Genomic DNA, 55835 nt, shown 5'->3' with positions numbered 1-55835 from the left:
CACGAGCCTTTCCGGCGGTGCAGCGCCCTCTTCGAGCGCATGGCCGTCCTGGGCGACACCCTCCTGTCGGCCTGCGCCGAGGGCCTCGCCCAGAGCAGCGATTTCTTCGATCCGTACCTGAAGCCGCCGATGCACCGGCTGGGCCTCAACTACTACAAGGTCGGATACGGTGCGGAGATCGCCAATACGGTCGACTACGCGATGTCACCGCACGTCGATCACGCCCTTTTCACCGTCGTCGCACAGGACGAACCCGGCTTGGAAGTGCGCGGCGCGGACGGCGACTGGACACCGGTTCCGGTGGTTCCCGACACCTTCTTCGTGTTCCTCGGCGACTATTTGCAGAGGTGGACGAACGGCACGTACAAGGCGGTGTTCCATCGTGTCGGCCCGGTGACCACCGACAGGATGTCCATCCAGTACAAGCACCGGCCCTCCTACAGCACGGTGGTCGCGCCGCTGGACCCGTTCGTCTCCGCAGCGAATCCGCCCCGGTACGAACCGTTCGACACGGGGAGCCAGTACGCGTCCCTGCTCGCGTCCCTCATCGGGGACCGGGAGGCCGCTCCCTGAACCCCGGCCGGCCGGCGGGCCGGTCAGCTCGCGGAGGCCACTTCCGCCGCCGCCCGCCGCGCCGCCACCAGCACCGGATCCCACACCGGTGAGAACGGCGGCGCGTATCCCAGGTCCAGGGACGTCATCTGATCGACCGTCATGCCCGCGGTGAGGGCGACCGCCGCCACGTCGACGCGTTTCGCCGCGCCTTCGCGCCCCACGATCTGGACGCCCAGCAGGCGGCCCGTGCCGTGTTCGGCGAGCATTTTGACCGTCATGGGGCGGGCGCCCGGGTAGTAGCCGGCGCGGCTCGTCGACTCGATGGTGGCAGTCACGTAGCGCAGGCCCTCCTCGCGCGCCTGGGACTCCAGCAGGCCGGTGCGGGCGATCTCCAGGTCGCAGACCTTGCTGACGGCCGTGCCGACCACGCCGGGGAACGTGGCGCGGCCGCCGGTGACGTTGGTGCCGATGACCTGGCCGTGCTTGTTGGCGTGGGTGCCAAGAGCGATGTGCCGGGTGCGGCCGGAGACGAGGTCGAGGACTTCGGCGCAGTCGCCGCCGGCCCAGACGTTCTCGTGCCCGCGCACCCGCATGGACCGGTCGGTCAGCAGCCCGCCGGAATCGCCCAGCGGCAGGTCCGCCTCGCGGGCCAGGGTGGTCTCGGGGCGCACGCCGAGCCCGAGGACGACCACGTCGGCGGGGAACTCGCCGGCGTCGGTGGCGACCGCCCGGGCCGTGCCGTCCGGGCCGGTCCGCACGGCGGTGACCTCGGTGTCCGTCACCACGTCGATGCCCATGGCGGTCATGGCGTCGCGCACGAGCCCGCCCATGTCGGGGTCGAGGGTGGCCATCGGCTGCGAGGAGCGCTCGACGACGGTCACCGCGTAGCCCCGCAGGACGAGCGCCTCCGCCATCTCCACGCCGATGTACCCCGCGCCGACCACGACCGCCCGGCGGCCCGCCGCGCCGCCGTTCAGCGCGTCGACGAGCGCCCGGCCGTCCTCCAGGGTCTGCACCCCGTGCACGCCCGGCGCGTCGATGCCCTCCAGGGGCGGGCGCACCGGGCGGGCGCCGGTGGCGAGGACGAGGTGGTCGAAGCCGTGCCAGCGCTCCTCGCCGGACTCCAGGTCGCGGGCGAGGACGCGCTGTTTCTCCAGGTCGAGCCCGGTCACCTCGGTGCGCATCCGGACGTCGATGCCGCGGTCGCGGTGCTCCTCCGGCGTGCGGGCGATCAGGGCGTCCGGGCCGTCGACGACGCCGCCGGCCCAGTACGGGATGCCGCACGCGGAGTAGGACGTGAACCGGCCGCGCTCGAACGCGGTGATCTCCAGCTCGCCGGGCCCGCGGCGCCTGCGCGCCCGGGACGCGGCGGACATGCCCGCCGCGTCGCCTCCGACGACCACGAGTCGCTGCACGGCCATGCGCCGCTCCTTTCAGCCTTCGTCGTTCCTGTGCAGCTGGTGATGCCGCCACTCCAGGAACACCGTCTCGTCTTCCCCCTGCAGCTTCACATCGAAGCGGTACGTGTCCGGCCGTCCGGGCTCCGGCCGCGCCAGCAGCGTCGCCCGCCGTTCCGGCGGCAGCGCGGACAGCAGCGGGTCCCCGGGCGGCTCGGTGACGTACACCCGGGTGAAGAGGTGGTGGTCGAGCCCGCGCGCGAGGACGCACAGGGCGAGGTACGGCACGCCGCCCGGCAGCAGGGTGTGCAGGGCGTAGCGCCCGTCCCGGCAGGTGGGGACGCGGGCGAAGCCCGTGAACGCCCTGCCGTCGCGGCGCAGGCTGCCCGGGGCCCCGGCGAGCGAGCCGTCCGGGGCCGCCTGCCAGAACTCCAGCAGGGCGTCGGGCACGGGCGTGCCCTCGCCGTCGTGGACGTGGCCGTGGAGGGTCACCGCCCCCGGGTGTCCCGGGGGTGCGAGGTCGCCGCCGCCGGGGAAGGGCAGCGCGGTGCCGTAGTAGGGGCCGACGGTCTGGGAGGGCGTCGGGGGCAGTGGCATCAGCGGCATCAGCGGCCCTCCTCGGTCCAGGTGGCGGACGGGCCGTCCAGGACGATGTCCCAGCGGTAGCCCAGCGACCGGCCGGGCTCGCCCACCTCCGGGTCGAAGGCGGAGACCAGCCGGGACCGCGCGGCCGCGTCCCTGACGGTGTGCCAGATGATGTCGGCCGGCAGGAGCGGGTCGCCGGGGAAGTACATCTGGGTCACCAGGCGCTGGGTGAACGCCGTGCCGAAGAGGGAGAAGTGCAGGTGCGAGGCGCGCCAGTGGTCCTCCGGGCCGCCCAGCGGGTAGGCGCCGGGCCGGACGGTGACGAAGCGGTAGCGGCCGTCGTCGTCGGTCAGGCAGCGGCCCGCGCCGGTGAAGTTGGGGTCGAGCGGGGCGGGGTGGCGGTCGAGCGGGTGGGCGTAGCGGCCCGCGGCGTTGGCCTGCCACACCTCCACGAGCTGGCCGCGCACCGGCCGCCCGCGGCGGTCGGTGACCCGCCCGCCGACGGCGATGCGCTCGCCGACCGGCTCGCCGCGGTGCTGCCGGGTGAGGTCGTGGTCGAGGGGGCCGACGTCGGCCGCTCCGAAGACGGGGCCGGTCAGCTCGACGGTGCCCGGCGGGGGCGGCAGCGGCGCGGGCACGCGGACGGCCGGCTCGTGGGGCACGCGGAGGGCGGCGGCGCGTGCGGCGGGGGAGAGGGTGTCGGCGGGGTCCGTACGGCGTATCCGTTCCTGTGCGGGTTCAGAGAGGGCCATGGGACCGATCTACCCCGCGCCGTCCGCGGTGATCCCGCCCGGCCCGCCTCCGGGTCAGATCAGCGGGGCGCCCGCATAGTTCTCGGCCAGTTCCGCAGCGGCCGCCGTGGGCCCGGTGAGCCGGCGCAGCCGGGTGAGCTGCATGGCGCGGTCGTAGGCGTCGGCGCCCGGCGGGGTGTGCAGCAGCGTCGTCATCTCGTGCGAGAAGGCCTGGGCCTGCCACACCCGGCGCAGACAGTTGTCCGAATACCGGTCGATGAGGGAGGTCGAGCCGCTGCGGTGCCAGTGGGTGAACGCCCGGGCCATCGTGACGACGTCCCCGAAGGCCAGGTTGAGGCCCTTGGCGGCGCTCGGCGGCACGATGTGCGCCGCGTCCCCGGCGAGCAGCAGCCGACCGTGACGCATGGGTTCGATGACCTGGCTGCGCAGGCCGCTCACGGACTTGGTGAGGACGGGGCCGCGCTGCAGCCGCCAGTCGCCGGCGGCCAGCCGGACGTCGAGCTCGTCCCAGATGCGGTCGTCCGGCCAGTCGCCGGGCGAGGTGCCGTTGGGCACCTGGATGTAGAGCCGGGAGAGGGCGGGGGTGCGCATGCTGTGCAGTGCGAAGCCCCGCTCGTGGCCGGCGAGCAGCAGCTCGTCGCTGGAGGGCGCGACGTCCGCGAGGATGCCGAGCCAGGAGTAGGGGTACGTGCGCGCGTGCATCCGGACCGCGCCCGGGGGCAGGGCGCGCCGGGAGGCCCCGTACGAGCCGTCGCAGCCGGCCACGTACTCGCACTCCAGCGTCCGCTCCGGGCCGCCCGCCCTTTCCGGACCGTCCCTCCCGCCCGGCTCCTCCGTGACGAAGCGGACCAGCGGCTGCTCCCCGTCGGTCTTCTCCACGGCCACCACCCGCGCGCCGAACAGCAGCGGCGGGCCCTCCGCCAGCTGAAGGGCGATCAGGTCCTTGACGACCTCGGTCTGCGGGTAGAGCGTCACGGTCCGGCCGCCGGTCAGGGAGGGCAGGTCCACCCGGTGCGCCTCGCCCTCGAAGCGCAGCTCGAAGCCGCGGTGGACCAGGCCTTCGCGGTCCAGCCGGCCGCCCGCGCCGCACTCCCGCAGGACGTCCGCCGCGCCCTGCTCCAGCATCCCGGCGCGCTGGCGCCGCTCCACGTACGCCCGGTCGCGGGCCTCCAGGACGACGCAGTCCACTCCGGCCCGGTGCAGCAGCCGGGCGAGCAGCAGGCCGGCGGGGCCGGCTCCGATGATGGCGACGGTGGTACGCATGGGCGGGCAGCCTCCCCGGAGAGCGAGCGCCGTACGGGCCCCGGCCGGCGCGCTCCTCCGGGCCGGCGGCCTCAGCGTTCGAGGACCAGCGCCTGCCCCTGCCCGACGCCGATGCACAGCGCGGCCAGCCCCGTGCCCGAGCCCGCCGCGGCGAGCTGATGGGCCACGGCCCCCGCGAGGCGCGCGCCGGAGCATCCGAGCGGGTGGCCGATGGCGATCGCGCCGCCGCGGGGGTTGACGATCCCGGGGTCGAGGTCCGGCCACTCCGCGAAGCATCCCAGGACCTGGGCCGCGTAGGCCTCGTTGAGCTCGAAATATGTCACGTCCGCCAGCGAGCGCCCGGCCTTGGCGAGGGCCCGCCGCACGGCCTCCACCGGCCCGAGCCCGTAGAGGTCCGGCTCCAGCGCGGTGACCGCCGAGGCCCGTACGCGCGCGAGCGGCTCGCGGCCCGTGCGCCGCAGGCCCTCCTCGTCGCACAGCAGCACCGCCGCCGCGCCGTCGTTGAGCGGCGAGGCGTTGCCTGCGGTGACCGTCCCGCCGTCCTTGCGGAAGGCCGGCTTCAGGCGGGCGAGTGCCTTCATGGAGGTGTTGTCGCGGATGGTCTCGTCGCGGGGCAGCTCGACGCCCGGCACCGGGACGACCTCGGCGGCGTACGCGCCCTCCGCCCACGCCCGCGCCGCCTTGCGGTGGCTGGCGAGCGCGTAGGCGTCCTGCTGCTCGCGGGTGATGCCGTACTTGTCGGCGATCAGCTCGGCGCCCTCGCCCAGCGACGTCGTCCACCGCTCGGGCATGGCCGGGTTGGTCATCCGCCAGCCCAGCGTGGTCGAGTACAGCTGCTGGTGGGCCGCGGGGAAGGCCCGCTCGGGCTTCGGCATGACGTAGGGCGCGCGCGTCATGGACTCGACGCCGCCCGCCACCACGACCGACGCGTCGCCGAGCGCGATGGCGCGGTACGCGTGGACGACGGCCTCCAGGCCCGAGGCGCACAGCCGGTTGACCGTCAGGCCCGGCACCGTCACCGGCAGGCCGGACAGCAGCACGGCCATCCGGGCCACGTTGCGGTTCTCCTCGCCGGCGCCGTTGGCGTTGCCGAAGACGACGTCGTCGACCAGGGCGGGGTCGAGGGCGGGGCTGCGGCCGACGACGGAGCGCACCACGTGCGCCGCGAGGTCGTCGGGCCGGACGGAGGCGAGGGCGCCGCCGTACTTGCCGACCGGAGTGCGCACGGCGTCGACGACGTACACGTCCCGGATCCGGTCGTTCATGGCTGCTCCTCCCGCGGCGCCCCACCACCGGGGTCCGCCCTGTGAACCGGTGTTCATGGTCGGCCGCAGCCGAGTCTTCGGGCTGCGGCCGTCCGCTGTCAATGGGTAACCGCCCGACCGTTCGGACGGGAGTCTCTTCCGCGGCCCGGCCGCCGGTCCGCGCAGGGGTGTTTGAGAGAGTGGTGCCATGAGCGCAGCGGACATTTCGGCGGACCGTTCACGGCGGCACGCGGCCGTCATCGGCGGGGGGATCTCGGGGCTCGCGGCGGCCCTGCGGCTGGCACGGGCGGGCGTCCGTGTCACGCTGCTGGAGAGCGAGGGCCGCGTCGGCGGCAAGCTGCACGCGGGCGAGATCGCGGGCATGCCCGTGGACCTCGGCGCCGAATCGGTGCTGGCCCGCCGCCCCGAAGCCGTGGAGCTCGCCCGCGCCGCCGGCCTCGGCGACCGGCTGCAGCCGCCCGCCGCCACCGCGATGCTGTGGACCCGCGGCGAGCTGCGCCCCCTGCCCACCGGGCACACCATGGGCGTCCCCGGCGACCTCGCCCCGCTGGCAGCCGCCGGCATCCTCTCCGCCGACGGGCTCGCCCGCGTCGCCCGGGACGCCGAGCTGCCGCACACAGACCCCGGCGAGGACGTCGCCATCGGCGCCTACATCGCCGGACGCATGGGCCGCGAGGTCGTCGACCGGCTCGTCGAGCCGCTCCTCGGCGGCGTCTACGCGGGCGACGCCTACCGCATCTCGATGCGGGCGGCCGTACCGCCGCTCTTCGAGGCCGCCCGCACCCATCGCTCGCTCGGCGAGGGCGTGCGGGAGCTGCAGGCGCGCGCCGCCGCCCGGCAGCAGACCGGGCCGGTCTTCATGGGCATCGAGGGCGGCATCGGCCGGCTGCCGCTCGCCGTCGCGGACGCGGTGCGCGCCGCGGGCGGCGAGATCCGCACCCACGCGCCGGTGGCCGGGATCGCGCGCACCGACGGCGGCGGCTGGCTGGTCGAGCTGGAGGACGAGACGCTGGCGGCGGACGCCGTCGTCGTCGCCACGCCCGCGCACGACGCGGCCCGCATCATCGCCCGCGCCTGCCGCGCCGCCGGGGCCGGCGCCGCCGTCGACGCCCTCGCGGACGTCGAGTACGCCTCCATGGCGCTGGTCACCATGGCCTTCCGCCGCTCCGACGTCGAGGGCCTGCTGAACGGCAGCGGCTTCCTCGTCCCGCCCGTCGACGGGCGGAAGATCAAGGCGTCCACGTTCTCCAGCAACAAGTGGCGCTGGAACGCCGACGCCGACCCGGACCTGTTCGTCCTGCGCACCTCGATCGGGCGGTACGGCGACGAGGGCGACCTGACGCGCCCGGACGCCGAGCTGGTGGACCTGTCGCTCAAGGACCTCGGTGCCGCCGTGGGCCTCGCGGCCGCCCCCGTCGAGACCCGGGTCACCCGCTGGGACGACGGCCTGCCGCAGTACCCCGTCGGCCACCTCGCGCGCGTGGCGCGCATCCGCGAGCACGTCGCCCGCCTGCCCGGCCTGGAGGTCTGCGGCGCCGTCTACGACGGCGTGGGCATCCCGGCCTGCATCTCGAGCGCCCACCGCGCGGCCGACGGGCTCATCGCGACCCTGGCCGAGGGCGCGGGGGACGACGAGGGAGAATAGGGACCATGACTGACGCGCAGAAGATCCCGAACGCCGGCAAGAAGGCCAAGGACCTCAACGAGGTCATCCGCTACACCCTCTGGTCGGTGTTCAAGCTCCGCGACGTCCTGCCGCAGGACCGCGCCGGCTGGGCCGACGAGGTCGAGGAGCTGTTCGCCCAGCTCGCCGAGAAGGACGTCACCGTGCGCGGCACGTACGACCTCTCGGGCCTGCGCGCCGACGCCGACGTCATGATCTGGTGGCACTCCGAGACCTCGGACGCCCTCCAGGACGCCTACAACCTCTTCCGCCGCACCCGCCTCGGCCGTGCGCTGGAGCCGGTGTGGTCGAACATGGCGCTGCACCGCCCCGCCGAGTTCAACAAGTCGCACATCCCGGCGTTCCTCGCCGACGAGACGCCGCGCGACTACGTCAGCGTCTACCCCTTCGTGCGCTCGTACGACTGGTACCTGCTGCCCGACGAGGACCGCCGCCGCATGCTCGCGGACCACGGCAAGATGGCCCGCGGCTACCCGGACGTGCGCGCCAACACGGTCGCTTCCTTCTCGCTGGGCGACTACGAGTGGATCCTCGCCTTCGAGGCGAACGACCTCTACCGCATCGTCGACCTGATGCGGCACCTCCGCGCGTCCGAGGCGCGGATGCACGTGCGCGAGGAGGTGCCGTTCTACACGGGGCGGCGCAAGGCCGTGGCCGAGCTGGTGGCCGGCCTGGCCTGACGGCCGGCGGGTCCGGGGCGCCGCCCCGGACCCCGGTCCTCCCGGGTCACCTCGCCTGCGGCTGCTTCAGGCCCTTGCCCGCCGTGGCCGCGGGTTCCCGGCGCGGAGCGCACTCCGCGCCCCGCGCCGGGACCGCGCCCGTCAGCAGGTACGTGTCCAGGTGGCGGTTGACGCAGCGGTTGGGGCCGCCCCCGATGCCGTGCGTGCCCGCGTCCCGCTCGGTCACCAGCGCCGAGCCGGGCAGCCTGCGGCGCAGTTCCAGCGCGCCCTTGTACGGGGTGGCCGCGTCCCGCTCCGACGCCAGCAGCAGCGTGGGCGGCAGGGCGCCGCGCGCCGCGCGGACGTCGATCGGCCGCTGCGAGTACGTCTTCCAGAACGCGCACGGCAGGTTCATCCAGGCGTTCTGCCAGGTCTCGAACGGGGCCCGCTCCGCCAGCCGCGTGTTGTCGCGGTCCCACACCCGCCAGGAGCGCGGCCAGCGCGCGTCGTTGCACTCGACGGCGGTGTAGACGGCGTTGGCGTTCTCGCTCGCGGCGGCGCCCGAGGCGTCCGGCTCGGCGAGGACGCGCAGCGGCTTGGCGTCCCCGCGCAGGTACGCCGCCAGGGCGTTCGCGGCGCGCGCCCAGTAGGTGTCGGTGTAGCCGACCTGCAGGAGCGCGGCCTGCAGCTCCCCGGGGCCGACCTTGCCGGCGGGGCGGTGCCCGAGCCGCTTGCTCGCGCGGTCGTAGGAGTTCAGCACCTGCCCCGCGGTGCGCCCGAGGTGGTAGACCTTGTCGTGCCGGGCGACCCAGCGCCGCCAGTCGCCCCAGCGCTTCTCGAAGGCCGCGGACTGGTCCAGGTTGCTGCGGTACCAGATCTTCCTGGGGTCGGGGTCGACCACGCTGTCGAAGACCATGCGGCGCACGTGCCCGGGGAAGAGCGTGGCGTAGAGCGCGCCGAAGTAGGTGCCGTAGGACGCGCCCATGTACGTCAGCCGCCGTTCGCCGAGCGCGGCGCGGAGCACGTCCAGGTCGCGGGCGTTGTTGAGGCTGGTGAAGTGCGGCAGGTCCGCGCCGGCCTTGCGGGCGCAGCCCTGGGCGTAGGCCTTGGCCTGGGCGATCTTCTTGCGCTTGTAGGCGGCCGAGGGGTGCTGCGGGGCGTCGGTGGGGGCCTTCGCGAAGCTCGCGGGGTTCACGCACGACAGCGGGGCGGAGCGGCCGACGCCGCGGGGCGCGTAGCCGACGAAGTCGTAGGCCTTCGCCAGCTTCTTCCACTGCGGGACGGCGGCGAGCAGCGGGAAGAACATGCCGGAGCCGCCCGGGCCGCCGGGGTTGTAGACGAGCGCGCCCTGCCGTTCGTGCGCCGGGCCGGTGGCGCGGCCGCGGCTGACGGTGAGGCGGATGTGCTTGCCGTGGGGATGGGCGTAGTCCAGCGGTACGGACACGGTGCCGCACTCGAAGGGGGCGGGCAGGCCCTCGGCCGCGGGGCACGCCCCGAAGCGGATGCCGGCCGCGGCGGCCTGCTGGGCGGCCTCGGCCACGCCGAGCGCTTCGGCGTGGCCGCCCGGCGTGTGCCCCGGGGCGAGGGCATCGGCCGGGGCGCTGACGAGTGTGGTGAGGACCAGGGACCCCAGGGCTCCGTACAACGCGACTGCTCTCACTGACCATCCCTTCCCGGCGTTAATGTGACAAAAGGGATAGTTGGTCCGTGGTTCGGCGAAGTAAAGCACCGGCGGCCGGTGTCGCCGGAATGCGGCCGAAGGGGGAGGGAGCGCGGGTGCGGGTGGGTGCGGGGCGCGTGCGCGGGTGAGGCGTGGGTGAGGCATGGACGAGGCCCCGCGATCGGGGGGATGTCGCGGGGCCTCTGTCCGACTCAACGGCCGGACGGCCGGGTTGGTTCCCCCGCTTCTGCGGCAGTATGAGCGGTGGGGGTGGTGTGCGTGCGGGAGCGGCCGGACGGCAAGAGGAGTGCGAACGGCAAGACTTACGATCCCGAGCGGCTGTTCCTGCCGCCCGACGACGACCTCGCCCCCAACCGCCCCGGCGAGACGCTCCGCGCCCGGCTCGACGGCTCCGCGGCGGCGCGGGCCTCCGGGCGGGCCCGCCTCGTGCTCGCCCGCCTGCTCGGCCGGCGGCCCGTGGAGGACGCCTGGCGCCGGGCGCTGGCCGCCGAGCAGTGCGTCGGCGCGGCGCTCGAAGGGCTCGCCGGAAGCGGCTGGGACGTGGTGCACTCCATCGTCCTGCCGGGGGACGCGATCATCTCGCACCTGCTGATCGGCCCCGGCGGGGTCTTCGGCATCTCCTCCAGGCCCGGGCGGCGGGCGCGCATCCGCGCCGGCGAGTCGCAGGTGTGCACGGACCGGGAGCGGCGGCCCGGCCCGTACGTCCGCGAGACGCGGCACGACGCCGCGCGCGCCTCCCTCGTCCTCTCCCGCGGCTGCGGCTTCCTCGTGCAGGTGCAGCCGGTGCTGGTGTTCGTCGGCGCGCGGAGCGTGGAGACCGCGCCGGAGCTCGACGACGTCCGGGTGCTGGGGGAGGAGGAGGTGCCGGGGCTCGGCGCGCTGGCCGGGGTGCTGCACCCGGACCGGGCGCGGCGCATCCACACGGTGGCGCGCAACCGGCGGGTGTGGCTGTGGGCGTGACGGGGCGTCGGCTCCGGCTCGCGATGTGCGATGCGGTCGCGTGACGTACCGTCAGACGGGTGAAGTCCGGGCGTATTTCCCGACCGGGCGGCCGGTTGCTGCGTAGCCTTGACCATGCGGTCGAGGACCACGGGAAGGCTGCCGTGCCGTGCCGCCGCGCCCGGCGGACGCTCGGGGATGCAGGGTTTCCTCAGGAACCCCTGCGCCGGGCGCCGGCACGCACGGCTGCCGCCCCGTAACTCGACCGCGTTCGTCTTCGCCGCGGACCGGCGCTTCCGCGCCGCCCGGCAACCGGGCCCCGCCGCGACGGCGGTGGCCTCCGCACCGTGCCGGACCGGCCTGGCGGCAGAGGGCCGGCTCGGCACCGCCGGGCAGGTTGCCGGTGGTTGCGCGCCGTTGCGGCGGAGGGAAGCGGGTGCCCCGGCCGTCGGTGCCCGGGGGAGCTCTGTCCGCGTGGCGGGGAACGGCGCGCTGCGGGGTCCACGGGGCCCGGCGCTCCCTGTCCCGCCGCAGCGGCGCGTGACCGCGATGGCGGTGTCCGGCGGTGCCCGGTGGGCGGGATGGAGGTGGCGGTGGCTCGTGAGGGGTGGCGCATGCTGCTGGTCCGGCACCGCCGGGTCGGTCGTGGCGGGCCGCGCGCCGCTGCGGCGGTGGGAAAGAGGCCGGCCCCGCCCTCGGCGGCCCGGCAGGCTTCGGCCGCCGCGATGGCGGTACGCGGGGCGGTGGGGAGGCGTGGGCGGAGGGCCGCCGGCCTCGGCAACCCCTGTCCGGCGCCGCGGCGGGTGGCCGCCCTCGTGGTGGCCGGCGGGACCGTGCTCGTCCTCGCCGGATGCGCGGCGCCCTCTCGTGCTCCCGCCGGCGGCGAGCGCGTCGACGCGAACCCCGGGCGGTGCGGGCACGGATGGCGGCACCCTCGGGCCGGTACGCAGACCTTCACCCTGCACAACACCTCCGGTGCCGCCACCGAGGTCCAGCTCACCGACTCGCGTACCGGCGCCGTCCTCGGTGAGGTCGAGGGGCTGGCGCCCGGGGCCGTGCGGGGGCTTCCGGTGCGGCTCGGGGGCGGCACGTACGCCTTCGTGTGCCTGGGGGACGACACCGACCCCGTCACCGGCCCGGCCGTCCGCGTCCCCGGCGACCCGCGCCGCACCCGCAGCGGCCCCGCCGCCGTCCCGGTGTCCGTGCACGACCTCATCCCGCCCGCCCTGGAATACCAGCGGTGGGTGGGCCGCAGCATGACCCGCCTCGTGGCCGCCACCGACGCCCTGCGCACGGCCGTCCGCTCCGGCGACCGCGCCGCCGCCCGCTCCCGCTGGCTCACCGCCCACCTGGCCTACGCGCGCCTCGGCGCCGCCTACGGGGCCTTCGGCGACGCGGGCGACGCCCTCGACCGCACCACCGCGGGCCTGCCCCGCGGTGTGCGCGACCCGGGCTTCACGGGCTTCCACCGCGTCGAGCACGGCCTCTGGCACCACGAGCGCGCCCCGGGGCTGCGCCGCGCCGCCGACCGGCTCGCCCGCGACGTGCGTGCCCTGCGCGCCGGCTGGGCGCACGCCCGGATGGACCCCGCCGACCTCGGCCGGCGCGCGCACGAGATCCTCGAGGACACCCTGCGGGCCGAGCTGACCGGCCGCACGGACCACGGCAGCGGAAGCGGCCTCGCCACCGCCCGCGCGCACCTCGACGCCACCCGTGCCGTCCTCGCCCCCCTCCGCCCCCTCCTGCGCACCCGCTACCCGGGCCTGCCGGCCCTCGACCGCCGCCTGGACCGCACGGCCCGGATCCTCGACGCCCACGCCCGGCACGGAACGTGGACGCCGCTCGGGCGCCTGGACCGCGCGCAGCGGGCGCGCGTCGACGCCGCCGTCGGCGATCTCACGGAGCGCCTCGCGTCCGTCGCCGCGCTCTGCGACGTACGGAGGACGCCATGAGGCGCCTCTCCTGGCACGTCCCCCGGCGAGGCCTCCTGCGCGGCGCACTGGCGGCAGGCGCCGCGGCCACGCTCACCGCCCCTGCCCCTGCGCCCGCACCCGCGCCCGCCTCCGCCGACGGGCCCCGGGCCGCCGCCGGCCCCCGCTTCCACGGCCCCCACCAGGCCGCGATCCTCACCCCGCCCGCCCGCGCCACGGCCTTCACCTCCTTCGACGTCACCGCCGCCGACCGCCGCGAGCTCGCCGACCTCCTGCGCACCCTCACCGACCGCGCCCGCTTCCTGACCACCGGCGGCACCCCCGCCCCCACCGGCATCACCGCGCCGCCCCCCGACTCCGGCATCCTCGGCCCGTACGTCCCGGCCGACGGCGGACTCGGCGTCACCCTCTCGGCAGGCGCCTCGCTCTTCGACGGCCGCTACGGCCTCGCTGGCCGCGCCCCGCGCCTGCTGCGCACCATGCCCGTCTTCCCCGACGACGACCTCGACCCCGCCTGGTGCCACGGCGACCTCGGCCTCCAGCTGTGCGCCGACAGCCCCGACACCGTCCTGCACGCCCTGCGCGACCTCACCCGCCACACCCGCGGCGGCATGCAGATCCGCTGGCGGATCGACGGCCACACCGCGCCGCCCCGCCCCTCCGGCACGCCCCGCAACCTCTTCGGCTTCAAGGACGGCACTTCCGGCCCCGACCCCCGCGACGCGCGCCTCATGGACCGCCTCGTGTGGACCGCCGCGGACTCCGGCGAACCGCCCTGGGCCACGGGCGGCAGCTACCAGGTCGTCCGGCTGATCCGCATGCTCACCGAGTTCTGGGACCGCATCCCGCTCTCCGAACAGGAGCGCGTCATCGGCCGCAGCCGCGACACCGGCGCGCCCCTCGACGGCGCCCGCGAGAGCGACCCGCCGCGCTACGCCCACGACCCCGAGGGCGAGGTGACCCCCCTGGACAGCCACATCCGCCTGGCCCACCCGCGCACCCCCGGCAGCGAGGCGCACCGGCTGCTGCGCCGCTCGTACAACTACGACCGTGGCGTCGCCGGCAACGGCACCCTCGACCAGGGCCTGCTCTTCTGCTGCTACCAGCGCGACCCCGTGCGCCAGTTCACGACCGTGCAGAAACGTCTCGCCGGAGAGCCGCTGACCGACTACGTCACCCCCTTCGGCGGCGGCTGGTTCTTCGCCCTCCCCGGCGTGCGGGACCGCGCGGACTGGTACGGCCGCGCCCTGCTGGCCGGCGGCACGGGCCGAACGGGAGGAAGCGCATGACCTGTACCCGTATCCGCTTCGGCACGCGTGCGCGTGCCCGCACGCGCAGCCGTCCGAGAAGGGGCGCCCGCCTCGGCGCCGCCTTCGCCGTCCTCGCCACGGCGACCGCCGCGGCCGCCGCCCCGCCCGCGGCCGCGCTGCCGTTCCCCGGCGACCGGACCGAGACCGAGTCGCCGATCGAGCACCTCGTCGTCGTCTTCGACGAGAACGTCTCCTTCGACCACTACTTCGCGACCTACCCGCGGGCCGCCAACACCGACGGCACCCGCTTCGAGGCCTCCCGCGCGACGCCCGCCCGGATCGACAACCTGCGCACGGCCGGGCTGCTGCAGCGCAACCCCAACCAGTACCCGCCCCGCCGCCTGTCCTCCCGGCAGGCCCTGACCTGCGACCAGAACCACTCCTACGGCCCCGAGCAGTACGCGGCCAACGGCGGCAGGGCCGACAAGTTCGTCCAGAACACCGACTCCGGGAAGTGCTCCGGCCGGCTGTTCGGCGAGCCCGGGCTCGTCATGGACTACTACGACGGGAACACCGTCACCGCCCTGTGGAACTACGCCCAGCACTACGCCCTGAACGACCGCTCCTTCAGCACCACCTACGGGCCGTCCACCCCCGGCGCGATCAACCTCGTCTCCGGCCAGACGCACGGCGTCGTCTCCACCGACCCCGCCTCCGGCACGGAGCGGCCGCGGCGCACCGCGAAGCCGGACCCGCGCGTCGTGACCGCGCCCGGCGCCGACGGCGCCGGCACGATCCTCACCGACCCCGACCCGGCGTACGACGACTGCTCCAACCGGGACCGCACCGGGCGCGGCTCCCTCGCCGCCATGACCGGCCGGAACATCGGGGACGTGCTCGGCGAGGAGGACGTCACGTGGGGCTGGTTCCAGGGCGGATTCCGCCCGAGCACGCCCTGGGACGGGCGGCCCGGGCACCACGCGCGCTGCTCCGGCCGCACGCACGCCAACGCCGGGGGAGTGCGGGTGATCGACTACAGCCCGCACCACGAGCCGTTCCAGTACTACCGGTCGACCGCCAACCCGCACCACCTCCCGCCGCGGTCCGTCGCCGAGATCGGCCACGACGGGCAGGCGAACCACCAGTACGACCTCACCGACTTCGACGCGGCGCTGCGCGCCGGGCGGCTGCCCGCCGTGAGCTTCCTCAAGGCCCCCGCCGCGCAGGACGGGCACGCGGGCTACTCCGGGCCCGTGGACGAGCAGCGCTTCCTCGTGGAGTGGATCAACAAGATCCAGAGCGCGCCGCAGTGGGGGAGCACGGCGGTCGTCATCGCCTACGACGACTCCGACGGCTGGTACGACCACGCCTACGCCGCGCCGCGCAACGGCTCCCGCCTCGGGGGCGGGGGGCCGCACGGCAAGCCGCTGGACAGTCCCGCCTGCCGGGCCGGGCCCGCCGCGGCCGGGGGGCACGCGGGGCGGTGCGGGCCGGGGCCGCGGCAGCCGCTGCTGGTGATCTCGCCGTACAGCAAGGTCAACGCCGTCGACCACACGCCGACCGAGCAGACGTCGATCCTCGGCTTCATCGAGTGGAACTGGGGCACCGGTCCCATCGGCGGCTCGTCCTTCGACGCCCGCGCCGGATCGCTGCTGAACATGTTCGACTTCGTGCGGCCCAACGGGAAGCGGGTGCTGCTGAACGCGGACGGCTCCGTGCGCTCGGTCGGGCGCATCGGGGTCGTGGCCCCCGTGCGCACGAAGATCACCGACGGCGCACCGCCGGGGCGGCCCGCTGCCGCCCTGCGCACGCCGGTCGCCTTGGCGGCGGGCGGCACGGCGATGTGCGGGTGCGTGGCGGCAGCGCTGTGGCGCCGCCGGGCGCGCCGCCGGGGCTGAGCCCGCCGCCGTCGCGACAACCCTCCGCCGCGACGGCGAGCAACCACCGGGGTGGTGTCCGGCGGTGCCGGGCCGGCCTGGGGCGGGTTCGGCACCGCCGGGGTGCGCTGTTGTGGCCTCTCGCCGTTGCGGCGGGGGCTTTCCTGCCTGCGGCAAGGAGGCCGGGGCCGGGTGTGCGGCGCTACCGGGCTGTTCCGGCTCTGTCCTTCCGGGGCGGTGTTGCGACACCCCTCCGCCGCGACGGCGAGCAACCACCGGGGTGGTGTCCGGCGGTGCCGGACGGTCCTTCAGCCGGGTTCGGCACCGCCGGGATGCGCCGTCGCTGTTTCTCGCCGTTGCGGCGGGATCTTCTTGCCTGCGGCAAGGGGCACGGCGGGAGCCGGACGTCGCCGGGCGCGGGCCTACCTCGGGGCCGGGAGGGTGCCGTCTGTCAGGAGGGCCCTCAGGAGGAGCGCGTCCGGCAGGGGGAGTTCCGCCACGAAGCGGGCCAGGACCACCTCGCGGTCCGGGAGGGCGTCGAGGATGCGGCACATGCGGCGGGCGGCGAGGCCCGCCTCGTCGGTGACGGGGGCGTACGCGTAGGCGCGCCCGCGCGGGGTCCGGGTGAGGACCTCCTTGCCGTGCAGCCGCGACAGGATCGTCACCACGGTGCTGTAGGTGAGCTCACCGGACAGCCGGGCCTGCACCTCGCGCGGCGTCAGCGGCCCCTCCGCCCGCTGCAGGGCGGCGAGCACCTCGCCCTCCAGCGCCCCGTTCGCCCGGCGTCGGGGGTGGCGCACCGCGACGGTGGGTGTGGCTGTTTCCATGGCGTTGCGGCGTTCCTTCTGCTTCTTTCAATGGGTATGACCCGAGATCTTGTGCTTTTACATTGAAGTAAAACATTACGCTATGGCAGCGGACATCATATGGTCGAGCGGTGTTCGAACGACGAAAAGGGACGCATGCCGCGCATGCCCGGAAACCCTCCGCTCCGGTCGGCCGTTCCTCCGGCCCGGTCGGCCGTTCTTCCGGCTCTTCCGGCCCGGGCCGCCGCAGACGCGCGGCTCCGCGGAAGCGCGGGCTGCGCGGAGTGGGATGGCCGCGCAAGCTGCGCCCCGTCTACCCGCGCCCGGGCCGGCAGGGCTTCCGGCGCTGGATCCCGTCGTGGCGCCAGTTGCTCGGCCTCTTCTCGACCGTCGTGGGCACCGTCGCCGTACTCGTGGGGGTCATGTACGCGCGCACGGACATACCCGCCGACCTCAACGCCTTCGCCACCCAGCAGGACAACGTCTACTACTGGGCCGACGGCACCGAGATGGCCCGCACCGGCGAGATCAACCGGCAGGACACCGACCTGGACAAGGTCCCGGAGCAGGTGCGCTGGGCCGTGCTCGCGGCGGAGAACCAGACCTTCTACTCGGACAGCGGGATCTCGCCCAGCGGCATGGTCCGCGCCGTGACCCGGATGGTGACCGGCGGCAGCACCCAGGGCGGCTCGACGATCACCCAGCAGTACGTGAAGAACGCCTACCTCAACCAGGAGCAGACCTTCACCCGCAAGCTCACCGAGATGTTCATCGCGATCAAGCTCGACAACCGGATGAGCAAGGACGACATCCTGGAGGGCTACCTCAACACGAGCTGGTTCGGCCGCGGCACCTACGGCATCCAGCGCGCCTCCCACGCCTACTACGGCAAGGACGTCTCGCAGCTCAATGTGAGCGAGGGCGCCTTCCTCGCCTCGCTGCTCAAGGGCGCGGGCCTCTACGACCCGGCGCTCGGCAAGAAGAACCACGAGCGGGCGGTGGAGCGCTGGGGCTGGATCCTGGACCGGATGGTCGACGGCGGCAAGCTGTCCAAGGAGGAGCGGGCCCGCTACACGTCCTTCCCCGAGCCGAAGGCCCCGCCCAGGCCGGCCGGCCTGACCGGGCAGACCGGCTACCTCGTGGAGACGGCGCGGGCGTACGTGAGCGCCCACACCCCCGTCACCGAGAAGGACTTCGACCTCGGCGGCTACCAGATCCGCACGACCTTCCAGAAGAGCGCCATGACGGCCCTGACGAAGGCCGCGGAGGACGTGAAGGGCGGGCTCGACCCCGACAAGCGCGCCTCCGACAAGGACGTGCGCATCGGCGCGGCGTCGGTCACCACCGACGGCCGCATCGTCGCCCTCTACGGCGGCCCCGGCTACCTCCAGCAGGGCTTCAACGACGCGAACTCCTCCGTCGTCCCGGCGGGCACGGCCTTCACCCCGTTCGTCTACGCGGCGGCCCTGCGCGACGGCGTCCAGCTGGAGCGCGGCAAGCCCCGTACCCCGGTCTCCCCGGCCACGGTCTACAACGGCGACAACAAGGTGAGCCTGCGCACCCCCGAGGGCCCGTACTGGGACCGCTCCGGAAAGATCGTCAAGGCGGTCAACGACGGCGGGAAGTCCTGGGGGAAGGTGACGCTGAAGGAGGCGGTGGCGCAGTCCGTGAACACCCCGATGATGCAGCTCGGCATGGACGTGGGCCTGGACCGGGCGGGCAAGGCGGCCGTCGACGCGGGCCTGCTGGAGAGCAGCCTCGGCACGAAGCTGCCGGCCTTCTCCCTGGGCACCGCGACCCCCAGCGCCATCCGCATGGCCGGCGCGTACGGCACCTTCGCGGCCCGGGGGCTGCACAGCGAGCCGTTCTCCGTCGACCGGCTGAGCCGCAACGGCAACGAGGTGCCCGTCGAGAAGCCGAAGGCCGAGCGCGTCCTGCCGCAGTCGGTGGCGGTGGCCGTGGACGACGCCCTGCGGGAGGCGGTACGGCGGGGCAGCGCGACGGCGGCCAAGGCGGCCGGCGCCGACGCGGCCGGCAAGCCCGGCACCGGGCAGGGCAACAAGTCCGCGTGGTTCGCCGGCTACCGCGGCACGGTGTCGACCGCCGTGTCGCTCTCCCGCATCGATCCCAAGACGCAGGAGCTGCTGCCGCTGGACGGCCTCGGCGGCGCCCCGAAGGACGCCACCGGCAGCACCTACCCCCTCGACATCTGGACGAAGTACATGGCGAAGGCGCAGCCGCGCTGACACCGAGCCGGCACGGCAAGGGCGCCGGGCTCCCGCCCGGCGCCCCGCGCCGCGCTCTCCCCGGCCGGCCCCGCCCTACTTGACCAGCGTGGACCAGTCCGGCGACTGCGCCGGGTCCAGGCCGCGGAACTTCGCCAGGACCTTGGGGTCCTGGGCGTCCAGCCAGTCGGCGAGCTGCTTGAAGGACACGCAGCGCACGCCCTCCCGCTTGCAGACCGACTTCACGACGTCCTCGACGGCCTTCATGTAGATGCCGCCGTTCCAGTCCTCGAAGTGGTTGCCGACGAACATCGGCGCCCGGCTCCCGTTGTAGACGCGCTCGAAGCCGTTGAGGTAGCCGTCCCGGGTGAGCTTGCGCCACTCCGCGTACTTGGCCGGGTCGCCCTTGGTGTTGTCGCCGGACTGGTTGTAGAGGAAGTTGAAGTCCATCGACAGGACCTGCTTCTCGCTCTTGGGGTACGGCATCAGCTGCAGCGGGAAGTTCCAGATGTCGTTGATCTTGGACGGCCAGATCTGGAAGTCGCCCGGCGAGCTCGCGTCGTAGCGCCAGCCGAACTGCTGCGCCGCGCCCAGCATGTTCTTCTGCCCCTCCAGGCACGGGGCGCGGCCGCCGACCAGCTCCTTCCTGAAGTCGAAGGGCAGCGGCGGGAGGCTCTTCAGGCCGGTGTTCGTCTTCCAGTTCTCGACGAACGAGTACGACTGCTCGATCTCGCTCTTCCACTCGGCGACGCTCCAGTCGCCGCCGCCCTTGCCGCCGCAGAAGTGGCCGTTGAAGTGCGTGCCGATCTCGTTGCCGTCCAGCCACGCGCCGCGCAGCTGGACCAGGGTGTCCTTGATGTGCGGGTCGGTCGCGAAGGATATCGCCGCGTCGCCGGGCTTGTGCTGCGGCGGCTTGTACAGGGACGCCTTCGACTTCGGCAGCAGGTACATGCTGGTGAGGAAGAACGTCATCTTGGCGTTGTTCTCTTCGGCGACCTTGCGGAAGTGCGAGAAGAGGTGGTCGTCGCCCTCCAGCGCGCCGTCCCAGGAGAACACCACGAACTGCGGCGGCTTCTCGCCCGGCTTGAGCTTCTCCGGCTTGGGCTGGTTCGGCTGCGGGCCGGTGTAGGACGTCGATCCGTCCCCGAGCACCTTGACCTTGCCGTCCCACTTCTCCTCGGGCTTCTTGTCCTCCTCGGCCTCGCCGCCCGCCGGGCCGCTCTGCCCGGAGCCCTGGGAGGATGCCGGGGCGGCGCTCTTGCCGCCGTCCTTCTTCTCGTCGGAGTCGCAGGCGGTCAGGCCCATCGCGAGCGCGACGACGGCGCCCGCGGTGACGAGAGCCGTCGCGCCGCGCGCGGTCCTTTTCGACAACTTCTTACCCCCTGGCGCCAAAACAGATGTTCTGCCCGTCAGTATCACAGGTCTCTCTGTGGGCCCCGTCAGCCCCTCTGGACACTTCCGTAGCGCAGCGCGGGGTGCTCCGCGACCACCGTGCACGAGCCCGGCGCGATCTCCGTGAAGCCCGCGTCCCGCACCACCGGCAACCCGCTCGCCGCGAGCTCCGCCCAGCGGGCCGGATCCGCCGTGCGCACCGACAGCGCGAACCCGCTCGCGCGCCAGGCCGCGCGCGCGGCGTCGTCCAGCCCCCACCACGCCAGCTGGGCGCCGTGGCCCGCCTGCGCCATCGCCTTGCCCGCCGACATCTCCAGCTCCGGGCTCATCCACAGCACCGGCCGCGCCGGGTCCGCGGCCGCCGGCGGCTCCGGGTCGTCCAGGTCCGTGCCCGACACCTGCAGCTTCACCAGCTCCTTGGGCCAGCCGTCGAGCGGCACCGGCGGGAAGACCCGCACCTCCGCCCGCTCACCGGTCACCGTGATGCCCGGCAGCGCCGACGCCTTGCGCCACTCCGCGCCGCGCGCCCTGCGCACCACCTTGCGGATCCGGGAGTCCTGCCAGTCCCGTACCGCCCGCGCCCACTCGCCGTCCTCGCCGTCGCTCCCGGTGCCGGCCCGCTCGTCCGCCAGGAGCGTCAGCACGGCGCGCGCCGCGGTCTCCAGAGCGTCGGTGCGGGCGGGCGGGGCGTCCTTCTCGATCCGTACGACGAGGGGCAGGACGAACTGGGGTGCGTCAGGGCTGGTCACGGCCCCCAGTCTGCCAGCCGCCCGGCAGCGCCCCTTAATGTGAGCGGATGAGACTCACGGGGGTGGGCCGCCGCTACGGACTGGGCGGACCGTGGATACTGCGCAATGTCGACCTCGCCCTTCCCGAGGGCAGCCTGCTGCGGGTGGAAGGCGCCAACGGCAGCGGCAAGTCCACGCTGCTGCGCCTGCTCGCGGGCATCGACGCCCCCAGCACCGGCCGGATCACCGGGCGCCCCCGCACCGCCTACGTCCCCGAACGCTTCCCCGCCGCACTGCCGATGACCGCGGGCGCGTACCTCACGCGGCTGGGCCGCATCCACGGCCTCGGCCGCGCGGCCGCCTCGCGCGCCGCACTGGACTGGCTGGAGCGGTTCGGCGCCGGCGCGTACTCCGGAACGCCGCTGTCCGAGCTGTCCAAGGGCACCAGCCAGAAGGTCGCCGTCGCACAGGGCCTCATGGGCACGCCCGGCCTGCTCGTCCTGGACGAGGCGTGGACGGGGCTGGACCGGGCGTCGCGGGGCCTCCTGGACGAGGAGGTCCGCAAGCGGGTGGCGGGCGGAGCGCGGGTGGTCTTCGTCGACCACGATCCGGGGCGGCTGGCGGGGGCGGCGGACGCGGTGCTGCGGGTGGAAGGGGGAGCGGTCCTTCCTCGCCGGGGCTCCGCCCCGGACCCCGGTCCTCGAACGCCGGACGGGCCGAGTGGTTGCCGCATCGTCGCCGAAGGCCCGCCCGGAGCCGTCCTTCCCCCCGGCCTCCCCGGCGCTCCTGCGGTGGAGCCCGCCCGCGGCGACCGCGCCGTCACGCTCACCGTCGCCGCCCCGCACTCCGACGCCCTGCTCCGCGCGCTTCTCACCGCCCGCCCGCCGTGGCACATCCGCTCCGTGACGGAGGTTCCGCACCCGTGATCGCCCTGCTCGGCTACCAGGCCGCCCTCCTCCTGCGCTCCCACCGCTGGCTGCCGCCGCTGCTCCTGTACGGCGCCTCCATGGCGGTCGGGGTGCAGGGCGGGCAGCCGGTCCTCGACTGCGCCGGGTGGGCGGCGGCGACGCTGCTGCCCGTCACCGCGTGGCTGGTCCGGGTGTGCGTGACCAACGAGCCGGCCGCCGCCAGGGACTGCAGCGCCGCCGCGGCCGGGCCCGGGCGGGTGCACCTCGCCGCGATCGGCGTCGCCCTGGGCGCGGCGCTGCTGCTGGCCGTCGCCGGCAGCGCCGTCGTCGCGGCGGTCGGCGACCCGCACACCGCCGGCCGGCGGGCGGCCGTCCCCCTGGGGTCCGCCACCGCCGCGGGGCTGGCGGCCGCAGTGGTGTGCGCGCTGCTGGGGACGGCGGTCGGGGCGCTGTGCAACCGCCCGCTGCTGCGCAGCACCGCGTGGGCGGTGCCGTCCACGGTGCTCGCCGCGTTCCTGGTGCTGTTCGCCGGGGCGTCGCCCGCGAGGGCCGTCGTGACCGGCCTGGTCACGGGCTCCCGTACGGGGGTCGTGAGCATCCCGTGGCTGTCGCTCGCCGCGGCGGGCGCCCTGACGGCCGGAGCCGTGGCGGTGGCCTGCGCGTTCGCCTCCCGGCGCACGTGAGCTCCCTGCGCACGTGAGCTCCGGGCGCACGTGAGCTCCGGGCGCACGTGAACTCCGGGCCCCCGGGGACGACGGGGGCATGGGGGGCGACGGGGTATGGGGGACGATGGGGGCATGAGCGACCACGACGACGAGGCGTTCGCGGACTGCGTGCAGTGCGCGAAGCCCACCGAGTACCCCGCCGACCGCCCCGGCATCACGCTGTGCCCCGTCTGCGAGTGGCAGGAGGCCCAGCGCACGGCGTGCTCGGGCTGACGGTCAGCCCCCGGCGATGAGGTCCGAGACCCGGACGAGCTCGTAGCCGCGGGCCCGCAGTTCCGGCACGATGCGCCGGATCGCCTCCTCGGTGGCGGGCGCGGCGCTGCGCGTGCAGTGCATCACCACGACGGAGCCGGGCTTCACCTGCGCCAGCACCTGGTCCGCGACGGGGCCGGCCTTCTTGGCGAAGGCGTCCCCGCTGACCACGTCCCACTGCACGGCGGTCACCTTCGCCGGGGCGATCTCGCGCAGGACCGCCTCGTCGTAACAGCCCCCGGGGAAGCGGAAGTACGGCACGATGCGCTCCACTCCGGCCTTCCGGAAGGCGGCGAAGGCGCGCTCCACGTCCTGGCGGGCGGTGCCGCGCGCGACGGTGGGCAGGCCGTAGCAGGGGGTGGAGAAGGCGTGGTGGCTGTAGGAGTGGTCGGCCACCTCGAAGAGCGGGTCGCTGCCGATGGACCTGGCCTGGTCGGGGTACTGCTCGGCCCACTTGCCGGTCATGAAGACGGTGGCGGGGGCCTTCAGCCGCCGCAGCGTGGTGATCAGCTGCGGGTTGTCGAACGGCTCCCCGCGTGCGGCGCGCCTGTCCTGATCGGCCGTCATGTCGGCGTCGAAGGTGAGCGCGACGCGCTTGGCGCCGTCGCGCCTGCCGTGGGAGAAGACGGGGGTGGTGCCGCCGGGGCCCGCAGGGAGCGTGGGCGCGGCCGACGACCGTACGGAGGGCGACTCCGCGGAGGGCGGCTGCGGCGCCGGGGCCGAAGTCCGCGGGGACGGCGGGTTCCTGGTGCGCCCGGCCGCGTCGGAGCTGCCGCCGCCGCACGCGGCGAGGGGCAGGCAGAGCAGTGCGGCGAGTGCGGGCGCGAAGGCGTGACGGGCCGGCCGGCGACGGGGGATGGGGATCACATCGGCACTGTATGCCGCACCGCATGCCCGGTGCGCGGGGCCCTCGCGCCCGCAGGTCGTCAGGCGATGACGACGTTGTGCGCCGGGGTGATGACGGGCTGCAGGCCGGCGTGGCCGAGGTCGGCGAGGACGGGGCCGAGGGTCTTGGCCCAGGCCTCCAGCGCCTCGGGGGACTCCCAGACGTCGGTCACCCGCCAGCCTCCGCCCTCCAGGGGGCCGGCGAGGTGGGCGATGAGCCCGGCGGCGGGGATGTCGGCGAGGCGGGTGAAGCCCTGCCCGCCGGTGATGCGGCCGATGACGGCTTCGTAGAGGTCCTGTCCCCCGTCGGGGACGTCGAAGGTGACGATGACGGCCATGGGTGCGCTCCTGGCGGTGGCGGTGGCGGAGAGCCCGGGTGCCGGGCCCGAACACACCCTCCCTCTCCGGGCCGCCGCACGGCAGCCCCGCCGCGGCGGCTCGCGGGCGCACCGGGCGGGGGGCCGTAGGCGCTGGCGCGAGGGCGCGCGAGGGGCGGGCTCACCGCTTGTGGAGCGTGCCGGGCGGGCGGCTCCGCTTCCGGGCCGCCCGCACTCCCACGGCTGCGGTTACGGCTGCGGCTGCTGCGGTTCGACGAGCTGCTTCGCGTCGCGGGCGAGCGCGGTGAGGCGGGATATCGCCCGGAAGTACTTCTTGCGGTAGCCGCCGTTCAGCATCTCCTCGCTGAACAGCTCGTCGAACGGCCGTCCGGAGGCGAGGACCGGTATCTCGCGGTCGTAGAGCCGGTCGGCCAGGACGACCAGGCGCAGGGCCGTGGACTGGTCCGGCACCGGCTCGACGCCGGTCAGGCACACGGCCCGCAGGGAGTCGCACATCGCGCCGTAGCGGCTGGGGTGGACCTTGGAGAGGTGGTCCAGCAGGGCGGGGAAGGCGTCGAGCGACGCGCCCTCGGTCGTTTCAGCCGTACGGGTGACGGTGTCGTCGTCGTACGGGGCGGGGGCCTGCGGCAGGCCGCGGTGGCGGTAGTCCTCGCCGTCGATGCGCAGGGGGCGGAAGTGGGCGGACAGCCCCTGTATCTCGCGCAGGAAGTCGGCGGCGGCGAAGCGGCCCTCGCCGAGCTTGCCCGGCAGTGTGTTGGAGGTCGCGGCGAGCGCGACGCCCGCCTCCACCAGCTTGCCCAGCAGGGTGGAGACGAGGACGGTGTCACCGGGGTCGTCGAGCTCGAACTCGTCGATGCACAGGAGGCGGTGGTCGCTCAGGGTGCGGACGGTCTGCTGGAAGCCCAGGGCGCCGACGAGGTTGGTCAGCTCCACGAAGGTGCCGAAGGCCTTCTGCTCCGGGGCGGCCGGGGTGGCGTGCCACAGGGAGGCCAGCAGGTGGGTCTTGCCGACGCCGTACCCGCCGTCGAGGTAGACGCCGCGGGGGCCGGCCGGGGCGGCCGGCTTCGCCTCGCGCCGGAACCAGCGCTTGCGCCCGCCGCCGGGGGCTGCGCCGAGGCCGGCCGCGAAGCCGCCGAGGACCTGGACGGCCTCGGCCTGGCTGGGCTGGTCGGGCGCCGGTATGTAGTTGTCGAAGCGCACCGTGCCGAAGCGCGGGGGCGGCACCATCTCGGCGACCAGGCGGTCGGCCGGCACGTGCGGGGCGCGCGAGGTGAGCGCGACGGGGGAGCCGGTACCGGCGCCGGATATCGGGCCCGGGGCGTCGGACAGGGCCGACGGGGCCGGCGAGGCGGCTGCGCCGGAAGCGGAGGCGGTGGTGGCTGACACAGCTCTCCAGCCTAGCCGCTGTCCCCCGGCTGCCGGCCGCCGGAAGAGCGAGGCATGTCACACTGCGGCCTATGCGACGCCTGTTCCCGCTCGAATCCCCCGCCTCCTCCAGCTCCTCCGCCTCTCCCTCCCTTTCGACCTCTCCTTCGGCCCCGGCCCGCGCCTCCGCGCAGGAGGACCGGACCTGGGAGCTGGACGAACTGGCCGAGGTCTACGCCTACCCGGAGGAGCCGGGCCCGGCCCGCCACGCCTGGCTGCGCGCGAACATGGTCTCCTCGCTGGACGGCGCGGCCCACCACGACGGGCGCTCGCAGCCGCTGTCCTCCGACGCCGACATGCGCATCTTCGGGACGCTGCGCGGGCTCGCCGACGCCGTCGTCGTGGGCGCGGAGACCGTACGGCAGGAGGGCTACCGGCCCGCGCGGGCCCGGGAGGCCTTCGCGGCGCGCCGGGCGGCGCTCGGCCAGGGGCCCGCGCCGGCGATCGCGGTCGTCAGTGCGGGGCTCGACCTGGACTTCTCCCTTCCGCTCTTCACCGAGCCCCTGGTGCCCACCCTCGTGCTGACGGGCGAGGACGCGCCCGGGGACCGGGTCGCCGCGGCGCGCGAGGCCGGGGCCGAGGTGCTCGTGGCGGGCGAGGGGCGCCGGGTGGACCCGGAGCGGGTGCCGCAGGTGCTGGCGGAACGCGGGCTGACCAGGCTGCTCACCGAGGGCGGCCCGCGGCTGCTGGGACAGTTCGCGGCGGCCGGGGTGCTGGACGAGCTGTGCCTGACGCTCGCCCCGATGGTCGCCGGGGGCACCGCGGCCCGGATCGTGAACGGCCCCGACATGCCCCTGCCGGAACGATTCGTCCTCGCTTCGCTCCTCGAAGAGGCAGGATTTCTCTTCAGCAGGTACCACAGGATCTGACAATCGGCGGAATATCCCGTTCCGGTTAGCCGTCGGTGGGCAGAATTGAATCGGACGCTCCCCAGGGGGCACATGATCGGAACAGGCGGGCCCAGGGGGCACGCAGGATGGTTTCTTTTGGCCGTTGGGCCGGTGGCCCACGAAGGAGAAGGGCTTCCACCGTGTTCACGAGCGTATTGATGATCGAGCAGCCGCTGTCCGCCACCGACGTCGACTTCGTCACCACCCTCCACGACGACCAGATGTCCTTCGTGGTCCTCATGCAGCCCAGAGGCGCCGAGGACCGGCTCCTCCGGGCCATCGACGACGTCGCCCTCGGCGAGCTGGAACGGGCCGTGCACGAGGCCGACGAGCCCGAGGGCGAGCAGGCCGTCCGCCCGGCCGCCCTCGCCCTGGAGCACTCGCTCCGCAGCCTCCGGGACGCGGGCTGCGAGGCCGTCGGGCAGCTCATCGAGGGCCACCCGCTGGACCTGCTGCGGTCCGTGGTCGAGCAGACCCACGCCGACGAGGTGATCGTGCTGACGGCGCCGCACCTGGTGGAGGAGTTCTTCCACCGCGACTGGGCCTCCCGGGCCCGGCACAAGGTCGGCGTGCCCGTGCTCAAGCTCTACGCGCACAACGACGAAGAGGACTACGCCCTGGGCGACGTGCAGGAGCAGTGACCCGGGCGCCGGGTCAGCGGGTCCCGGGTCGGCAGGTCCTGGGCCGGCAGGCGGGTCAGCGGGTCGCGGGTCAGCAGGTCCTGGCCCGGTGGATCAGCGCAGCCGGCCGTCGGCCATGGTGAGCACCCGGTCCGCCCGGCCGAGCAGCTCCCGGTCGTGCGTGACCAGCACCGTCGCCGTCCGGTGCGCCCGCGTCACCTCGGCGAGCAGCTCCACGACCTGCTCGCCGCGCTCCCGGTCCAGCGCCGACGTCGGCTCGTCCACCAGCAGGACGGACGGGCCGCCGGACAGCGCCCGGGCGATGTTCACCCGCTGGCGCTCGCCGCCCGACAGCTGGTGCGGGCGGCGGCGCCGCTTCGCCGCGTCCAGACCCACCGACTCCAGCAGCCCCGCCACCCGCGCCCGGGCGCCCCGCACGCTCCCGCCCCGCACGTGCTCCACGGCCAGCAGCTGCTCCTCGGCGGTCAGCGACGGCAGCAGGTTCGCCTGCTGGAAGACGATGCCGATCCGCTCCCGGCGCAGCGCCGTACGGGCCCGGGCGCTCATCCGCGCGGTGTCCCGGCCCGCCACGGTCACGCGGCCCGTGTCCGGGCGCAGGAGCGTCGCCGCCACCGCGAGCAGGCTCGACTTCCCGGAGCCCGAGGGCCCCGCGACGGCCACGAGCTCCCCGGGCGCCACCTCCAGGGACACCGCGTCGAGGGCGGTCAGCCTGCGGTCGCCGTCCGGATAGGTGAGGCCGACGGCCTCCAGCGACAGAACGGGTGACGGAGCGGCGGACGGAACGGGTCGCGGAACGGGCGCGGTGCTCAACGGGAGGCTCCCAGGGCGGTCAGCGGATCGACGGACGTGATGCGGCGCACGGCGAGCGCGGAGCCGGCCAGCCCCAGCAGCACCATCGCCGCCACCGGCACGGCGACGGTCGCCGCACCCAGCTCGAACGGCACCGAGGACGACGCCAGCGCTCCGCCGGCCGCGCCCGCCGCGGCGCCGAGCGCGGCCCCGGCGGCCAGCACGACCGCCGCCTGCCCGAGGGCGTCCCGCACCAGATAGGCGCTGCTCGCGCCCACGGCCTTGAGCACCGCGACGTCGGGCCTGCGCTGCACCGTCCACACCGTGAAGAAGGCGCCCACGACCAGGGCGCTCACCACGAACAGGAACCCCTGGATCATCCGCAGGGTGCCGTGCTCGGCCGCGTACCCGTCGATGCCGTCCAGCGCCGCGCCGACGCCGGCCGCCTTCGTGGTCCGCGCGGCGGGCCCGTCCGGCCGCCCGCCGCCGTCCACGGCCAGCGCGGTCGGCTGCGCCTGGTGACTCACGCGGTGCCAGGCGGGCAGCGTGGTCCACACGCTCGGGGCGTGGCCGTGGCTGCGGTCGGCGGTGATGCCCGAGACGGTCAGTTCCTCGGTACCGAGGGTGACGCGGTCGCCCGTGCGCACCCCCGTCCCGCGCGCCAGCCGCTCGCTCACCGCCACCCCGCGGCCGTCCGGGGCGGAGCCGGAGACGAGCGGCGGCCGCAGCCGGTCCGGCGTGCCGAACACGCTCACCGACGACGCCTTGCCGCCCGCCGTCAGCCGGGTCATCGCCACGCCGAACGGTTCGGCGGACGTGACGCCCGGGGCCTCCCGCCAGGCCCGCAGCTGCCCGGCGTCCACCGAGCTGTTCGAGAACGAGACCTCCGGCGCGGCCCCGGCGGGCGCGGCGAAGACGATCCGGCCGGCGGGCAGTCCCGCAACGGCCGACGACGCCTCCCGCGCCAGGCCGTCGGTCAGGCCGTAGAGGAAGACCACGAGCGTGGTGATGAGGGTGACGACCGCACCCATCAGGGCGAACCGCCCCCGGGCGAAACGGATGTCACGGAGCGCGACGAACAAGGACCCCTCCCGGGCTCTGTCAGGACCCCTCCACGCTCCCGCGCGGGCGCCCCGCCGCCATCAGGGCAAGGACGGGTCCGCACCCCGTACGTCCGGTGCACCCGAAAATCAATCGAACGGTTGAGGGTTGCGGGGCCGGGTGCCCCGGGCGCGGGCCCGTACGCTCGATCGGGTGAGCCGAACGAGCCTCCCCGCACCCGAGACCGCGCCCGGGCACGCGCGCGTGCCCGTCCGGCCCGCCCTCGCCGCCGGCAGCGGGGCGGAGATGCCCTCCCTGCGGCTGGTCCGGCTCGCGGTGCACGGGGCGTTCTACGTGCTGCTCGCCATCGCCGCCGGCCCCGCCCTGGCCGGGACGGCCCCCGTGGCCGTGCTCCCGCCCGCCGCCGTCCTCGCCGCCGTCCACGGGCTCGGCATCGTCCGCAGCGCCCGGCGCCCCGGCCCCTGGCTCGCCGCCGTCACCGCGCTGTGGCTGCTGCTCCTGGCCCTGGACCACGGCTTCAGCTACGTCGCCTTCCCGCTCTTCTTCCTCTTCCTGCACGCCATGCCGGTCCGCTGGGCGCACCCCGCCGTCGCCGCGGCCACCGCCGCCGTCGTGGCCGCCCAGGCCGGCGCCCCCGGAGGCCTCACCGCCGCCAAGGTGATCGGCCCCGTCGCCGGCGCCGTCGTCGCGATCCTGACCGGCTACGGCTACGCCGCGCTCTACCGGGAGAGCCGCAAGCGCCAGCAGCTCATCGACGACCTCCTGCACACCCGCGACGAGCTCGCCGCCGCCCAGCGCGAGGCCGGACGGCTCGCCGAGCGCCAGCGCCTCGCCCGCGAGATCCACGACACGCTCGCCCAGGGCCTGTCCAGCATCGTCCTCCTCGCCCGCGCCGCGGAGACCGCGAGCCCGGAGGCGGCCCGCGCCCGGATGCGGGAGGCCGGGCGGACCGCCGCCGACAACCTCGCCGAGGCTCGCCGCTTCGTCCGGGCCCTCACCCCGCCCGCCCTGGAGGAGGCGCCGCTGCCCGAGGCGCTGCGCCGCGTGACCGAGCGGACGGTCCCGGGGGCCGTCTTCCGCCTCGACGGCGACCCCTGCGCCCTCCCCATGGAGACCGAGGTCGCCCTGCTGCGCCTCACCCAGGAGGCGCTCGCCAACGTCGCCCGCCACGCGCACGCCGAGCGCACCGCCGTCACCATCGCCTTCCTCGACGGCCAGGTGACCCTCGACGTCTACGACGACGGCATCGGCTTCACCCCCGGGGACGGCCCCGCCGACGGACGCCGGACCTTCGGCCTGCACGGCATGCGCGAACGCATCGCCGCCCTCGGCGGCACCCTCACCGTCGAGTCCGCCCCCGGCGAGGGCACGGTGATCGCCGCGGCGGTGCCGGTGGGTCCCGGGTCCCGGCCCCGGGACGCGGCCGAGCCCGATCCTGCGCCGCTACGGCGATCCGCCACGGCGGCGCAATCCGGCGGCGCCGGACCGGCCGCCGGCACGAAGGGGGCCGCGGCATGAGCGGGCCCGCACACCCGGAAGGCGCCGTCCGCGAGCCCGTCCGCGTCCTGATCGTCGACGACCATCCCGTCGTCCGGCGCGGGCTGCGCGCCATGGTCGACGAGCTCCCCGACGTGGAGGCCGTCGGCGAGGCCGGCGACGGCGCCGAGGCCCTGCGGCTGCTCGACGCCGGCACCCGCCCCGACGTCGTCCTCATGGACCTGCAGATGGGCGCCGGCATGCACGGCGTCGAGGCCACCCGCCGCATCACCGCCCTGCCGGACCCGCCCGCCGTGCTGATCCTCACCACGTACAGCACCGACGCCGACATCCTGGCCGCCGTCGAGGCGGGGGCGACCGGCTACCTCCTCAAGGACGCCCCGCCCGAGGACGTCGCCGCGGCCGTCCAGGCCTCCGCCCGCGGCGAGACGGTCCTCGCGCCGCCCGTCGCCGCGCGCCTGCTCGGCCGCGTGCGGTCGGGCCGCCCGGCGCTGTCGCCGCGCGAGACCGAGATCCTCGGCCTCCTCGCCGAGGGCCTGGCCAACAAGCAGATCTCGCGCCGTCTGTTCATCAGCGAGGCCACGGTCAAGACCCACCTCGTGCACATCTACGGCAAGCTCGGCGTGGACAGCCGCACGGCCGCCATCGCGGCGGGGCTGGCGGGAGGGCTCATCCGGCCGGTGTGACGGGGGCGGCCCGGGCCGCCGTCGCGGGGTGCAAGAATCGCGGTGAGTCGTTTTCCAGTCCCCGACCCCAGGGAGATCCGCACATGGCACCGGCCGTCCCCACGACGATGGACCGACCGCACTTCATCGGCATCGGCGGCGCCGGCATGTCGGGCATCGCGAAGATCCTCGCGCAGCGCGGCGCGGCCGTCGCCGGCAGCGACGCCAAGGACTCCGCGACCGCCGAGGCCCTGCGCGCCCTGGGCGCCACGGTGCACATCGGGCACGCCGCCGAGCACCTGGCCGAGGACGCCACCTGCGTCGTCGTCTCCAGCGCCATCCGCGCCGACAACCCCGAGCTCGCGGCCGCCGCCGAGCGCGGCATCCCCGTCGTGCACCGCTCGGACGCCCTCGCGGGCCTGATGGACGGCCTGCGCCCGATCGCGGTCGCCGGCACGCACGGCAAGACGACCACGACGTCGATGCTCGCCGTCTCCCTCGACGCCCTGGGCCTCGACCCGTCGTACGCCATCGGCGGCGACCTGGACGCCCCCGGCTCCAACGCGCGCCACGGCGCCGGCGAGATCTTCGTGGCGGAGGCGGACGAGAGCGACCGCAGCTTCCACAAGTACGCGCCCGAGGTCGCGATCATCCTCAACGTGGAGCTGGACCACCACGCGAACTACGCGTCGATGGACGAGATCTACGAGTCCTTCGACACCTTCGTCGGCCGGATCCGCCCCGGCGGCACGCTCGTGGTCTCCGCCGACCAGGCGGGCGCCCGCGAGCTGACCGAGCGGGTGTCGGGCCGCTACGACATCGAGGTCGTCACCTACGGCACCGCCGAGGACGCCGACGTCCGCGTCCTCAAGGTCAACCCGCGCGGCCTGACCAGCGAGGTCACCGTCCTGCTGAACGGCAAGATGCTGACCTTCACCGTCTCCGTGCCCGGCAGCCACTACGCGCACAACGCCGTCGCGGCCCTCGCCGCGGGCGTCGCGCTCGGCATCCCCGTGCACAACCTCGCCTCGGCGCTCGGCAAGTACACCGGCGTCAAGCGCCGCCTCCAGCTCAAGGGCGAGGCGAACGGCGTGCAGGTCATCGACTCCTACGCGCACCACCCCACCGAGATGACCGCCGACCTGGAGGCGATCCGCGGTGCGGTCGGCGCCGGCTCGCGCATCCTCGTCGTCTTCCAGCCGCACCTGTTCTCCCGCACCCAGGAGCTCGGCACCGAGATGGGCCAGGCCCTCGCCCTCGCCGACGCCTCGGTCGTCCTGGACATCTACCCGGCCCGCGAGGACCCGGTCCCGGGCGTCACCAGCGCCCTGATCATCGACGCCGCGGCGGCCGCCGGCGCCGACGTGCGCGCCGAGCACGACATGGCGGCGATCCCGGACGTGGTCGCGGGAATGGCCCGCCCCGGGGACCTCGTTCTGACCATGGGCGCCGGTGACGTGACGGACCTCGGTCCGCGCATCCTGGCCCGCCTGGAGAGCTGACCGCACCGGCGGACAGCCGCGACCCCCGGAAGGCGTGCGAGATGGCGTACGAGGTCGAGAAGACGGACGAGCAGTGGCGGGCGGAGCTCTCCCCCGCGGAGTACCAGGTGCTCCGCAAGGCCGGCACCGAACCCGCCTTCCGGGGCGAGTACACCGACACCAGGACTGCGGGCGTCTACTCCTGCCGCGCCTGCGGCGCGGAGCTGTTCCGCTCCACGGAAAAGTTCGAGAGCCACTGCGGCTGGCCCAGCTTCTACGACCCGAAGGACTCCTCCGCCGTCGAGCTGATCGACGACCGCTCGCACGGCATGGTCCGCACCGAGGTCCGCTGCGCCCGCTGCGGCTCCCACCTCGGCCACGTCTTCGCGGGCGAGGGCTATCCCACCCCCACCGACCAGCGCTACTGCATCAACTCCATCGCCCTGCGCCTGGAGCCGGCGGGGGACTGAGACCGCGGGAGGGCCGCGGCCGCCGCCTCACTTGCGCTCGGCGAGGCCCTTCTTCAGGTCGTCGTAGTTCATGACGGGAAGCAGCTCGACGTCGGCTTCCATCTCCAGCAGGAGCGACTCCAGCGTGGCGGGTATCTGCGACGGGTCCGCCAGGTCGAAGACGAGCGTGCAGGTGCGGCCGCCGTCCATGGGGCCGAAGTAGGCGGCTTCGGGCTTGGTCCGGTCCATCAGGTCCTGCACGAACTTCGGCAGATCGCCACGCTTGTAGGCCTCGTTCGAAGCGTGGGTGTCCAGCCGGGCCCTGAGCATCATGCGCATGGCTCATCGTCCCCTCGGGGCGACCCACCGCGCCCGGCGCTCCGGCTCCGCGCTCACTGAGGCGCGGATGCGCCCACCCTCAGCGTCTCTCCGGCCCCGCCCCGCCGCAACGCAGGCGCGGCGGTCAGCCGCACCGCAGCACGGCCGCCGAGGCGGGCGGCAGGTGCAGCAGGCCGTCCGGGCCGGGGAGGCCGACCGGTTGCCAGGCGGCCAGGACCTCGCGCACGGCGGCGTCGCCCAGGGGCAGCGCCGCGGGCCCGTCCGTCGGGTTGACGGCCGTGCACAGGCTGCCGCGGCGCAGGACGGCCGTGCCGCCGGGGCCCACGGTGACCGCCGTGGCGGAGAGCGGGCCGGAGCCGGGTGCGGCGCGGCGCAGGGCGATCAGGCGGCGGTGCCACTCCAGCAGGGCGCGGTGCGGCTCGCGTTCCGGCTCGTCCCAGTCCAGGCAGGAGCGGGCGCGGGTGGCCGGGTCCTGCGGGTCGGGGATCTCCTCCGCGGCCCAGCCGTGCGCGGCGAACTCGCGCCGGCGGCCGGTGCGGACCGCCTCGGCCAGCTGCGGGTCGGTGTGGTCGGTGAAGAACTGCCAGGGGGTGCGCGCCCCCCACTCCTCGCCCATGAACAGCATCGGGGTGAACGGCCCGCCGAGGACGAGCGCCGCGGCGCAGGCCAGCAGCCCGGGGGAGAGGCGGGCGGAGAGCCGGTCGCCCAGGGCGCGGTTGCCGATCTGGTCGTGGTTCTGGGCGTAGCCCAGGAGGCGCCGGGCCGGGGTGCCCGGGGCGAGGGGCCGGCCGTGCGGGCGCCCGCGGAAGGAGGAGTGCGTGCCGTCGTGGAAGAAGCCGCCCCGCAGCGTCTTGCCGAGCGCCGCGGCGGGGTCGGCGGCGAAGTCGGCGTAGTAGCCCTGGGACTCGCCGGTCAGGACGGTGTGCAGGGCGTGGTGGAAGTCGTCGTTCCACTGGGCGTGCAGGCCCAGGCCGCCCGCCTCGCGCGGCGTGGTGGTGGCCGGGTCGTTCAGGTCGGACTCGGCGACGAGGAACAGCGGCCGGCCCAGCCGGGCGGCCAGGGCGTCCACGGCGCCGGAGAGCTCGGCGAGGAAGTGCTTGGGCCGGGTGTCCGCGAGGGCGTGCACGGCGTCCAGCCGCAGCCCGTCCAGCCGGTAGTCGCGCAGCCAGGCCAGCGCACTGCCCGTCAGGTACGCGCGCACCTCGTCGGAGCCGGGGGCATCCAGGTTGACGGCGGCGCCCCACGGCGTGTGGTGGGTGTCGGTGAAGTACGGCCCGAAGGCGGGCAGGTGGTTGCCGGAGGGGCCGAGGTGGTTGTGCACCACGTCCAGGACGACGCCGAGGCCGAGGGCGTGCGCCGCGTCCACGAACCGGCACAGCCCCGCGGGCCCGCCGTAGGGCTCGTGGACGGCCCACGGCGACACGCCCTCGTACCCCCAGCCGTGCGTGCCGGGGAAGGGGCAGACGGGCATCAGCTCCACGTGGGTGACGCCCAGCGCGGCGAGGTGCGGCAGGCGCGCGGCCGCGGCGTCGAAGGTGCCCTCGCGGGTGAACGTGCCCACGTGCAGCTCGTAGAGGACGGCGCCGGGCAGCGGGCGGCCCGCCCACTCCTGCCGCCACGGGAAGCGCCCGGGGTCGGTGACGGCGCTCGGCCCGTCGGGCCCGTCGGGCTGCCGGCGCGAGCGCGGGTCGGGCCGCACGGGGCCGCCGTCCAGGGCGAATCCGTAGCGGGTGCCCTCCCCGCCGGGGGCCTCGCAGCGCCACCAGCCGTCCCGGGCCGGGTCCCGCTCCATCGCGTGCGCCCGGCCGCCGGCGTGCAGCTGCACCCGGCCGGCCCGCGGCGCCCACACCTCGAACAGCACGGGCGGCTCCTTCCCGACGGCAGTGCTGTCCATGGTGCCCCGTGGTCAGGCCCCGCGGGCCGGAAGCAGGTCGATCCGCTCCTGCAGGACGGGGTAGCCCGCCTTCGCGAAGCCCGCCGCCATCGGCAGGTTGCCCTGGTCGGTGGCGGCCGCGATGCGCGTGGCGCCCCGGGACACCAGGTCGTGCGTGCACTCCACGAGCAGGTCGTAGCCGTAGCCGCGGCCGCGCTGCCCGGCGACGACGCCGAGGTAGCCCACGCACGGCCCGGCGGGGTTGTGCGCGGGGATGTGCAGGCCGACCAGTTCGCCGCTGGGCGTGAAGGCGAGCCGCCACCACTCCCGGGGCGAGGGCAGCCAGGTGAGGAAGGCCATGGCGTCGTCGACGGCGGCTTCCAGGCCGAGTTCGGCGACGTTCTTGCGGTCGTGCGCGTCGAGCGTGTCCTCCATGGTGCGGCCCAGCACGTCGCGGATGACGGCGTCGTCGGGCTCGGGGCGGAAGACCAGCCGGCCGGGGCGCTCGGGCAGCGGGCAGCCGGTGGTCCACTCGTAGCGGAAGCGCTCGACCAGCACCTGCATCCCGGCGGCCTCGGCCACCGCGACGCGCGCCTCCACGGCGGCCCGGACTTCCGGCATCTCCCGCCAGCCGGGCGGGGCCATCAGGGCGTACTCGGAGCGCAGGGGAGAGATGCGCAGCAGGCGGGTGGCCGCCTCCTCCTCGCCCTCGGCGAAGTCGAACCAGTCCAGGGCCTTGGGGGTCTCGTCGCCGGGCCCGCCCCACCAGGCGGCGCGGGCGACGACCTCACCGTCGCGCAGCGCCACCCAGGTCCAGTCGGGGCGGTACTCCCCGCCCCGGTGCACGGGTACGTAGGTGTGGCCGAAGGCGCCCTTGCCGACGAGGGCGGGCACGTCGAGGGCCGAGAACAGTTCGGTGTCGCGCTCGGTGAGCGCACGGATGACCAGCTGGGTCATGGGGTCCTTCCGGAGAGGCCGTTGCGCTGGATGCGCACCGCCTAGGAAGGCCCATGCGACCCCCGTCCGTCCACCGATTTCTCGCGGATGCCGCTTTCCCGCGGACACCGGCTTCGCTCAGATCTGGTGCAGCCCGCGCCCGGCCAGCGACAGCATCACCTCGCCCACCGCCTCCGACAGCGTCGGGTGCGGGTGGACGTGCTGGGCGACGTCGGCCGTGTCCGCGTCCCAGCCGACGACCAGCTGGCTCTCCGCGATCATCTCCGAGACGTGCGGGCCCACCAGGTGGACGCCGAGCACCCGGCCGCCGCCCTTCTCGGCGACGACCTTCACCACGCCGCCCTGACCGTGCACCATGCCCTTGGCCACGGCCGTCAGCGGCATCGAGTTGACCTCGGCGTCGTGCCCGCGCTCGCGCGCCTCGTCCTCCGTCAGGCCGACGGAGGCCGTCTGCGGACCGGAGTACGTGACGCGCGGCACGGCGGCGTAGTCGACCGGCCGCGGCGTACGCCCGGCGAGGGTCTCGGCGACCAGCAGCCCCTCCGCGAAGGAGGCGTGGGCCAGGCCGGGGGAGGGCGGCGGCAGCAGGTCGCCGACGACGTGGACGCCCGGTACGGCCGTCTCCAGGCGCGACCAGTCGGCCGGGGGGACGAAGCCGCGGGCGTCGGTGGCGAGCCCGGCCGCCGCCAGGCCGAGGCCGTCGGTGACCGGCACCCGGCCCACGGCCACCAGCAGCCGCTCCGCCTCCAGCGTGCGCACCTCTCCGCGGGCGGTGCGGAGCGTGGCCCGCACCCCGCCCTCGTGGACGACGGCGTCCTCCAGCCGCGCGCCCGCCAGGACGTCGATGCCCCGCTTCTTCAGACCCCGCGTCAGGTACCGGCTCACGTCGGCGTCCTCCAGCGGCAGCAGCCGCTCCGCCGCCTCCACGAGCGTCACCTCGGCGCCCATGGAGCGGTGCAGGGAGGCGTACTCGACACCGATGGCGCCCCCGCCCAGCACGAGCACCGAGCCGGGCAGCCCCGGCGCGAACAGGGCGTCGTCGCTGGTGACCACGCGCGCCCCGTCGGGCTCCAGGCCCGGCAGGGTGCGCGGCCGGGAACCGGTGGCCAGCACGACGCCCCGCCGGGCCGTCCACGCGGCACCTGCCTCGGGGCCCGAGCCGATCCGCACCGTCCGCGGGCCCGTCAGCGTCGCGGTCCCCCGCACCACGCGCACGCCTGCGTGCGCCAGATGCCCCTCCACACCCCGGTGGTTGCGGGCGACGATGTCGTCGCGGGTCGCGGTGAGCGCGGACCAGTCGACCGACTCCAGGGTCGCCTTCACCCCCCACCGCTCGCGCGCCTCCGCGATGCCGTCCACCAGCTCCGCCGCGTGCAGCATCGCCTTGCTGGGTATGCAGCCGCGGTGCAGACACGTGCCGCCCACCAGGTCGCGTTCCGCGAGGACGACGTCGAGGCCCAGCGCTGCGGCCCGCAGGGCGGTGCTGTAGCCGCCGGTGCCGCCACCGATCACGATCACATCTGTTTCGTGCATGTCTTCACCCTGCGCCGTCAGGGATTATGAGTCCAACGCAACGTTTCGATCGACCCCATGAACAGAGGTCATGGGGTCACGGGAGGGCCGGGCATGAGCCTGCGGCAGATGGAGTACCTCGTCGCGGTGGTCGAGGAGGAGTCGTTCACCCGCGCGGCCGACCTGCTCAACGTGACCCAGTCCGCCCTCTCCCACCAGATCAAGGCCCTGGAACGGGACGTCGGCGGACCGCTGCTGGAGCGCCGCCCGCGCGGCATCGGCCTGACGCCGATGGGCCGCGCCTTCCTGCCCCACGCCGAACTCGCCGTCCGCAGCGCCGAACAGGCCCGCCGGGCGGCGAAGGCCGCCGCCGGAGCGGCCGGCGGCGAGCTGCACATCGCCTCCCTGCACGCCCTCGCGGTCGGGGTGCTGCCGCCCGTCTTCGCGCGCTGGCGCCGCGCCTTCCCCGCCGTCCGCCTCCACCTGCACGAGTACGCGACCACCGAGGAGCTGCGCGACCACATGGAGCGCGGCGTGGCCGACATCGCCGTCGGCCCCCGCCCCGAGGCCTGGCACGGCCCCGTCGTCTCCCTCGGCGACGAGGAGGTCATGGTGATCACCTCGGCGGGGGACCCGCTCGCGGCCCGTACGGAACCCCTCACGCTGCCCGAGCTGGCCGGGCGCGACTGGGTGCGCTGCGCCCTCGAACCGGTCGTGCACGGCAAGCGCTGGCTCGACTGGGTCTGCGAGCAGGGCGGCTTCGTCCCCCGTACGGCCGTCTGGACGGAACACTCCTCGACCGCCGTACGGATGGCGGTGTCCGGACTGGGCCTGGTCGCCGCCCCCGTGCACATGGCGCGCGACGTGCCCGGCGCGGTGACCGTCCCCGTCGACCCGCGCTGGCGCCGCGAGCAGACCGCCTTCGCGCGCGTGGAGCTCACCGGCACCACCGCGGCCTTCGTCGAGCTCTGCCGCGAGCTGGCGTTCCCGGGCACCGGCTGAAGCCCGCCGTGCGGGGGACCGCGCCCTGCGAGGGGCGCGGCCCGGCGCTCAGTCCCGTACGAGCAGCGCCACGGGACAGCGCTCCAGCAGCTCCGCCAGGGCCACGGGCGCCTCGTACGAGGCGCCCGTCAGCACCTCGCGCCACCGGCCGCCGCCCCGCAGCGGCAGCACCGTCCCCCGCAGGCCCCCGTCCTGCACCAGCCGCCCGTGCAGCCGCGAGACGACGGTGACCGCGGCGCCGGAGCGCGCGAAGGCCACGCAGTGCCCGGCGGCCGGGCCGTCGGCGGCCAGCGGCTCGTACGAGGAGCCGGGGCCGAACCACTCGGGGTGCGAGCGGCGCAGCCCCAGCGCGGTGCGCGTCAGGTGCAGCTTCTCGGCGGACAGGTCGCCGCCGACTCCCCCTGCAGCGACGGTCTCCGGGAAGGCGGGCGGGCGCCGGTTGTCGGGGTCGACCAGGGCGGCGTAGGCGCGCTCCGTGCCCATGTAGAGGTCGGGCACGCCCGGCATGGTGAGGTGCAGCAGGGCCGCACCGAGCGTGTTGGCCCGCACGGACGGCTGCAGGGCCTCCTCCAGGGGCGCGAGGGCGGTGCGGGCCGGGCCGCAGGCGTGCGCCGCCACGAAGGCCTCCACGGCCGCCTCGTAGGCCGCGTCCGGCTCGGTCCACGTCGTGCGCAGCCCCGCCTCGCGCACGCTCTTCAGCACGGCCTGCGCGAGCCGGCCGGCGTCCGCAGGGTCCGCCGGGCCGAGCCCGAAGGCGCTCTGCCAGGCCAGCCACGCCACGTGCGGGTCGGGCGCGCAGGGCTCGGCGGCCGCGGCCGCCAGCCGGTCCATCAGGTCCGCCCACCGGCCGGGGCACTCGCTCAGCGCCGCGATCCGGGCCCGCACGTCGGCGCTGCGCTTGGTGTCGTGCGTGGACAGCACCGTCCCGGTCGCCGGCCAGTCGTGCTGCAGGCGGGTGCAGTAGGCGTGGAAGTCCTCCGGGGAGACGGCGGGCCGGCCGGGGTCGCCGCCGACCTCCGATGCCGACAGCAGGGGCGCGTGCCGGTAGAAGGCGGTGTCCTCGACGGACTTGGCGCGCAGCGCGGAGGCGGTCTGCGCGAACCGCGCGCAGAAGTCCCGCTGGTCCGGCCCCTGCCCCAGGCGGCCGAGCGCCGCGTCCCGGACGACCTCTGCCGCGCAGGCCTCCTCGGGCACGGCGAAGGCGCCGCGCGCGTCCTGGGCGGCCCGGTCGAGCAGGGCCGCGTCGATCGGGGCCGGGGGCCGCCCGGGCACCGCGTAGGGCCGGTAGACGGGCAGCCGGACGAGGATCTCGCGCAGGGCGGTGCGCAGGGCCCAGGGCGCGGTGTCGCGCAGCCGGTGCGCGCCCTCGCAGATCCGGCCGGCGGTGCGCACCAGCCGCTCGGTCTCCGCGGCCAGTTCGTGGGTGATCACCTTGTACGCGGCGCGGCGCACGGTCGCGGGCCAGTCGCCGCCGCGGTCGGGCGGCAGGCCGGTGAAGGCGCGGTAGCGGGTCCCCAGTTCGGCGGCGCCCGCGGGGTCGACGAAGAGGCCGTCGAGGTGGCGCAGGGCGTCGTAGCCGGTGGTCCCGGCGACGGGCCAGTCGCCGGGCAGCCGCTCGTCGCGGCCGAGGATCTTCTCGACGACCGTCCACCGGCCGTCCGTGGCCCCGGCGAGGCGGTGGAGGTAGCCGGCGGGGTCGGCGAGCCCGTCCGGGTGGTCGACGCGCAGCCCGTCGGCCACCCCCTCCTGCAGCAGCTGCACCACCTTGCCGTGGGTGGCGGCGAAGACCTCCGGGTCCTCCACGCGGACCGCGATCAGCTCGGAGACGGTGAAGAAGCGCCGGTAGTTCAGCTCCGTGCGGGCCAGCCGCCACCAGGCGGGCCGGTACCACTGAGCGTCCAGCAGGTCGGGCAGCGGCAGCCGCTCCGTGCCGGGCCGCAGCGGGAAGGCGTGGTCGCGGTAGCGCAGGACGCGCCCCGAACGGTCCGAGCGCCCCGCGACGCTGAAGTGGCGCAGCTCCCCGCCGAGCGGGCCGGCCAGCACGGGCAGCAGGACCTTGCCGCCGTGCTCGGCCCAGTCGATGTCGAACCAGCGCGCGTAGCGCGAGGCGGGGCCGTCCCGCAGGACCTCCCAGAGCGGGCCGTTGAGCGTCGCGGGCGCGGGCAGGGCCATGTGGTTCGGGACGATGTCGAGGATCAGGCCCATCCCGTGCTCCCGGGCGGTGCGGGCCAGGGACCGCAGGCCCTCCTCGCCGCCGAGCTCGGCCCGCACGGCCGAGTGGTCGACGACGTCGTAGCCGTGCGTGGAGCCGGGGACGGCCTCCAGGACGGGCGACAGGTGCAGGTGGGACACCCCGAGGGAGGCCAGGTACGGCACGGCCTCCTCGGCCGCCCGGAAGGGGAAGGCCGGCTGGAGCTGGAGCCGGTAGGTCGCGGTCGGCACAGCGCTGTGGAGCCTCATGGGAACGTACGTACCCACTCGCGGCGGCCTTGCCGCAGGGGACTACGCCGGGCGCTGCAACACCGCGAGGCTGCGGTCGGCCAGCGTCAGGCGGTCCCCGGCCCGGACCTTCGGCCCGTCGGTCGCCACCCCCTCGGGCCCGGCGGTGTCGACCACGACCTGCCACAGCCGGCCGTGGTCGGCGGGCACGACGAAGTCGAGCGGCTTGTCGTGCGCGTTGAACATCAGCAGGAAGGAGTCGTCGACGACCGGCTCGCCGCGCGGCCCGGGCTCGGAGATCGCCCCGCCGTTGAGGAAGACCGTCAGCGACTTGGCCTGGGCGGCCTGCCAGTCGCTGTCCCGCATCTCGTCACCCTCGTGGGTGAACCAGGCGATGTCGGAGAGCTCGTCGTGGGTGCCCTGCACCGGGCGGCCGTGGAAGAAGCGGCGGCGCCGGAAGACGGGGTGGTCGCGGCGCAGCCACACCATCGCCCGGGTGAAGGCGAGCATCCGCCGGGCGCGCGCGGAGGAGTCGTCCCCGGGGTGCGGCCAGTGGACCCAGGAGACGTCGTTGTCCTGGCAGTAGGCGTTGTTGTTGCCCCGCTGGCTGCGCGCGAACTCGTCGCCGTGGCTGAGCATGGGCACGCCCTGCGACACCATCAGGGTGGCGACGAAGTTGCGCATCTGGCGCTCGCGCAGCGCGAGCACCCCCGGGTCGTCGCTCTCGCCCTCGGCCCCGCAGTTCCAGGACCGGTTGTGGTTCTCGCCGTCGCGGTTGTCCTCGCCGTTGTCCTCGTTGTGCTTGCCGTTGTACGCGACGAGGTCGTGCAGGGTGAAGCCGTCGTGGCAGGTGACGAAGTTGACGGAGGCCAGGGGGCGCCTGCCGTCGCCCTGGTAGAGGTCGGAGGAGCCGGTCAGGCGGGAGCCGAACTCCGCCAGGGTGGCCGGCTCGCCGCGCCACAGGTCCCGGGCGGTGTCCCGGAACTTTCCGTTCCACTCGGCCCACAGCGGGGGGAAGTTCCCGACCTGGTAGCCGCCCTCGCCGACGTCCCACGGCTCCGCGATCAGCTTCACCCGGCTGACCACCGGATCCTGCTGCACCAGGTCGAAGAAGGACGAGAGCCGGTCCACCTCGTGGAACTGGCGCGCGAGCGTCGCCGCCAGATCGAAGCGGAATCCGTCCACCCGCATCTCGGTCACCCAGTACCGCAGGGAGTCCATGATGAGCTGCAGGACGTGCGGGCTGCGCATCAGCAGGGAATTGCCGGTGCCGGTGGTGTCCATGTAGTACTGCGGGTCGTCCGCGAGCCGGTAGTACGAGGCGTTGTCCAGACCCCGGAAGGAGAGCGTGGGCCCCAGGTGGCTGCCCTCGGCCGTGTGGTTGTAGACCACATCGAGAATGACCTCGATGCCCGCCGCGTGCAGCGCCCGCACCGCCGACTTGAACTCCAGCACCTGCTGGCCCCGGTCGCCCCAGGAGGCGTAGGCGTTGTGCGGGGCGAAGAATCCGATGGTGTTGTAGCCCCAGTAGTTGGCCAGGCCCGCGTCCACCAGACGGTGGTCGTTGACGAACTGATGGACCGGCATCAGCTCGATGGCCGTCACCCCCAGCTCCGTCAGGTGCTCGATCACCGCGGGGTGGGCCAGCGCCGCGTACGTGCCGCGGATCTCCTCCGGCAGCGCCGGGTGGCGCATCGTCAGGCCCTTGACGTGGGCCTCGTAGATGACCGTGCGGTGGTAGTCGGTGCGCGGCGGGCGGTCGTCCCCCCAGTCGAAGTACGGATTGACGACGACCGACGTCATCATGTGCGGCGCCGAGTCCATGTCGTTGCGCTTCTCCGGCCGCCCGAAGTGATAGCCGTAGACGGCCTCCCCCCAGTCGACGGCCCCGCTCACGGCCCGGGCGTAGGGGTCCAGCAGCAGTTTGGCGGAGTTGCAGCGGTGCCCGTGCTCCGGCTCGTACGGCCCGTGCACCCGGAAGCCGTACCGCTGACCCGGCATCACCCCCGGCAGGTAGGCGTGCCGTACGAAGGCGTCGCTCTCGCGCAGCTCCACCGCCGTCTCCGAGCCGTCGTCGTGCAGGAGGCACAGCTCGATCCGCTCGGCGACCTCCGAGAAGACCGCGAAGTTGGTGCCGGCGCCGTCGTACGTCGCGCCGAGGGGGTACGCCTGTCCCGGCCAGACCTGCATCGACTCTTCCGTTCTTCCGTTGTCCCAGGCTGTACTCGGGGGCCGTCCTCGCCGCCGCACGCGCCGGCCTCCCTCGTCCGGGACGCGCGTACGGGCCGAAGCGGCATCCTCGCCCAATCGGACCGGACAGGCCGCCCTTTCGCCAGATCTTCCCCAAAAGGAGCGCAACCACAGCCCCCTTCGGCTCGTCCGACCGGGTGACCCGGCAGGGGCGCACCCCCGCTCCGCCCCCTCCCCTCCGGCCCCGGGAACCGGCGTCCCGGCGCGCCCGGACGGGCGCTCGCACGGCTCTCACCGCGCGTTTTGCGCCCCCGCCGCTATGAAACGGCTCACTCCCCGCGCCGGGCGGGCGGACAACAGGTTTCCGGAACGGGAGAGTTGGCGGAGGACCGGACCCGTCCGGGTGCAGGGCCCGCCGCCCGCACAGTAGTCTGCCTTGATCGTTGGACGGGGGCGGAAGGGCGGTGCACTGTGAGCTCGGGCGGGCTGGAGCTGCCCTCTGGAGACGGAAGTCCCGGGGGTGACGGCTCGGCCGACACACCTCCCGGCGCCGTGTCCGTGGCACGCCCCGTGGAGATCGGCGCCGCACTGGACTGGGACGCCGAGGCGTGGAGCGAGGTGCGCACCCGCGCCCGGCGGGCCGGCCGGGCGTACATCTGGCTCAACCTGGTGGAGCAGCGGCTGCGTGCCGTCGTCGCCGCCGTCCTGCGGCCCGTCTACGAGCCGGTGCACGGCGAGGACGAGTGGGTCGTCGCCGCGGCAGGCCCGGCCGGGCAGGAGTGGGTGCAGCGTGCCGTGGCGGTGCGCGAGGTCAGCCGCCGCAAGGGCTACCTGCTGGACCCGGCCGACGACAACGTCCTCAGCTTCCTCACCCTGCCCCAGCTGCGTGAGCTCCTCGTCCAGCACTGGCCCTGCTTCGAGCCGTACCTCGACGACCGGCGCGAGCTGGAACTGGCACTGGACGAGCTGGAGGTGACGCGCAACGTCGTCTCCCGCAACCGCGCCCTGTCCGAGACCGTCCTCGCCCAGGCCGAGCGGGCCGCCGGCCGCCTGCTGACGATCCTCGGCGGCGGCAGCGGCGGCACGGGCGCCCGGTCCGCCGACCGGCTGCCCGTCGACGCCGTCGAGGACATCGTGGGCGACCGCTACGCCGACGTCGTGGGCGTCCACCCCGACCGGGTCCGGCTGCAGCGGCAGCTGCCCGTGGAGGACCTCTTCGGCAGCGCCCGCCGCCTCGACGCCGTCGGCATAGGCCTGAACCTGCTCGTCCAGAACTACTCGGGGCGCCGGCTGGTCCGGCTCGCCGAGGCCGGCTGCCGGGCCCGCCTGCTCTTCCTCAACCCCGCCAGCAGCGCCGTGCGGCGCCGGGAGCGGGAGCTGGGCATCAAGAAGGGCGAGATGAGCCGGTCCGTCGAGATGAACATCATGCACATGCGGCGCGTGCGCGACCGGCTGCGCGACACCGCCGCCTTCGAGATCCGCGTCTTCGACGAGACGCCGCGCTTCACCGCCTACCTCGTCAACGGCGACGGCCCGGACGGCCTGGCCGTCGTCCAGTCCTACCTGCGCAAGGCCCGCGGCATGGAGGCCCCCGTGCTGGTGCTGCGCGGCGGCGGCACCGTGGTCCGCGACGGGCGCGAGCCCGAGCACGGGCTCTTCGAGACCTACCGCGAGGAGTTCGAGAGCGTGTGGGCGGACTCGCGACCGGTCTCGTGACGGCCGCCCGCGACCGCGTTCCCGCAGGCCGGGACGGGGCGCTGTCAGTGGGGCGTGCGACGCTGGGGACCAGTCGGGGGAAGCACCACGAAGGGGGACCGCGATGGGGTGGCATCAGGAGCTGCTGATCGGCTTCGACCTGGAGACCACGGGCACGGATCCGGCCGAGGCGAGGATCGTCACGGCGGCCGTCGTCGAGACCAAGGCCGGCGAGCCCGTCGGCCGCCGGGAGTGGCTGGCCGATCCCGGCGTCCCCATCCCGGACGAGGCCGCGGCCATCCACGGCATCACCAGCGAGCGCGCCGCCCTCGGCAGGCCCGCCCGCGAGGTGGCCGACGAGATAGCGGACATCCTGGTCGCACACTGGTCGGCGGGCGCGGCCGTCGTCGCCTACAACGCCGCCTTCGACCTCACCATCCTCGCGGCGGAGCTCCGGCGGCACGGGCTGCCCTCCCTCGGGGAGCGGCTGTCGGCCGCGGGCGCCGCGGATCCCGGCGGGCAGGGCACGGGCCCGGTCGTGGACCCGCTCACCATGGACCGCGCCCTCGACCGCTACCGCAAGGGCAAGCGGAACCTGGAGACGGTCTGCCGTGTCTACGGCGTGACCCTGGAGGACGCCCACGAGGCCGGCGCCGACGCCCTCGCGGCCGTCCGGGTGGCCTGCGCCCTCGCCGAGCACTATCCGGAGGTGGCCGGGGCCGCCCCCTGGGACCTCCACCGGGACCAGGAGCGGTGGTACGCGGACTGGGCGAGGGGCTACGAGGCCTGGCTGCGCCGCAAGGGGGACGCGACGGCGACGGTGGACGGCCGCTGGCCCCTGCGCTGACCCGGTGGCCTACGCGCAGACCGCTGCGGTGGCGCCCCGTGAGGGGCGCGGGGAACTGCGCGATCAGCCACGCACGGCCCGCAGACAGCGGAGCCGACAGCGTCCGGCAGGAGCCCTGAGGACGGCAGTCCTCAGAACGGATACCACCGCACCGCGGCGTCACCCTCCCGCAGCGACGCCACCCGGCGACCGAACTCCGCGCGAGCCGCAGCGTTGCCCGGCGCGTGCTGCGCCACCCAGGCGCAGCTCGCCGTCTCGCGCGCACCGCGCAGGACCGGACAGCCCTCCCACTCCCGTACGTCCCAGCCGTACGTCCGCACGAAGGCGTCGTAGGCGTCCGCCGGCAGGCCGTAGCGGTCCTTGCTGAGGGCGAGGACGACGAGGTCGTGCTCGCGCAGGTCGCCCGAGAAGGTCTCCAGGTCCACCAGGACCGGCCCGTCCGGGCCGACGTGCACGTTGCGCGGAAGGGCGTCCCCGTGGATCGGGCCCGGCGGCAGGTGCGGGGTCAGGGCCGCGGCCTGCGCCGCGAAGCCGTCCCGCCGCTCGCGCAGGTAGGCCGCGTCCGCGGGGTCGATCGCGTCCCCGGCCAGCCGCAGCCACCGCTCGACGCCGCCGAGCAGTTCGCGCCGGGGCAGGGCGAAGTCCGGGGCGGGCAGGGCGTGGAGGGTGCGCAGCAGCCCGGCGAGGTCGGCCGCGCCGGCCGGGCGCACGGCCCCGGGCAGCCGGTGCCAGAGCGTCACGGGATGCCCGGCGGCCGTCCGCGGCGCGGGCTCGGCGGCGCGCACGGCCGGGACGCCCCGCTCCGCCAGCCAGGCGGCGACCCGCAGTTCGTGGCGCGCCCGCTCCAGCAGTGAGGCGTCCCGGCCCACCTTGACGACGAGCCCGCCGGCGGCGAAGACCGCGTTCTCGCCGAGCGCGAGCAGGGACGCGTCGGCCACCGGCACCTCCGGCACCGCCACCGCGAGGAGCTCGCGCGCCCGCCGCTCCGTGAATGCCGTGCTCTCCACCGCGTCCGCCACTGCGCCCGCACCTTTCGTACCTGCGGCGATCGCCGCACGCCTGCTCGTCCGACCGTCACGCTACCCGGCCGGCCGCACATGGCCGGAAAGAGATCATCGGACGAGACGTTTCGTCTCGGCGTCTCTCGGCGTCCCTCGGTGCCTTTCGGGTCGGCTCTCGGGTCAGGCGTTCACCCGTCGTTCTCATCAGGGCCTGCCCCGCGCTCAATTGATGCTCCGTCAGTGCCCAAATTGCCTTCCTTCAAAGGGGTTTGGCATTACGCAACGACGTTGCCTATGTCACAAAACTTCGTGGGGGTTGAACTGCTCGCGTCAAATCCGACAGGGTTTCGAAGCACCCCGGAGCGGCCGCTTCCGTCACTCCGGGCGTGCAGTGACACATGCTCAATTCCCCCCACAACAACCGCACGAGGAGGAAACCTCGTCATGGCAGCACACAAGCGCACCGGCCGGCGACGGACCGTCCTGGCGATATCCGCCGCAGCCGCCGTCACCGCCGGAGCCACGCTCATGGCTCTGCCGGCCGGCGCCGCCCCCGCCCCCGAAGGAACCGTCTACGGTGCCGGCACCAAGGGCGCGATCGAGGGCAGCTACATCGTCATGCTGAAGGACGGCAAGGGCGCCGCGGGCGCGAAGTCCGTCTCCGCGCAGGGCGGCGACCTCGCCGAGCGTTACGGCGGCAAGCTGAACCGCACCTACGACTCGGCGATCCACGGCTTCTCCGCCAGCGGCCTGGACGAGACGGAGGCCAAGCGCCTCGCGGCCGACCCCGCGGTCGAGAAGGTCGTCCAGAACCACCGCTTCAAGGCCAGCGCCACCCAGGAGGCCCCACCCTCCTGGGGTCTGGACCGCATCGACCAGGCCGAGACCAAGGGCGACGGCAAGTACGCCTACCCCGACGGCGCCGGCGAGGGCGTCACCGCGTACGTCATCGACACCGGTGTCCACATCAGCCACAAGGACTTCGGGGGCCGCGCGTCCTTCGGCTTCAACGCCGTGGACAAGAGCGACAAGGCCGAGGACGACAACGGCCACGGCACCCACGTCGCGGGCACCATCGCCGGCACGGCGCACGGCGTCGCCAAGAAGGCCAAGATCGTGGCCGTCAAGGTCCTGGACGGCCAGGGCTCCGGCTCCACCGAGCAGGTCGTCGCCGGCATCGACTGGGTCACCAAGAACCACAAGGGCCCCTCGGTCGCCAACATGAGCCTCGGCGGCGGCGCGGACGAGGCGCTCGACGCGGCCGTGCAGAAGGCGATCGCCTCCGGCGTCACCTTCGCCATCGCGGCGGGCAACGAGTCCTCCGACGCGGGCAACAGCTCCCCGGCCCGGGTGAAGGAGGCCATCACGGTCGCCTCCACCACGAAGGACGACCAGCAGTCGGACTTCTCCAACTTCGGCAGCGTGGTCGACCTCTACGCCCCCGGCTCGGACATCACCTCCGCCTGGAACGACAGCGACTCCGGCACCAAGACCATCTCCGGTACGTCGATGGCGACCCCGCACGTCGCGGGTGCCGCCGCCGTCTACCTCGGCGCCCACAAGGACGCCACCCCGGAGCAGGTCGCGGGTGCGCTCGTCAAGGGTGCGACCCCCGACAAGGTCTCCAACCCGAGCACGGGCACGCCCAACAAGCTGCTGAAGGTCACCGAGTAGCAGCTCCAGCCCATCGGCCGGCCGCCGCTCCCCACCCCCACGGGGAGCGGCGGCCGTGGTCGTTCCCGGACGCCGGCCCCGGCCGGCGGGCCGGGCCCGGAGAACTCCCCTGGCTAAGCTCCCGCCATCACACGAGCCTCAATCACCCCATGAGCCTCAAGAAGACAGGAGTCCAGCGTGACGGCGGCGATACTCGGATTCACCCTCTTCTCCCTCCTGGTGGCCATGGCGCCGGGCCCGGACACCCTCCTGGTCCTGCGCAACTGCCTGCGCGGCGGCCGCCGCACGGGCAGCGCCACCGCCCTCGGCGCGGCCGTCGGGTCGCTCGCCTGGGGCGTGGCCGCGGCGTTCGGCCTCGCGGCGGCGCTGCAGCGCTGGGACGCGGCCTTCACCGTCGTGCGGCTCGCGGGCGCCGCGTACCTCGTGTTCCTCGGCGCCCAGGCCCTGTGGGCCCACCGCCCGCGCCGCGGAGGCGCCTCCGGCGGGTCCGGGGCCGCGCTGCAGGAGCAGGCCTCCGCCGCCCCCGCGCCGCGCGCGGGCGAGGCGTTCCGCCAGGGCCTGCTGAGCTGCCTGCTCAACCCCAAGGTCGGCGTCTTCTTCGTCGCCGTCGTCCCCCAGTTCCTGCCCGAGGGCGGCTCGCCGTTCGGGGTGACCCTGCTCTTCGGCGTGATCGACGCGGTCGTGGCCGCGGTGTGGATGCTGCTCGTCGCGGTCTGCGCCGCCCGCATGATCACCTGGCTGCGCCGCCCCCGCGTCAGCCGCAACCTCGAGCGCGTCACGGGCGGCGTCCTGGTGGCCCTGGGCATCGGCACGGCGGCGGAGACGGCCTGAGGCTGTGTCAGGGGCGTAAGCCGGGGGCGTGAGCCGGGGAGGGGCGTCAGGGGCGGAAGTCCGCGGCGTGGTCCTCCACCCACGTGGCGAACGTACGCGCCGGCCGGCCTGTCAGCTCCTCCACGCCTCCCGCGAGCGCGCCCGGCTTGCCGTCGGACGACTTCCAGAAGGCGAGCAGCGCGTCGGCGACGTGCCCGGGCAGGGAGGGGCCCGCGGCCTCCTTCCAGGCCTCGGGCGAGACGGGGTTGACGGTCACGGGCACGCCCGTGATGCGCGAGATCCGCTCGGCCTGGTCGAGGAAGGACAAGGCCTCCGGGCCGCTCAGGGTGTACGCGCCGCCCTGGTGCGCGGGGTCGGTGAGGACGGTGAACGCGGCCTCGGCCAGGTCCTGTTCGTGGATGGGGTCGGTGTACGCGCCGGGGTAGGGCAGGTCCACCGTGCCGGTGTCCCTGATGGAGCGGGACCAGCCCAGCGCGTTGGTGGCGAAGACGCCCGGCCGCAGGAACGTCGCGGTGACCGGCCCCGCGGCCAGGGCCTGCTCGGCCTCCCGGTGCGGGCGGGCGACGGGGTGCGTGGCGGCGTCGGGGTAGCGCACGGAGCTCGACGACAGCAGCACGATGTGCCGGACGCCGGCGTCCGCGGCCGCCCGGGCGAACGCGGCGGTGTGCGAGGCCTCCGCGTACAGGAACACGGACGTGACGCCGTCGAGCGCCGCGGGGAAGCCCTCCGGCTCGTCGAGCGCGAGGCGTACCGCGGGGACGCCGTCCGGCAGGGTGAGATCGCCGGGGGCGCGGGAAGCGGCCCGGACGGCGTGGCCCCGGGCGTGCAGGAGGTCGATGAGTGCGCGGCCGACGCGGCCGCGGCTGCCGGTGACGAGGGTGGTCATGTCCTCGGTTGCCCTTCTGGGAAGCGCAGGCGGTGCAGGGAATGCACGGCGTGCGGGGAATACGTGAGGTGCCCGCGAGACGCACAGTGCGTCGCGCAATCATTGTGAAGCGCGACCGGCCTCGCGGAACCCCGAGCCGGCCCCGGGGACCACCGCCGCGCCCTCGTGGCCCCGGCCCCCGCGGCGCAGAGCCGCACCGGCGCGGCCCGGGACGTGCCGGGCCGCGCCTTCCGGGCGGTCCTCGGCGGCTACCGGGACGAGGAGTTCGCCGTCATCGGCGACCACCTGAGCAGGAGCGCCGAGGCCGGCCGCACTCAGGCCGAGCGCCTGCGGGCGGCCGGCCGGGCCGGGGAGAGCACGCCCCGCGCCGCCGCTTCCTCGTAGCGCCGCACCACCAGCGCCATCACCTCCGGCGCCGCCCCCAGCACGTCCGCGAGGACGTCCGCGCCGCCCTCCACCGCTCCCCGCGCGATGCGGTCCGGCAGCCGGCCTGGGGCGAGGACGTACGGGGCGACCGCCACCCGGCGGGCCCCCTCGGCGCGCAGGGCCCGCACGGCGTCCGCCACGTGCGGCGGGGAGGCGGAGGCGAACGCGGGCCGCACGGCGCACCAACCGGTACGCCGCCACTCCCGCGCGATGTCTGCGATCACCGCGTTCGCCTCCGGGTCGGAGGAGCCCGCCGAGGCCAGGACGACCCCGGTCGGGCGCCGGTCGCCGAGCGGCAGACCGGCTTGCCGCAGCCGCCGCTCCAGGGCGGCCGTCAGCAGGGGGGCGGGCCCCAGCACCTGAGCCCGCGTCACGCTCAGGCCCGGCAGCCCCGCCGTCGCCGCCCGCAGCACGGCCGGGATGTCGGCCTTGGCGTGGAAGGCGCGGGTCAGCAGCAGGGGCACGGCGACGACGTCGCGCACCCCCTCCGCCGCCAGCCGCTCCAGCACCCGCGGCACGCTCGGCACGCAGAAGTCGAGGAAGCCCACCTCGACCCGGAGCCCGGGCCGCGCCGCGGCCACCCGCGCGCGCAGCTCCAGCACGGTGGCCGCGTGGCGCGGGTCGCGGCTGCCGTGGGCGACGAGGAGCAGGGGTGTTGCGGTCATCGGCTCGCCGCGGCCAGTCCGCGCGTCCGCAGCACCCGGCGCTCCAGGGGGCTGAAGACGGCCAGGTCGATGGCGATGCCGACGAAGAGGATGAGGAGGATGCCGAGGAGCACCCCCGGCATGTCGGAGTCGGTGCGCGCGTTCTCCAGGTACTGGCCGAGCCCCAGGCCGAGGTCGGGGGAGGAGGCGATGAGCTCGGCGGCCATCAGGGACCGCCAGGAGAACGCCCAGCCCTGCTTGAGCCCCGCGATGTAGCCGGGGAGCGCGGCGGGCAGCAGGACGTGCCGGGCGCCGCGCAGCCCCGTCGCGCCCATGGTGCGGCCCGCCCGCAGGTACAGCGGCGGCACCTGGTCGATGCCGGAGACCAGGCCGTTGGCGATGGAGGGCACCGCGCCCAGCAGGATCACCGCGTACATCGCCGCGTCGGTGATGCCCAGCCAGATCACCGCCGCGGGCACCCAGGCGACCGACGGCAGCGACTGCAGCCCGGACAGGACCGGGCCGAGCGCGGCCCGGACGAACTTCACGCGCGCGACGAGCAGGCCGAGCGGCGTGCCGAGGGCGAGCGCCGCGGCGAAGCCCAGCAGGCCGCGCGAGACGGACGTCCAGACGATGTCCAGGAGCGTGCCGCGCAGCCACAGTTCCTCCAGGCTGTGCCACACCGCGGACGGGTCGGGCAGTTTGTAGTCGTCGGTGACCTCCGCGACGACCAGCAGCTTCCAGACCGCGAGGACCAGGACGACGGCCGTCAGGGGCGGCAGCACCTTGTGGAGCAGCACCTGGGCGAAGGGGGCGCGCCGGACCTCCACCGCGTCCAGGGCGTCGAGGCCGGCCTCCAGGCCGGCGAGGTCGTGCGGGCTGCCGGAGGCGCTCCGGGCGCCCGTCTCAGTGCCGGCCATGGCGGCGGATCTCCCCACGCAGTTCTTCGGTGATCTCGACGGACAGGTCCGCCACCGCCGCGTCCTCGATGCGGCGGGGCTGGGGTATGTCCACGGCCCACTGCCGGGCCACCCGCCCCGGCCGCGAGGACAGCAGCACGACGCGCTCCGCGAGCCGCACCGCCTCGCGGACGTTGTGGGTGACGAACAGCACCGACAGCGACGTCTCGGACCAGATGCGGGTCAGCTCGTGGTGCAGGACGTCCCGGGTGATGGCGTCCAGCGCCGCGAACGGCTCGTCCATCAGCAGGACCTGGCTGTCCTGCGCCAGGGCGCGGGCGAGGGCGACGCGCTGCCGCATGCCGCCCGACAGCTCGTGCACCCGCTTGCCGTACGCGCCGGAGAGCCGTACGAGCTCCAGGAGCCGCTCCGCCTCCGGCCGCCGCTCCGCGCGCGGCACCCCGCGCAGCCGCAGCGCCAGCTCGATGTTGCGGCCCGCGGTGAGCCAGGGGAACAGCGCGTGCTCCTGGAACATCAGCGCCGGGCGGCCGCCGGGCACGTCGATGGTCCCGGCGGTCGGCCGGTCCAGGCCCGCCACCAGGTTCAGCAGCGTGGACTTGCCGCAGCCCGAGGCCCCCAGGAGGCACACGAACTCGCCGGGGCGCACCTCCAGGGAGATGTCGTCCAGCACGGGCTGGGCCGCGCCGGGCCGGCCGAAGGACTTGTGGACGTGCTCGATCCTGACCGCCGCGGACTCGCGGTCCGCGAGCGCGGTCGCGCCGGTCTTGTCGGTCGTCAGTGCCGGGGCCATCCGGTCACCTCCTGGGGATGGGGCGGGGCGGGATACGACGGGCGGGCGGCTACTGCTTGCCGAGCTTCGCGGCGGTCACCGCGGGCCTGCCCTCGGCCTTGAGAACCTTGTTGAGCACGGTCAGGTCGTAGATCCCCGAAAGGTCCGGCTTCTGCAGCAGCCCGGCCTTGACGGCGTGATCGGCCTCCGCCTCCAGCGACGCGGCCAGCGGGTCGTCGAGGACCTCGATGGACTTCCAGGCCGGGTCGATGATCGCGGCCGGCAGCTCCTTGCCGGAGAGCTTCTTCAGCGCCGCGTTGGCCGAGCCCTTGGCCTTCTCCGGGTTCGCCTTGATCCAGGCGTTGGTCCTCACCGAGCCGCGCAGCACGGCCTCGACCACGTCGGGGTGCGCGTCCAGGAACTTCTGCGACACGATCACGTTGGTGATGACGAACTTCCCGTCCGGCCACAGCGAGGACTCGTCCAGGAGCACCTTGCCGCCCTCGGAGACCAGCTTCGAGGCGGTCGGCTCGGGCACCCACGCGCCGTCCACCGAACCGGACTTGAAGGCGTCGGGAGTCACCTTGTTGTCCGTGCGGACGACCGAGACGTCGCCCTTGCCGCTCTGCGGGTCGACCGTCCAGCCCTTCTCCGCGATCCAGTGGAGGAACGCCACGTCCTGGGTGTTGCCCTTCTGCGGGGTGGCGATCCGCTTGCCCTTGAGGTCGTCCGGAGAGGAGATCTTCTTGGGGTCGACGACCAGCTTCACGCCGCCCGACGCCGAGCCCGAGACGATGCGCAGGCTCCTGCCATTGGACTTCACGTAGCCGTTGATCGCGGGCGACGGGCCGATCCAGCCGATGTCGATCGAGCCCGCGTTGAGCGCCTCGATCTCGGACGGGCCCGCGTTGAACGTCGTCGAGCGGAGCTTCGTGCCGCCCAGCTCCTTCTGCAGCAGCCCCTCCTGCTCGCCGACCAGCGGCGTGGCGTGGGTGATGTTGGGGAAGTAGCCGATCCGGACGGTGTCGGCCGACAGCTTCTTGCCCCCGGTGTTCTTCCCCGGGGCGGACCCGGCGGTGGTGGAGTTCTTCTCCGAGCCGTAGCCGCAGGCGCCGAGGGCGCCGATCAGCAGGGGCAGGGCGGCGACGGCGGCGAGTGCGCGGCGGCGGGTGGAGCGAGCGGCGGCGGGCACGGGGGGTCCTCTCGACGGGCCGGGGCAGGGCTAGGGGACGCCCGGCGCTTCAGTGGGGCGTAAGGGGAGTGACTGGTACGGGATGGGGTGGGGCGCTGACGCCGTCGGTACGGGCGTCAGCACGCACACCGGCCGATGCCGCCCGCCGAGCCGTGCGCGATCGTGGTCGTCATCTCAGAAGTCCCATCCCTCGTCGCCGGGCTGCTCCCCGGGGTCCGCCGCGAACGCCTCGCCCGCCATGCCGGCGGTCAGGGTCGTGCCGTCGCCGGGGTCGATGAGGAGGAAGGAGCCGGTGTGGCGGGAGCCCGCGTAGGGGTCGAGGGCGAGCGGCTCGGCGGTGCGCAGCGTGACGCGCCCGATGTCGTTGGCCTCCAGGCGGCCCGGCGCGGGGTGCTGGGAGAGGTCGTCGAGGGTGAGGCGGGAGGGGATGTCCTTGACGATGGCCCGGACGGTGCGGGTGGTGTGCTTGAGCAGGACCCGGGCGCCGGGGAGCAGCGGCTGGTCGGCGAGGTGGCAGACGGTGGCCTCGACGTCCCGGGTGACCTGCGGCGCGCCGGCGGTGGGGGCGATGAGGTCGCCGCGGGAGACGTCGAGGTCGTCGGCGAGGCGCAGGGTCACCGACTGCGGCGCCCAGGCCACGTCGACGCTCCGGCCGAGCGCGTCGATGGCGGCGATCGTGCTCGTGCGCCCCGACGGCAGGACGGTGACGGGCTCGCCGACGCGCAGCACCCCCGAGGCGATCTGCCCCGCGTAGCCGCGGTAGTCGGGGTGCTCGGCCGTCTGCGGCCTGATCGTGTACTGGACGGGGAAGCGCGCGGGGTCGGCGGTGGGGTCGGCGACGACGGGCACCGTCTCCAGGTACTCCAGGACGGTGGGGCCGCCGTACCAGTCCATGTGCGCGGAGGGCGCCACCACGTTGTCCCCGGCGAGCGCGGAGACGGGGATGGCGGTGATCTCGGGGACGCCCAGCCCGCTCGCGTAGGCGGTGAACTCCTCGGCGATGGCGGCGAAGACGGGCTCCGCGTAGCCGGCGAGGTCCATCTTGTTGACGGCGAGGACGACGTGCGGGACGCGCAGGAGCGCCGCGACGGCCGCGTGGCGGCGGGTCTGCTCGACGACGCCGTTGCGGGCGTCGACGAGGACGACGGCGGCCTGGGCGGTGGACGCCCCGGTGACCATGTTGCGCGTGTACTGCACGTGGCCGGGGGTGTCGGCGAGGATGAAGCGCCGCCGGGGCGTGGCGAAGTAGCGGTAGGCGACGTCGATGGTGATGCCCTGCTCGCGCTCGGCGCGCAGGCCGTCCGTCAGCAGCGCCAGGTCCGGGGCGCCGGCGCCCCGGCTGCGGGAGGCGTGCTCGACGGCCTCCAGCTGGTCGGCCAGGACGGACTTGGAGTCGTGCAGGAGGCGGCCGACCAGCGTGGACTTGCCGTCGTCGACGGATCCGGCGGTGGCGAAGCGCAGCAGCGAGGTCGCGGCCGTGGTCGTGTCGGTCACAGTGCTCATGGCTAGAAGTACCCCTCGCGTTTGCGGTCCTCCATGGCGGCTTCGGAGAGTCTGTCGTCGGCTCTGGTGGCGCCGCGTTCGGTGAGGCGGGAGGCGGTGATCTCGGTGATGACCTCCTCGATGGTGGCGGCGTGGGAGT

Annotated in this window: 50 protein-coding genes and 1 pseudogene (1 of these 51 running past the window's edge); 23 read left to right on the top strand and 28 right to left on the bottom strand. The window is 74.8% G+C overall.

From position 1 onward, the window contains the following. A protein-coding gene (locus ACFPP6_RS14110; RefSeq protein WP_382041169.1) for a 2OG-Fe(II) oxygenase family protein crosses the window boundary here: on the top strand, positions 1 to 573 show its 3' portion. The gene continues 351 nt to the left of window position 1, outside the view; the window shows 573 of its 924 coding nt (coding positions 352-924); its start codon lies beyond the left edge, outside the window; its stop codon occupies positions 571 to 573. 23 nt (positions 574 to 596) lie between these two features. Here the strand turns inward: ACFPP6_RS14110 and ACFPP6_RS14105 are convergent, their stop codons facing one another. The 5 genes from ACFPP6_RS14105 to ACFPP6_RS14085 all read right to left on the bottom strand — a co-directional run bounded on the left by ACFPP6_RS14105 (position 597) and on the right by ACFPP6_RS14085 (position 5817). Next, a complete protein-coding gene (locus tag ACFPP6_RS14105; RefSeq protein WP_382041166.1) occupies positions 597 to 1976 on the bottom strand; it encodes an FAD-dependent oxidoreductase in 1380 nt (459 codons plus the stop codon). Positions 1977 to 1988: 12 nt separating this feature from the next. Further along, positions 1989 to 2558 carry a protocatechuate 3,4-dioxygenase subunit alpha gene (gene pcaG, locus ACFPP6_RS14100; RefSeq protein ID WP_382041163.1) on the bottom strand — a complete coding sequence of 190 codons (570 nt, stop codon included), beginning with the start codon at positions 2556 to 2558 and terminating at the stop codon, positions 1989 to 1991. After that, a complete protein-coding gene (pcaH, locus tag ACFPP6_RS14095; RefSeq protein WP_382041160.1) occupies positions 2558 to 3289 on the bottom strand; it encodes a protocatechuate 3,4-dioxygenase subunit beta in 732 nt (243 codons plus the stop codon). The genes pcaG and pcaH overlap by 1 nt, the downstream gene beginning before the upstream one ends. 54 nt (positions 3290 to 3343) lie before the next feature. Continuing rightward, positions 3344 to 4552 carry a 4-hydroxybenzoate 3-monooxygenase gene (locus ACFPP6_RS14090; RefSeq protein ID WP_382041157.1) on the bottom strand — a complete coding sequence of 403 codons (1209 nt, stop codon included), beginning with the start codon at positions 4550 to 4552 and terminating at the stop codon, positions 3344 to 3346. A gap of 71 nt (positions 4553 to 4623) precedes the next feature. Beyond that, positions 4624 to 5817 carry a thiolase family protein gene (locus ACFPP6_RS14085; RefSeq protein ID WP_382041154.1) on the bottom strand — a complete coding sequence of 398 codons (1194 nt, stop codon included), beginning with the start codon at positions 5815 to 5817 and terminating at the stop codon, positions 4624 to 4626. A gap of 187 nt (positions 5818 to 6004) precedes the next feature. On the opposite strand from ACFPP6_RS14085, the gene hemG reads away from it, so the two are divergent. Further along, positions 6005 to 7462: a protoporphyrinogen oxidase gene (gene hemG / locus ACFPP6_RS14080; RefSeq protein ID WP_382041151.1), complete on the top strand. Its 1458-nt coding sequence runs from the start codon at positions 6005 to 6007 to the stop codon at positions 7460 to 7462. A gap of 5 nt (positions 7463 to 7467) precedes the next feature. Next, a complete protein-coding gene (hemQ, locus tag ACFPP6_RS14075; protein ID WP_058042342.1) occupies positions 7468 to 8181 on the top strand; it encodes a hydrogen peroxide-dependent heme synthase in 714 nt (237 codons plus the stop codon). A gap of 46 nt (positions 8182 to 8227) precedes the next feature. Here hemQ and ACFPP6_RS14070 read toward each other — a convergent pair whose 3' ends face one another. Next, complete coding sequence (locus ACFPP6_RS14070) at positions 8228 to 9820, bottom strand: alpha/beta hydrolase (RefSeq protein WP_382041148.1); 1593 nt, start codon at positions 9818 to 9820, stop codon at positions 8228 to 8230. Between the two features lie 279 nt (positions 9821 to 10099). Between ACFPP6_RS14070 and ACFPP6_RS14065 the strand changes: the two genes are divergently transcribed. The 4 genes from ACFPP6_RS14065 (at position 10100) to ACFPP6_RS14050 (ending at position 15859) form a co-directional block, all read left to right on the top strand. Then, positions 10100 to 10801: a nuclease-related domain-containing protein gene (locus ACFPP6_RS14065; RefSeq protein WP_382041145.1), complete on the top strand. Its 702-nt coding sequence runs from the start codon at positions 10100 to 10102 to the stop codon at positions 10799 to 10801. 782 nt (positions 10802 to 11583) lie between these two features. Then, positions 11584 to 12732, top strand: coding sequence for an EfeM/EfeO family lipoprotein (locus ACFPP6_RS14060; RefSeq protein WP_382041142.1), 1149 nt, complete (start codon positions 11584 to 11586; stop codon positions 12730 to 12732). Continuing rightward, positions 12729 to 14000, top strand: a complete 1272-nt coding sequence (gene efeB / locus ACFPP6_RS14055) for an iron uptake transporter deferrochelatase/peroxidase subunit (protein ID WP_382041140.1) — start codon at positions 12729 to 12731, stop codon at positions 13998 to 14000. Before ACFPP6_RS14060 ends, efeB begins: the two co-directional genes overlap by 4 nt. Next, positions 13997 to 15859, top strand: a complete 1863-nt coding sequence (locus ACFPP6_RS14050) for a phospholipase C (protein ID WP_382041137.1) — start codon at positions 13997 to 13999, stop codon at positions 15857 to 15859. The genes efeB and ACFPP6_RS14050 overlap by 4 nt, the downstream gene beginning before the upstream one ends. A 401-nt stretch (positions 15860 to 16260) precedes the next feature. Here the strand turns inward: ACFPP6_RS14050 and ACFPP6_RS14045 are convergent, their stop codons facing one another. Next, complete coding sequence (locus ACFPP6_RS14045) at positions 16261 to 16665, bottom strand: BlaI/MecI/CopY family transcriptional regulator (RefSeq protein ID WP_382041134.1); 405 nt, start codon at positions 16663 to 16665, stop codon at positions 16261 to 16263. Between the two features lie 263 nt (positions 16666 to 16928). On the opposite strand from ACFPP6_RS14045, the gene ACFPP6_RS14040 reads away from it, so the two are divergent. Further along, positions 16929 to 18890, top strand: coding sequence for a transglycosylase domain-containing protein (locus ACFPP6_RS14040; protein WP_382041131.1), 1962 nt, complete (start codon positions 16929 to 16931; stop codon positions 18888 to 18890). Between the two features lie 75 nt (positions 18891 to 18965). On the opposite strand, the gene ACFPP6_RS14035 is transcribed toward ACFPP6_RS14040, so the two are convergent. Together ACFPP6_RS14035 and ACFPP6_RS14030 are read right to left on the bottom strand one after the other, a co-directional pair. Beyond that, positions 18966 to 20240 carry a polysaccharide deacetylase family protein gene (locus tag ACFPP6_RS14035; RefSeq protein WP_382041129.1) on the bottom strand — a complete coding sequence of 425 codons (1275 nt, stop codon included), beginning with the start codon at positions 20238 to 20240 and terminating at the stop codon, positions 18966 to 18968. A gap of 68 nt (positions 20241 to 20308) precedes the next feature. Beyond that, the gene (locus ACFPP6_RS14030) at positions 20309 to 21010 is read right to left on the bottom strand and encodes a peptidyl-tRNA hydrolase (protein ID WP_382041126.1); all 702 of its coding nucleotides are present in this window, start codon (positions 21008 to 21010) and stop codon (positions 20309 to 20311) included. Positions 21011 to 21057: 47 nt separating this feature from the next. Between ACFPP6_RS14030 and ACFPP6_RS14025 the strand changes: the two genes are divergently transcribed. From ACFPP6_RS14025 to ACFPP6_RS14015, 3 genes are all read left to right on the top strand, one after another. Beyond that, entirely contained in the window at positions 21058 to 21915 is an 858-nt protein-coding gene (locus tag ACFPP6_RS14025; RefSeq protein WP_382041123.1) for an ATP-binding cassette domain-containing protein, read from the top strand. Continuing rightward, positions 21912 to 22580 carry an ABC transporter gene (locus ACFPP6_RS14020; RefSeq protein WP_382041122.1) on the top strand — a complete coding sequence of 223 codons (669 nt, stop codon included), beginning with the start codon at positions 21912 to 21914 and terminating at the stop codon, positions 22578 to 22580. Before ACFPP6_RS14025 ends, ACFPP6_RS14020 begins: the two co-directional genes overlap by 4 nt. A gap of 114 nt (positions 22581 to 22694) precedes the next feature. Then, on the top strand, positions 22695 to 22835 hold the full coding sequence (locus tag ACFPP6_RS14015; RefSeq protein ID WP_173864732.1) for a hypothetical protein: 141 nt from the start codon (positions 22695 to 22697) through the stop codon (positions 22833 to 22835). A 3-nt stretch (positions 22836 to 22838) separates the two neighbouring features. On the opposite strand, the gene ACFPP6_RS14010 is transcribed toward ACFPP6_RS14015, so the two are convergent. From ACFPP6_RS14010 to zapE, 3 genes are all read right to left on the bottom strand, one after another. Continuing rightward, positions 22839 to 23741: a polysaccharide deacetylase family protein gene (locus ACFPP6_RS14010; protein WP_382041120.1), complete on the bottom strand. Its 903-nt coding sequence runs from the start codon at positions 23739 to 23741 to the stop codon at positions 22839 to 22841. A 59-nt stretch (positions 23742 to 23800) separates the two neighbouring features. After that, positions 23801 to 24097: an antibiotic biosynthesis monooxygenase family protein gene (locus ACFPP6_RS14005; protein WP_382041117.1), complete on the bottom strand. Its 297-nt coding sequence runs from the start codon at positions 24095 to 24097 to the stop codon at positions 23801 to 23803. Between the two features lie 228 nt (positions 24098 to 24325). Further along, entirely contained in the window at positions 24326 to 25426 is a 1101-nt protein-coding gene (gene zapE, locus ACFPP6_RS14000) for a cell division protein ZapE (RefSeq protein ID WP_382041776.1), read from the bottom strand. A gap of 128 nt (positions 25427 to 25554) precedes the next feature. On the opposite strand from zapE, the gene ACFPP6_RS13995 reads away from it, so the two are divergent. Together ACFPP6_RS13995 and ACFPP6_RS13990 are read left to right on the top strand one after the other, a co-directional pair. Continuing rightward, positions 25555 to 26391: a pyrimidine reductase family protein gene (locus ACFPP6_RS13995; protein ID WP_382041114.1), complete on the top strand. Its 837-nt coding sequence runs from the start codon at positions 25555 to 25557 to the stop codon at positions 26389 to 26391. Between the two features lie 161 nt (positions 26392 to 26552). Beyond that, complete coding sequence (locus ACFPP6_RS13990; RefSeq protein ID WP_382041111.1) at positions 26553 to 27053, top strand: indole-3-glycerol phosphate synthase; 501 nt, start codon at positions 26553 to 26555, stop codon at positions 27051 to 27053. A 93-nt stretch (positions 27054 to 27146) separates the two neighbouring features. On the opposite strand, the gene ACFPP6_RS13985 is transcribed toward ACFPP6_RS13990, so the two are convergent. After that, entirely contained in the window at positions 27147 to 27863 is a 717-nt protein-coding gene (locus ACFPP6_RS13985) for an ABC transporter ATP-binding protein (RefSeq protein ID WP_382041109.1), read from the bottom strand. Next, positions 27860 to 28924, bottom strand: a complete 1065-nt coding sequence (locus tag ACFPP6_RS13980) for an FtsX-like permease family protein (protein WP_382041106.1) — start codon at positions 28922 to 28924, stop codon at positions 27860 to 27862. Before ACFPP6_RS13980 ends, ACFPP6_RS13985 begins: the two co-directional genes overlap by 4 nt. A gap of 265 nt (positions 28925 to 29189) precedes the next feature. Here ACFPP6_RS13980 and ACFPP6_RS13975 point away from each other — a divergent pair, with 265 nt between their 5' ends. The 4 genes from ACFPP6_RS13975 (at position 29190) to msrB (ending at position 33017) form a co-directional block, all read left to right on the top strand. Beyond that, the gene (locus ACFPP6_RS13975) at positions 29190 to 30422 is read left to right on the top strand and encodes a sensor histidine kinase (protein ID WP_417801537.1); all 1233 of its coding nucleotides are present in this window, start codon (positions 29190 to 29192) and stop codon (positions 30420 to 30422) included. Continuing rightward, positions 30419 to 31087: a response regulator gene (locus ACFPP6_RS13970; protein ID WP_382041102.1), complete on the top strand. Its 669-nt coding sequence runs from the start codon at positions 30419 to 30421 to the stop codon at positions 31085 to 31087. The genes ACFPP6_RS13975 and ACFPP6_RS13970 overlap by 4 nt, the downstream gene beginning before the upstream one ends. Positions 31088 to 31170: 83 nt before the next feature. Continuing rightward, a complete protein-coding gene (gene murC, locus ACFPP6_RS13965; RefSeq protein ID WP_382041099.1) occupies positions 31171 to 32568 on the top strand; it encodes a UDP-N-acetylmuramate--L-alanine ligase in 1398 nt (465 codons plus the stop codon). A gap of 41 nt (positions 32569 to 32609) precedes the next feature. Beyond that, a complete protein-coding gene (msrB, locus tag ACFPP6_RS13960) occupies positions 32610 to 33017 on the top strand; it encodes a peptide-methionine (R)-S-oxide reductase MsrB (protein ID WP_382041097.1) in 408 nt (135 codons plus the stop codon). 27 nt (positions 33018 to 33044) lie between these two features. Here the strand turns inward: msrB and ACFPP6_RS13955 are convergent, their stop codons facing one another. The 4 genes from ACFPP6_RS13955 to lpdA all read right to left on the bottom strand — a co-directional run bounded on the left by ACFPP6_RS13955 (position 33045) and on the right by lpdA (position 37698). Beyond that, the gene (locus ACFPP6_RS13955) at positions 33045 to 33335 is read right to left on the bottom strand and encodes a hypothetical protein (RefSeq protein WP_382041094.1); all 291 of its coding nucleotides are present in this window, start codon (positions 33333 to 33335) and stop codon (positions 33045 to 33047) included. Positions 33336 to 33459: 124 nt separating this feature from the next. After that, positions 33460 to 35196 (bottom strand): malto-oligosyltrehalose trehalohydrolase, encoded by a 1737-nt coding sequence (treZ, locus tag ACFPP6_RS13950; protein ID WP_382041773.1) that lies wholly within the window; start codon positions 35194 to 35196, stop codon positions 33460 to 33462. 45 nt (positions 35197 to 35241) lie between these two features. Next, positions 35242 to 36165: a GNAT family protein gene (locus ACFPP6_RS13945; protein WP_382041092.1), complete on the bottom strand. Its 924-nt coding sequence runs from the start codon at positions 36163 to 36165 to the stop codon at positions 35242 to 35244. A 117-nt stretch (positions 36166 to 36282) separates the two neighbouring features. Beyond that, a complete protein-coding gene (gene lpdA / locus ACFPP6_RS13940; RefSeq protein ID WP_382041089.1) occupies positions 36283 to 37698 on the bottom strand; it encodes a dihydrolipoyl dehydrogenase in 1416 nt (471 codons plus the stop codon). Between the two features lie 93 nt (positions 37699 to 37791). Between lpdA and ACFPP6_RS13935 the strand changes: the two genes are divergently transcribed. Further along, the gene (locus ACFPP6_RS13935) at positions 37792 to 38679 is read left to right on the top strand and encodes a LysR family transcriptional regulator (protein ID WP_382041086.1); all 888 of its coding nucleotides are present in this window, start codon (positions 37792 to 37794) and stop codon (positions 38677 to 38679) included. 48 nt (positions 38680 to 38727) lie between these two features. Here ACFPP6_RS13935 and treY read toward each other — a convergent pair whose 3' ends face one another. Next, positions 38728 to 41139 carry a malto-oligosyltrehalose synthase gene (gene treY, locus ACFPP6_RS13930; protein WP_382041083.1) on the bottom strand — a complete coding sequence of 804 codons (2412 nt, stop codon included), beginning with the start codon at positions 41137 to 41139 and terminating at the stop codon, positions 38728 to 38730. 42 nt (positions 41140 to 41181) lie between these two features. Then, positions 41182 to 43308, bottom strand: coding sequence for a glycogen debranching protein GlgX (gene glgX, locus ACFPP6_RS13925; RefSeq protein ID WP_382041080.1), 2127 nt, complete (start codon positions 43306 to 43308; stop codon positions 41182 to 41184). Positions 43309 to 43779: 471 nt separating this feature from the next. Between glgX and ACFPP6_RS13920 the strand changes: the two genes are divergently transcribed. After that, positions 43780 to 45024: an SAV2148 family HEPN domain-containing protein gene (locus ACFPP6_RS13920; RefSeq protein WP_382041077.1), complete on the top strand. Its 1245-nt coding sequence runs from the start codon at positions 43780 to 43782 to the stop codon at positions 45022 to 45024. 103 nt (positions 45025 to 45127) lie between these two features. After that, a complete protein-coding gene (locus tag ACFPP6_RS13915; protein ID WP_382041074.1) occupies positions 45128 to 45850 on the top strand; it encodes a 3'-5' exonuclease in 723 nt (240 codons plus the stop codon). 131 nt (positions 45851 to 45981) lie between these two features. Here ACFPP6_RS13915 and ACFPP6_RS13910 read toward each other — a convergent pair whose 3' ends face one another. Beyond that, entirely contained in the window at positions 45982 to 46869 is an 888-nt protein-coding gene (locus ACFPP6_RS13910) for a phosphotransferase enzyme family protein (RefSeq protein ID WP_382041072.1), read from the bottom strand. A 426-nt stretch (positions 46870 to 47295) separates the two neighbouring features. On the opposite strand from ACFPP6_RS13910, the gene ACFPP6_RS13905 reads away from it, so the two are divergent. Both ACFPP6_RS13905 and ACFPP6_RS13900 read left to right on the top strand, forming a co-directional pair. Beyond that, positions 47296 to 48525, top strand: a complete 1230-nt coding sequence (locus tag ACFPP6_RS13905) for a S8 family peptidase (protein WP_382041070.1) — start codon at positions 47296 to 47298, stop codon at positions 48523 to 48525. Between the two features lie 177 nt (positions 48526 to 48702). Beyond that, positions 48703 to 49356 (top strand): LysE family translocator, encoded by a 654-nt coding sequence (locus tag ACFPP6_RS13900; RefSeq protein ID WP_382041067.1) that lies wholly within the window; start codon positions 48703 to 48705, stop codon positions 49354 to 49356. 46 nt (positions 49357 to 49402) lie between these two features. Here the strand turns inward: ACFPP6_RS13900 and ACFPP6_RS13895 are convergent, their stop codons facing one another. After that, entirely contained in the window at positions 49403 to 50242 is an 840-nt protein-coding gene (locus ACFPP6_RS13895) for an NAD(P)H-binding protein (protein WP_382041064.1), read from the bottom strand. A 165-nt stretch (positions 50243 to 50407) separates the two neighbouring features. Between ACFPP6_RS13895 and ACFPP6_RS13890 the strand changes: the two genes are divergently transcribed. Further along, on the top strand, positions 50408 to 50626 hold the full coding sequence (locus tag ACFPP6_RS13890) for a hypothetical protein (protein WP_382041061.1): 219 nt from the start codon (positions 50408 to 50410) through the stop codon (positions 50624 to 50626). Here ACFPP6_RS13890 and ACFPP6_RS13885 read toward each other — a convergent pair. The 6 genes and pseudogenes from ACFPP6_RS13885 to ACFPP6_RS13860 form a co-directional block, all read right to left on the bottom strand. Continuing rightward, the gene (locus tag ACFPP6_RS13885) at positions 50557 to 51333 is read right to left on the bottom strand and encodes a sirohydrochlorin chelatase (protein ID WP_382041058.1); all 777 of its coding nucleotides are present in this window, start codon (positions 51331 to 51333) and stop codon (positions 50557 to 50559) included. The two genes, ACFPP6_RS13890 and ACFPP6_RS13885, sit on opposite strands and share 70 nt — an antisense overlap. After that, a complete protein-coding gene (locus ACFPP6_RS13880) occupies positions 51330 to 52232 on the bottom strand; it encodes an ABC transporter permease (protein WP_382041055.1) in 903 nt (300 codons plus the stop codon). The genes ACFPP6_RS13885 and ACFPP6_RS13880 overlap by 4 nt, the downstream gene beginning before the upstream one ends. Beyond that, positions 52219 to 53022 (bottom strand): ABC transporter ATP-binding protein, encoded by an 804-nt coding sequence (locus ACFPP6_RS13875; RefSeq protein ID WP_058042375.1) that lies wholly within the window; start codon positions 53020 to 53022, stop codon positions 52219 to 52221. Before ACFPP6_RS13875 ends, ACFPP6_RS13880 begins: the two co-directional genes overlap by 14 nt. A 49-nt stretch (positions 53023 to 53071) precedes the next feature. Beyond that, positions 53072 to 54193, bottom strand: coding sequence for an aliphatic sulfonate ABC transporter substrate-binding protein (locus ACFPP6_RS13870; protein ID WP_382041052.1), 1122 nt, complete (start codon positions 54191 to 54193; stop codon positions 53072 to 53074). A gap of 174 nt (positions 54194 to 54367) precedes the next feature. Next, the gene (locus ACFPP6_RS13865) at positions 54368 to 55696 is read right to left on the bottom strand and encodes a sulfate adenylyltransferase subunit 1 (protein ID WP_382041049.1); all 1329 of its coding nucleotides are present in this window, start codon (positions 55694 to 55696) and stop codon (positions 54368 to 54370) included. A gap of 2 nt (positions 55697 to 55698) precedes the next feature. After that, positions 55699 to 55835, bottom strand: a pseudogene (locus tag ACFPP6_RS13860) (sulfate adenylyltransferase subunit CysD); the annotation flags it as partial.

The sequence above is a fragment of the Streptomyces aureoversilis genome, assembly GCF_042657885.1.
GTDB classification, from domain to species: Bacteria; Actinomycetota; Actinomycetes; order Streptomycetales; family Streptomycetaceae; genus Streptomyces; species Streptomyces aureoversilis.
This window is presented reverse-complemented; position numbering and strand designations above follow the sequence as displayed.

Excerpts from the sequence above, each read along its gene's own strand:
- ACFPP6_RS14105 (WP_382041166.1), bottom strand. The coding sequence starts at position 1,976 with ATGGCCGTGCAGCGACTCGTGGTCGTCGGAGGCGACGCGGCGGGCATG.
- pcaG (WP_382041163.1), bottom strand. The coding sequence starts at position 2,558 with ATGCCGCTGATGCCACTGCCCCCGACGCCCTCCCAGACCGTCGGCCCC.
- pcaH (WP_382041160.1), bottom strand. The coding sequence starts at position 3,289 with ATGGCCCTCTCTGAACCCGCACAGGAACGGATACGCCGTACGGACCCC.
- ACFPP6_RS14090 (WP_382041157.1), bottom strand. The coding sequence starts at position 4,552 with ATGCGTACCACCGTCGCCATCATCGGAGCCGGCCCCGCCGGCCTGCTG.
- ACFPP6_RS14085 (WP_382041154.1), bottom strand. The coding sequence starts at position 5,817 with ATGAACGACCGGATCCGGGACGTGTACGTCGTCGACGCCGTGCGCACT.
- hemG (WP_382041151.1), top strand. The coding sequence starts at position 6,005 with ATGAGCGCAGCGGACATTTCGGCGGACCGTTCACGGCGGCACGCGGCC.
- hemQ (WP_058042342.1), top strand. The coding sequence starts at position 7,468 with ATGACTGACGCGCAGAAGATCCCGAACGCCGGCAAGAAGGCCAAGGAC.
- efeB (WP_382041140.1), top strand. The coding sequence starts at position 12,729 with ATGAGGCGCCTCTCCTGGCACGTCCCCCGGCGAGGCCTCCTGCGCGGC.
- ACFPP6_RS14050 (WP_382041137.1), top strand. The coding sequence starts at position 13,997 with ATGACCTGTACCCGTATCCGCTTCGGCACGCGTGCGCGTGCCCGCACG.
- ACFPP6_RS14045 (WP_382041134.1), bottom strand. The coding sequence starts at position 16,665 with ATGGAAACAGCCACACCCACCGTCGCGGTGCGCCACCCCCGACGCCGG.
- ACFPP6_RS14025 (WP_382041123.1), top strand. The coding sequence starts at position 21,058 with ATGAGACTCACGGGGGTGGGCCGCCGCTACGGACTGGGCGGACCGTGG.
- ACFPP6_RS14015 (WP_173864732.1), top strand. The coding sequence starts at position 22,695 with ATGAGCGACCACGACGACGAGGCGTTCGCGGACTGCGTGCAGTGCGCG.
- ACFPP6_RS14005 (WP_382041117.1), bottom strand. The coding sequence starts at position 24,097 with ATGGCCGTCATCGTCACCTTCGACGTCCCCGACGGGGGACAGGACCTC.
- ACFPP6_RS13995 (WP_382041114.1), top strand. The coding sequence starts at position 25,555 with ATGCGACGCCTGTTCCCGCTCGAATCCCCCGCCTCCTCCAGCTCCTCC.
- ACFPP6_RS13975 (WP_417801537.1), top strand. The coding sequence starts at position 29,190 with ATGCCCTCCCTGCGGCTGGTCCGGCTCGCGGTGCACGGGGCGTTCTAC.
- ACFPP6_RS13970 (WP_382041102.1), top strand. The coding sequence starts at position 30,419 with ATGAGCGGGCCCGCACACCCGGAAGGCGCCGTCCGCGAGCCCGTCCGC.
- murC (WP_382041099.1), top strand. The coding sequence starts at position 31,171 with ATGGCACCGGCCGTCCCCACGACGATGGACCGACCGCACTTCATCGGC.
- msrB (WP_382041097.1), top strand. The coding sequence starts at position 32,610 with ATGGCGTACGAGGTCGAGAAGACGGACGAGCAGTGGCGGGCGGAGCTC.
- ACFPP6_RS13955 (WP_382041094.1), bottom strand. The coding sequence starts at position 33,335 with ATGCGCATGATGCTCAGGGCCCGGCTGGACACCCACGCTTCGAACGAG.
- ACFPP6_RS13945 (WP_382041092.1), bottom strand. The coding sequence starts at position 36,165 with ATGACCCAGCTGGTCATCCGTGCGCTCACCGAGCGCGACACCGAACTG.
- lpdA (WP_382041089.1), bottom strand. The coding sequence starts at position 37,698 with ATGCACGAAACAGATGTGATCGTGATCGGTGGCGGCACCGGCGGCTAC.
- ACFPP6_RS13935 (WP_382041086.1), top strand. The coding sequence starts at position 37,792 with ATGAGCCTGCGGCAGATGGAGTACCTCGTCGCGGTGGTCGAGGAGGAG.
- treY (WP_382041083.1), bottom strand. The coding sequence starts at position 41,139 with ATGAGGCTCCACAGCGCTGTGCCGACCGCGACCTACCGGCTCCAGCTC.
- glgX (WP_382041080.1), bottom strand. The coding sequence starts at position 43,308 with ATGCAGGTCTGGCCGGGACAGGCGTACCCCCTCGGCGCGACGTACGAC.
- ACFPP6_RS13915 (WP_382041074.1), top strand. The coding sequence starts at position 45,128 with ATGGGGTGGCATCAGGAGCTGCTGATCGGCTTCGACCTGGAGACCACG.
- ACFPP6_RS13905 (WP_382041070.1), top strand. The coding sequence starts at position 47,296 with ATGGCAGCACACAAGCGCACCGGCCGGCGACGGACCGTCCTGGCGATA.
- ACFPP6_RS13895 (WP_382041064.1), bottom strand. The coding sequence starts at position 50,242 with ATGACCACCCTCGTCACCGGCAGCCGCGGCCGCGTCGGCCGCGCACTC.
- ACFPP6_RS13885 (WP_382041058.1), bottom strand. The coding sequence starts at position 51,333 with ATGACCGCAACACCCCTGCTCCTCGTCGCCCACGGCAGCCGCGACCCG.
- ACFPP6_RS13880 (WP_382041055.1), bottom strand. The coding sequence starts at position 52,232 with ATGGCCGGCACTGAGACGGGCGCCCGGAGCGCCTCCGGCAGCCCGCAC.
- ACFPP6_RS13875 (WP_058042375.1), bottom strand. The coding sequence starts at position 53,022 with ATGGCCCCGGCACTGACGACCGACAAGACCGGCGCGACCGCGCTCGCG.
- ACFPP6_RS13865 (WP_382041049.1), bottom strand. The coding sequence starts at position 55,696 with ATGAGCACTGTGACCGACACGACCACGGCCGCGACCTCGCTGCTGCGC.